The sequence below is a fragment of the Dorea acetigenes genome (assembly GCF_025567385.1).
Taxonomy (GTDB): Bacteria; Bacillota; Clostridia; order Lachnospirales; family Lachnospiraceae; genus Claveliimonas; species Claveliimonas acetigenes.
Genome location: NZ_JAOQJU010000019.1, coordinates 1 through 55,195 on the forward strand (window position 1 = coordinate 1; position 55,195 = coordinate 55,195).

The following is a 55,195-nucleotide window of genomic DNA, read 5'->3' on the forward strand; positions in this document are numbered from 1 at the left end:
ATTGCGGGAAATGGATGAAAATACGGTGAAATTGATGATTGATGATATGAAAGAAGAAGCGGAGAGAAGGAGAAAGGAGCTGGAGGAGAGCCAGAAGGAGCTGGAGGAGAGCCAGAAAGAGCTGGAAGAAAGCCAGAAGGAGCTGGAAGAGAGCCAGAAAGAGCTGGAGGAGAGCCAGAAGGAGCTGGAGGAGAGCCAGAAGGAACTGGAGCAGCAAAGAAAAGAAAATGAAGAGCTAAGGAGACTTCTGGGAGAGAGGCTGAATTGAGTGAAAAGGGCGCTTTTTATGGCGCCCTTGGGTCGATTTATGATGGTGATTACAGCTCGAAGCACTCCATATCGTCGGGAACATAGAGATTGCCATGATAATACTGACGGCCTTCTTCGGTATACCACCGTTTTCTGTTTTTTATATTTTTGTCTTCCGTGTGATAGAGAATCAGGTTCGGGATGTTTAGTTCCTGCGCAGTCTGGCAGGCTTCTTTTACCGTGCTGTGATGCTTTTCATAAGGGTTGAAAATATCTGCCTCCCGGAAAAGGCAGAAGGCTTCATGCATCAGCCAATCGCTTCCGTTTACATATGCATAATTTGCCGGATTGTAAGGTTCGTCACCTGTGCAGGTGAATTTTTTACGGTTTGGCAGCATCATAGTGAATCCATACTGCGTTGCTTTTGTGGATTCAATGTCAAAAAATGTAACATCACATCCCAGAATTTTTCGTGTTTCTCCGGAATGTACAGAATGAAGAAGTATCCTTTCATCAATATGCCGGAACACCTTTTTCTGAATTGTAAGACTGGCAATGGTCTGAATAATATCGGGCAGATCTTCGTGACAGTAAATATGAAGTTTACCTTCGTATGTTCCCCGGTTCATATTCTGCCCAATCATGCGAATCAGCCAGATCAGGCCAAGCAGATGATCTATGTGTTCGTGAGTGATAAAGATATCGTGAATTTCGCACAGTGGAATATCAGCGTCTTTAAGTTTTTTTAAAATCTGATTACCGCCGCCGGCGTCTACCAGAAAGTGCCGGTTGTTGTCAGAAAATACAAAACAAGTGTTATAACATTCTGTTACAGCTGCATTTCCGGTTCCTAGAATTGTAAGCTTCATAAGTGTTTTCACCATCCTCTAATATATTTGATGTTGGGGGCAAAAGCCCCAACTATGATGCCTGCGGATTGCGACGCGTAGCTAGTCCTTTAGGGTTCCGTGCTACGCACTTCCACAATCATTGTATCAAACACATTAGAGGATGGCAAGAGGTGGCACTTTCTGGCTATAGCAGCTTTAAAGTTGTGTTAATACAGAATCAAGTGTGACTTCTGTTTCCGTATCTCCTACGCAGACGGTATAAGTCTCTCCTTTTTTTAGAGCCGGTGTGGATATAGAAAACCACTGTATATTTTTTTCTGCCGTGATTTCGGCAATCGTATCACCCCCGCTATCTTTGACTGTAATTGTAGTTCCAGCTGAAATAGATTGATTTGTGGAGCATATTATTACCGGTTGTGTAGAGGTATCGCTTGGATTCTGTACCATACCAACACTTCCTACGGCAAGAAATGTGCCGCCTGTAATCTGGCATTCGGAAGCATAATCAAGGGTTCCGTTGCCGCCATTTGTCGGACCGTGGACGGTTATTTCGCCGCCGCTTATCAGAATATCTCCATTGGCATCAAGACCATCGCCCTCGGCATTTACGTACAGGGTACCGCCATTGATAGTTAAGGTCGCTCCCTGATCTTCACCGGCCATAGCACCCATGACGCCGCCGTGCTCCATACTTTCCCCGCCGCGTCTCATATCGCTCATATTGTCCGCATCGTTTGTGGAGGTGTCTTCTGCGCTGTAATCCGTTTCGGGGTTAGAGGCGCTATCATTATCTCCTGCGGCATTTACACCGTCATCGTTGGCAACTGCTTTTATATTGCCGTCGTTTAAAATAATATCGAATCCTTCCAGTCCTTCATAGCTTTGTTGTATGTCAATGAAACCGCCGTTGACAGTCAGGCAGTTGTCGGCATGAATGCCGTCGTCTCCGCTGGTAATCGTAAAGCTGCCTCCGTCAATGGTAACATTTTGATTGCTGTGGAGAGCGTCATCATAGGAATTTATGGTAAATTCGCCGCTCTCGACAATAAGCTCTACATAGGATTTCAACCCTTTTGTACTGTCTGGTTCTGTGGAAGCATCGGTCTGTGGCTCGCTCTGAGGCGTCTGTTCGTTCATCGTTAGTTTTTCGCCTTGCGGCATTTGCCTATCCATTCCCGGATTTTCACCTTGCGGCATTTGCCTATCCATTCCCGGATCTTCGCTCTGTGGTATTTGCCCACCGGGAGCGCCGCCTGACTGTACGGCATTTTCGCTGCCGCCACCCGTTTGAATATCAAAAGTGCCGTCATTGATTCGCAAGAGGGTTTCAGCCTGAATGGCATCCTTTTCAGTAGTTATCTGAAAGGAACCGTCTTCGATTATAATGTAACCTTTGTCGGTTTCTTCTGTATTGGTTGCTTTGATTCCATCGCCGCCGGAGGTTATGGTAAAGTCCCCGTCTTTGATGGATACGCTGTCTTTGCCGACAAGCCCGTCGCCTACGGAAGTAACGGTAAAACTTCCGTTTACAAATTTTAAGGCATCCTTGCTCTGAATCGCATGATTATAATTGCCGGATACGGTCAAACTGCCGGTACCGTTGAATGTGAGATCGTCTTTTGCAAAAATGGCAGCTTCCGGTTCAGGATTTTCTTCACTGTCAGATATGTATTCTGAACCGTCGGTTATGCTGTTTTCTGAATTTTCCGCCAGAGTAACCACGGTGTCTCCGCTTTTGATATAGACAGCAGCGGAAGTACTGCAGTTTATAGCTGCGTTATTGAGAACCAGTTTTGTGCTGCTTTCCTTTCCTGTGTCTACAATAATCTGCCCGTTGGAAAGCTCACCTGTTAATACATAGGTTCCGCTTTTTGTAATGGTTGCTGTGCTTCCGTCTATACTGACGGAATCTTCTTCACAGGTGATAGTGTCTTCTTTTAGAGTTAGAAGTGTGGAAGTGCTTTCCTTCCAGTCAGCGTCCAGTTTCTCTTCGCTGTATTTTCCCTCTGTGAGAGTTACCGTGCTCTCAATTGCGTGGTCTTCACCGGTGGAAGATGTTGTGTTTTCTGAGGCGGCAGTTTTGACGGTGTCTGCCTGGCTGCAGCCCGCAGATAGAAGTGCAAGGCTCATGAGAAGTATGAGTACAGTTTTTCTTTTCATAATGGCGCGCCTCCTTATAATTCTTCCTGGATACTGGAACGGCGTCCGCAGATAATCGTGAGATTTCCGTTCCGGCACCGGATAGCATCAATCATTTCTTTTTCCTGTTTGGAATCTTTGAGCGTAATGTGGTACTCCAGTTCATACATGCTTCCCAGATTGGTTGTTTTTACGCGCTGAAGGCTGGATTTGGAAGTATATTTCCGAAAAATATCTTCAAAAATTTCGGTATAGTCCATATTTTCAGCAATGGTGATCCGAAGGTCTTTGTCGGCGGAACCGGTTTCGCCGAAGGGGGTCTTCATCAGAAGTAAGAACACGACTCCGGTAAGTACGGTCATCATGCCTGCAAATGTAAGGAAGCCCATTCCGGTTGCGAGTCCCACTGCCATAGAAAAGAAGATACTGACGATTTCTCTGGAACTTCCGGGGACAGAGCGGAAGCGAATTAGGCTGAAGGTTCCGAGAACGGCCACGCTGGTTCCCACGTTTCCATTTACCAGCATAATGACAAGCTGGACAAGTGCGGGGAGAATTGCCAGTGTGACGACGAAGTTTTTGGTGTAAGACCCCTGGAACATATAGAGAATGGCAATAAAGATGCCCAGTGTCAGGGATACGGCGGTACAAAGCAGTGCGTTTTGAATTGATAAATTTCCTTCGATTCCATTAAGTATACTTGTAAACATTATTGTTTCCTCCTTAGGCTTCCAGCCAGGGATGAAGTTCCCCGCTTTTTACAGAATTAGTATAGACAGCTCCGTATTTTGAAAAAGATATCGGGTATATTTGCAGATTGCACAGAATGTCTGCCAGCCACAAAGGATAGGCGGCGGGAACCTTTATTTCCATCAGATAAATCTGATTATTCAGGATATGACAATCTTTATCGTAGTCCAGTTCCAGACGGTGATAGCGGCTTCGGATATTGCGGTCTATGGTAATCCTTAGTTCCGGTATATCTGTTCCAACATAGGCAATCCGGTCATAGGCAAGATATACTTTAGGTTCCGGATGATGGAACTGCATAAAGTAAGCAATTTCCTGCATAATCTGATCGCTGTTTTCCGGCAAAAGCCCGGTCTCCAGAAAAAGTCTGGCCCGGGACATGGGAAGAGACGTGCGCCGTTTGTACACGACGCCGCTGTATTTTTTCTTGATTTCCAGAAATACAGGACTGTCGTCGGTGATTCTGCCGTAACCGCGGACACGAAACTTTTCTTTGTATTTGGGTTTTTCAATAGAATCCCGGATCAGGTCATAGTACGGAGTATCATAATAAATGTTATGTATGGTGTGAAGGCCGTACTCGTCTTGCTGGATCCTGGTTTGGATAGCATGTAAAAATGCATTGTATTGCTCTGGGGTTAATTGGTATTTCTTTTCTACTCTTTGAAAAATATATTGATTTGCCATGTGTTTCCCTCCTCAATATCAGTTTAAATGTTAAATGTGGGTAAAATATGGGAAAAGTGTGAAAAAAAGATGAAAAAGCATCTATAAAATCTGGTGGACATCAGCGCTTTCATACAGTAAAATATAAACATTAACTTACAGAAGAAAGGAAGAGAAGACATGAGCAACCTTACAGAAATCAGATGGCACGGCCGCGGCGGCCAGGGAGCCAAGACGGCTGCGCTTCTGCTTGCGGATGTGGCGTTCCAGACCGGAAAATATGTACAGGGATTTCCAGAATATGGGCCGGAACGTATGGGCGCGCCCATCACGGCATATAACCGGATCAGCGACACAGTTATCCGCGCTCATTCCAATATCTACGAGCCGCAGTATGTAGTTGTGGTAGATGAATCTTTATTGGAAGCAGTAGATGTTACCAGTGGCCTTAAGAAGGATGGAGCAATTCTTATTAATACACAGCGGAGTAAGGAAGAGATTGTTCCGCATTTAAAAGGATATGAAGGAAAAGTGTATACGATAGATGCCCATAAGGTATCTATGGCAGCTATGGGAAAATATTTTCCGAACACACCGCTTCTTGCAGCAATCGTTAAGGTAGCGGGGATTATGGATGAAGAGACATTTTTAAGGGAGATGCGGGCATCTTTTTCGCACAAATTTGCCAGCAAGCCGGAGGTAATTGACGGCAATATGGCGGCTCTCGAGATGGCGTTAAAGGAGGTACAGTAATGGCAGCAGACATCACAAAATTAGGCGTGAAAGCGACTTGGAAGGACCTGACGGAGGGGATGGTAATTGCCGGAGCGGGAACTTCTAAGGCATTTAATACCGGTGAGTGGTCTACGGACAAGCCGGAATTTATTGAAGAGAAATGTAAGCAGTGCCTGCTCTGTGTTCCGGTATGTCCGGATAGCTGTATACCGGTGAAGGACAAGAAGAGAGGCGCATTTGATTATGATCACTGTAAAGGGTGCGGTATTTGTGTAAAGGCATGTCCTTTTGGTGCAATTACGATGGAAGGGGTGAAATAGGATGGCGAAAAGAGACAGATTATCAGGCAACGAGGCAGTGGCAACTGCCTTAAGACAGATTAACCCGGATGTATTTCCGGCGTTTCCCATTACCCCATCAACAGAGATTCCCTAGTATTTTGCTTCTTTTGTGGCAAATGGATTGGTAGATACGGAATTTATTCCTGTAGAGAGTGAGCACAGTTCTATGAGTGCTGCAATCGGTGCTTCAGCAGCAGGTGCAAGAAGTCTGACGGCGACGTCTTCCTGCGGTCTTGCTTATATGTGGGAGGAATTGTACATAGCGGCTTCCAACCGTCTTCCGTTAGCGCTGGCGCTGGTGAACCGCGCTTTATCCGGGCCGATTAATATTAACTGCGACCATTCCGACAGTATGGGAGCAAGAGATGCAGGCTGGATCCAGATTTATGCGGAAAATAACCAGGAAGCATACGATAATATGGTGCAGGCGTATCGTATTTCCGAGCATAAGAATGTAAGGCTTCCGATTATGATTTGCCAGGATGGCTTTATTACCAGCCATGCGGTAGAGAATATTGAACTTCTGGAAGATGAAGAGGTTAAGAATTTTGTGGGCGAGTATGAACCGGAGAATTATCTCCTGAATCCTGACTGTCCGATGGCAGTCGGCCCTTATTCCATTACGGATTACTATATGGAAGCAAAGCGTAATCAGGCGGAGGGCATGAAACATGTCAGCAAAGTAGTTCTTGATGTGGCGAAGGAATTTGCTGCGTTGTCCGGCAGAGAGTACGGACTGTTTGAAGAGTATTGCATGGAAGACGCGGAGACGGCAGTGGTGATGATCGGTTCAGCGGCAGGTACAACGAAGGATGCCATTGACAGATTGCGTGCGGAAGGCAAAAAGGTTGGATTGATTAAGATCCGTCTGTTCCGTCCGTTCCCGGCTGATGAGATTGCTGAGGCGCTTTCCCATGTGAAAGCGGTTGCGGTTATGGACCGGGCTGAAGGATACACGAACCATGGCGGACCGTTGGGCGCAGACGTGATGGCGGCCTTATTCCGTGCCCGTTCGCAGGCTTTTGCGGTAAATTATATCTATGGTCTTGGCGGACGCGACGTGCGTGTGGAAGACATGGAAGGTGTTTTCGAGACCCTGGATCAGATTGTAAAGACCGGTGACGCAGGCGAGACTTATCGTTATCTGGGAATCAGGGAATAAGGGGGTGCGAAAGATGAGTTATAATTTCAAAGAGACAATGAACAAACCGGAACGCCTGGCGCCGGGCCACAGGATGTGTGCCGGATGCGGCGGAACAATTGCAGTAAGAAATGTGCTCCGGGGTCTGCATGAAGGTGACAAGGCAGTGATCGGCAATGCCACCGGATGTCTGGAGGTATCTACATTTACTTATCCTTATACTTCATGGGAGGACAGCTACATCCACAATGCATTTGAAAATGCAGGCGCTACGCTGAGTGGCGTGGAAGGGGCATATAAAGCGTTAAAGAGAAAAGGAAAGCTGGATGAAACGTATAAATTCATTACTTTCGGCGGAGACGGCGGTACCTATGATATTGGTTTCCAGTCTCTGTCAGGGGCGATGGAGAGAAATCATGATATGGTGTACGTTTGCTATGATAACGGTGCCTACATGAACACGGGAATCCAGCGCTCTTCTGCAACACCGATGTACGCGGATACGACGACTACTCCGGTAGGAAGTAAGAGCAACGGCAAGCCGCAGAACAGAAAGGATCTGGCTGCGATCATTGCGGCACATGACGTGCCATATGTGGCACAGACTACATTTGTCCAGAATTTCAAAGACCTTCATATCAAGGCAGAAAAGGCGATTTATACGCCGGGAGCTGCATTTTTAAATGTTATGGCGCCCTGTCCCCGTGGATGGAGATATCATACACCGGATATTATGGAAATTTGTAAATTGGGTGTAGAAACCTGTTACTGGCCGCTGTTTGAGGTGGTAGAGGGCAAGTGGATTTTGAATTATGAGCCGAAGAAGAAGCTGCCGATTGAAGACTTCTTAAGACCGCAGGGAAGATTTAAACATTTATTCAAAAAAGAGAATGAATATCTGATTGAGGAATTCCAGAAAGAAGTTGACAGAAGATGGGATGAGTTACTCTTTAAATGCTCAAAATAATAAAGAATAATTAAAATTTGGTAAAATTTATCAAAAAAGTATTAAAAAAATGCGAGGATTTATGCAATAGCATTATTGACAAAAAAATGTCATTCCTGTAATATAATTGGCATATCGAAGGAGATTTTGAAGAACGAAAGTTCTCGGAATCTCCTTTTTTGTATTTATGAAAAGGAAGAGGAGGATTTATTATGGCTGAAGAAATTTTAAGCGCTGTAAGTGATCAGGTCTTTGGAGTCTGGTTCTTAATCGGAGCTGCTCTGGTATTCTGGATGCAGGCGGGATTTGCTATGGTGGAGGCAGGATTTACCAGGGCAAAAAACTCGGGAAATATTCTGATGAAGAACCTGATGGACTTCTGTATCGGAACAGTAATGTTTATCCTGATAGGTTTTAGTTTGTTACTTGGAGAAGATTTCCTTGGGTTAATCGGAAAGCCCGGATTCGATATTATTACCAATTATGCGAATTTTGATTGGTCTGCTTTCGTATTCAATCTGGTATTTTGTGCGACTACAGCAACAATCGTATCAGGGGCTATGGCAGAAAGGACAAAATTTTTATCCTACTGCATTTATTCTGCAGTGATTTCTGCATTGATTTACCCAATTGAGGCACATTGGATCTGGGGCGGCGGCTGGCTTTCACAGATAGGCTTCCATGATTATGCAGGTTCTTGTGCGATTCATATGGTAGGCGGCATTTCCGCATTGATTGGAGCAAAGATCCTTGGACCCCGTATTGGTAAGTTTACGAAGGATGAATCCGGTAAGATCGTCAAAGTAAACGCATTCCCCGGTCACAACCTTCCAATTGGCTGTCTTGGTGTATTTATCCTGTGGCTTGGCTGGTACGGGTTCAATGGAGCTGCTGCTACAACGGTAGATGAACTTGCTTCTATCTTCCTGACTACAACAGTAGCACCGGCAGTTGCAACAGTCGTGTGTATGATTTTTACATGGGTGAAATATGGAAAACCAGATGTATCTATGTGTCTGAATGCATCTTTGGCAGGTCTGGTTGCAATTACAGCTCCTTGTGATGTTACAGATGTAGTTGGTGCAACTGTAATTGGCGCGGTAGCTGGTGTGCTGGTAGTATTCGGTGTATGGCTTCTGGATGAAAAACTGCGGATTGACGACCCGGTCGGTGCGGTTGCAGTTCACTGTTTAAATGGTATCTGGGGAACAATTGCAGTTGGTTTGTTTGCAACATCTTCTTCACCGGCATTTGAGACGGCAGGAATTAAAGAAGGTCTATTCTACGGCGGCGGTTTTGAGCAGCTTGGACTTCAGTTGATTGGATTTGCGTCGGTTGCAGCATGGACGGCAGTCACGATTACGATCGCTTTCCTTGCAATTAAGGCAACTGTAGGCCTTCGTGTTTCAGAAGAAGAAGAAATTGTCGGACTGGATGCAACAGAACATGGACTTCCTTCAGCTTACGCGGGCTTCAGTATTATGGATATTTCTAACACCATGACTATGGATGTAAATGAAAATACAGACCTTGGCGTGGAGAGCTTCGATGCAGCTTCTGACGCAATGAAAAATGCGGCCGTTAAAGTTGTTAAAATGCCTGTTACAGAGACTGGAATGTACAAAGTTTCTATTATTGCAAAATTGTCCAGATATGACCGCTTAAAGAAAGCCATGAATGATATTGGTGTAACCGGTATGACGGTAACGCAGGTTATGGGCTGTGGCGTTCAGAAAGGCGCCGGCGAAAAATACCGTGGAGTTGAGATGGACGCAACCCTGCTTCCGAAAGTTAAGGTTGAGGTTATCGTAGGAAATATTCCGGTAGATAAGGTAGTGGACGCTGCGAAGAAAGCACTGTATACAGGACATATCGGAGATGGTAAGATCTTTGTATACAATGTGGATAAGGTAATTAAGGTCCGCACGGGCGAAGAAGATCTGGCGGCTCTGGCAGACGTAGAGTAATGAAAAGACGGTTGGCATTATGATCCAACAGTACAAAAAGAATATAAAAACAAAAGGATCGTATCTGTGTCGCTTACAGGTACGATCTTTTTCTATTAATAGAAACAAATTTCAGCGTATCATCAAACAAATCAGTACGTATTATATGTAAACTAACATGTAATGTCAACAGAAAAATGCTCTGGAAAGTAAATTTAATTAAAGAATGGGAAAAAGCAGCAATGTTGTGTATCTGGGACTGGCAACTGTGCCGACAGCTTGTTATAATAAATTTCATAGCGAAAAAGAAAGGAGAAACAGCAGTGAAGATTAAACATATATTATTTGACCTGGATGGAACGCTGCTTCCGATGAAGCAGGATGAGTTTGTGGAATATTATCTGCCTCTGTTGGCAGAGCGCTTTGTGGACAGGGGAATTTTGCAGAAAGAATTTATCGGGTACATATGGAAGGGATTTGCCGCAATGGTAGCAAATGATGGAAGCTGTACAAATGAAGAGGTTTTCTGGAAGTGTTTTCAGGAAAACCTTCCCTTCTCCCGGGAAGAGCTGGTGCGGGATACCATAGATTTCTATGGCGGAGATTTTAATAAGGCGATTCATGCAACCCAGCCGACGCTTGTATCGGGGGAGATTATCCGGGCGGCGAAGGAGAAGGGTATACAGGTGTATCTTGCGACCAATCCGGTGTTCCCACGAGTGGCGACGATGAACAGGATTCGCTGGGCCGGGCTTCGGGCGGAGGATTTCCGCATAATTACTACCTATGAGAATTACTGTTACTGTAAACCAAATACGAAGTATTATGAGGAGATTTTAAAGGAATTTGCTTTAAATCCGGAGGAATGTCTGATGGTAGGAAATGACGTGGAAGACGATCTGGCGGCCGGAAAACTGGGGATAAAAACCTATCTTGTGACAGATTGCGTGGAAAATAAGAAAAATCTGCCGATTACTGCAGATTATACGGGCTCTCTGAAGGATTGTCTGGCATTTGTAAAGGAGATATAGGATGAAAGTTGATTTAAAAAAAGCAGCAAGAATAATCATTCCATTTATAATAGCCCTGATTTCCATCTTTGGTGTAAGCAGAGCTGCAGCCTCACCGGAATTTCATGCGAAAACGATTGAATCTCTGGATGAAAAGAGGAACACCGTAATGGAACTGACGGCGGCATCTACAGCGGCATCTGCGGCAATTACTCTGATTCCGGGCGATACGGCGACTCCCATAGCAGAGAAGCTTGCAGATTTAAGTACATATTTCCTGGTGGTCCTGTGTGCGATTTATCTGGAAAAATATTTGGTGACAATTACGGGTTACGCTGCATTTTCCATATTGATTCCCGCCGCCTGCGTGTTATATATAGTGAGTGTTTTTTATAAAGAAAAGGCATGTAAATGGCTTGCAAATAAATTGATTGTGTTTGGAATAGCAATTGTGCTGATTGTACCGGCGAGTGTGCAGCTGTCGAATCTGATAGAGCGAACTTACGAGTCTTCCATTAATGAAACGATTGAATCTGCCAGACAGGCGACAGAAGAAATAGAAGGAAGTGCGGGGGATTCGGATGAAAGTGAGGACGACGAAAGCGGGGTATTATCGGGATTCTTCTCTAAAATAACGGATGGCGTGTCAGGAGTTGTGGAGAAAGTAGAAAATATTCTGAATGATTTTGTTGAAGCGCTGGCGGTGATGATTGTGACTTCGTGCGTGATACCGATTGTGGTTATTATATTTTTTATCTGGCTTGTGAAAAATATTCTGGGAATGAATATCAGTATTCCGGTGAAAAAGCCCCGTTAGTACAGATTCCAGACTTTTTAAGTTCCGAATCCTTTCGTGGAATGTCTCTTCCAATTGCATACAGCATGAATTCTTTATAATGGATAAATTTCAGGGGAAGGCGTGACTCATGTGGGTCACGCCTTCTTTTGTTTTAGATGAATGGAGGAAATAGCCACCGCAAAAGCAAAGGGAATATAGGCTTCTTTGTGATAAAAAGAAGAAATCTGATAGATTCTGATAGATAATCCAAAGAATAATCTGTAAAATACTTGTATCGGAGGCAATTTTACAGTATAATATGAGACATGTAGGAGTCTGTCAAGATGTACGCTATTTGATAATATCAATGCAATTTATAGAAGAAAACAGAAAAAATGTTGTTTTTGAGGAAATGTCAGTAAGGGAGAAATTTATGAAAAGATGTCCAAGATGTAACAGAGTTTATTCGGATTTGGTTAGTGTATGCCCGGAATGTAATGTTTCGTTGACAAGCAAGCAAGGTAATGATACGAATCCGTACAATAAAGCAAAGAGGCGTGAAAGAAAAACGGGGAACAAGGATAAACGCAATGGAAAAAAGAAGCTGCCTTACATCATTTTGATAGTGGTTTTGTGTATTATTCTGATTTGTATACTGAGTCAGTGTGGGTCTTCAGCAGATACATCGAATCGGAATATTGAAACGAATGAAGATGTGGCTGAAGATATCATATATGGTGATGTGGTCGAAGATATCACATATGATGATGTGGATGACGATGGTTTTGTAAAAGAAAAGACTCTTGAGAATGCGGAAACTTTTGAAGAAGTGACTGCAACAGAAGAATATCAGGATCCAACCAGTAATTATGCAACCGTAGAAATCGATGGGGAAGAAGTTGTATTTTTCATGGGAGAATGCAAAGAGGTGAACGATTCCGGTGTTGGCACTTATGTTCGGGCTTCTTTTTACAATTATCGTGACGGCGAAGAAGAATATAAGCTTATGATGCAGATCAGCTACAATTTGCCCGACGGTAACTATGCGGAAGATGACTTTGAACGGGGCAATAAGGCACATGGTTATACATTCAGTGCATATTTATATAAGACAAACTGGGAGAAGATCAACGATTCTACGGAGTATAGTTATGTGATAAGTAAAGTTAATGGCAGCTATACTTTGGAATTGAATTCCAGTGATTCGAAAGATTTGCATTACCAGCTTCATTTGTCAATACAGGATGCGAAACAGTGTGGCGGGGTAGAAAGCGGCTGGGGAGAGACTAAGTACACAGCAGATTTTGCAGTAGGGGAAGTCAACCCTATTGTTGAGAAAATGAACCAATTGGGAAATGGATCCCGTAACTCAGACAATGACAACGATAATGATGATGGTGATAATGATGATACAGTTGTCTACGATGACGATTGTCCGCGATGCGGTGGTTTGGGAGAGTGTGACGTATGTTTTGGAGAGAAAACCGTGAGATGCCCCAATGCAAATAATTGTTCCGATGGAGAATGTATTGAATGTGGCGGAGACGGTGTAGTAGAGGTGTTCAGTCCATCCAGTACAGTTGGAAGTGATGTCAAAACCAGATCGTGTACATATTGCGGAGGAGATGGAATTTGCAATACTTGCGATGGGACTGGGGAAATTGTCTGTGAAGAATGCGGTGGCAGTGGAAAGTGCCCGGTTTGTGGAAAATAATATGAGAAATTAATTATAACCAAGGGAGAAAAAATATATGTCTGAAATACTATCAGGCCTGAGCGGAAGGAAATATACGATTGTGGCTCATATCAAATTAGGTGGGGAAGGCGGAGTATATGAAACCGATATTCCGGAAGTGGCTGCGAAACTTTATGATACTTCTAAGATTAATGTGGAAGCGCGTATGTCAGAGATGGAGAATCATACTTCCAAATACAAATAGGATAAAAGTGCACAAGGGTATTTAACAGAGAAAATCCGCTAACCACAAGGGTTAGCGGACTTCTGCTTTTATAGTTATCTAAAGGAATGAGAGTAAAGTGTGCACCGTGGGGAGTGTACCCCCAGCGGTGTTTTACTTTATGAGGGGGGTGATAGTTGAATCTCTATCAACTATCTGACTCTAGTATAATAGAAAAATGTGTCCAAAATGTTTTCAAACTCTAAAAGAAATCGAAAAAATCTTAAGAAAAGATTAAAAACAAAAAAGCAGATAACGGGAGTCGAACCCGCCTTTCCAGCTTGGGAAGCTAGCGTTCTACCGATGAACCATATCTGCATATGTATATTATAGCACTTTGAAAAACTATTGTACATACCCAAAATAATTTATATAATGGTAACAATCCGGCTTATGAGCGGAGCGCCATTTTATGAGCAAAAATAGCTGCATAGCAGCGGAGAAGCATCGTAGATGCGTTTTGCGAATGGCGCGGGATGAACTGTTATATGATAATGATTCCAGGATTGTTCTGCAACAGATGAAAGGAGCAGGTGTTTGGGATGATTCAGACTTGGGCAGCGGACATTACACCGCTTTGCGAAAGCAGTATTTATAGAAAATATTATAATCTGGTACCGGATTTCCGGAAAGAAAAGGCGGATAAGATACAGGATATGCAGGGGAAAGCACAGAGTGTAGGTGTGTGGATTTTGTTGATGCGGATGCGGGAAGCCTATGGGATTTCCGGGGAGACTGTTTTTAATCTGTCCCATTCCGGGCAATATGTATTGTGTTCTGTAGATGATGGCAAGGGTGTATTCCCGGAGGTGAAATTAGGCTGTGACATTGAGGTGGCAGGAGAATACAACGAAAAAAGGCAAAGACTTGCAGAGCGGTTCTTTTCTGAAGGAGAGGTTTCCTATATTTTGAGTAAAAAAACAGAAGAAGAAAAAAGGCAGGCTTTTTATCGGTTGTGGGTGCTGAAAGAAAGTTTTATGAAGGCAACAAGGCTGGGAATGAAATTGGATATGAGAAGCTTTGAAGTGCAGTTTGATAGTGAGGATGGCGCTGTGCTGGCAAGACAGCCGGAGGCGATAAAGGATGTCTGGCATTATCAGGAATATGAGATAGAAGGCATAGAAGCGAAGATTGCTGTGTGCAGTACGGCGGATGAATTCGGGCAGCCGGAGATGCCGCAGCTGTTTCGGTAATTGCAATTAGGTACAGGGCAAAATGCGGTTGGGTACAGGGTAAACTGCAATTGCAGACGTAGTAAAATGACACTTTACTACGTCCCCAATTGCAGTGAAAAGATAAATTCTGTACCGACGCCTTCCGTACTAATGACGTTGATATTCTCTCCGTGTGCCTGGACGGCTTCTTTTACGATGGCAAGCCCAAGTCCGGTGCCTTTTTTGTCTTTGCCGCGGGAAGCGTCTGTCTTATAGAAACGCTCCCAGATTTTATTCAGGGAATCCCGGGGAATCCCGCATCCGTAATCTTTGACGGAGATGTAAGCTTTGTCTCCCCGTTCTGTTGTCTCAACGGTGATGGTAGAATCCGGTTCGCTGAATTTGATGGCGTTGTCAATGAGATTGTAAAGAACCTGTTGGATTTTTCGCTTGTCGGCGTATACTTTTAGAACCTTGGTGGCAAGGAGCAGCTCGATGGAGATTCTCTTCTGTGTGCAGGTTCCTTCAAAGGAAGCGGCGGTGTTTTTTATGACCTCATGAATGTCGAAGGAGGTTTTGTCCAGCAGGAGCTGCTCGGTGTCAAATTCGTTCAGAGCCAGTAAATCGTGGGTCAGGTCTGTCAGGCGTTCCGTCTCAAATAAAATGATTTTTAAATATTTTTCCTGCAGTTCAGGAGGAATCGTGCCGTCTGCCATTGCTTCTACATAACCTTTAATGGAGGTTAGCGGTGAGCGGAAATCGTGGGATACATTTGCTACGAATTTCTTCTGATAATCCTCCATATCACGTAAATGTGATGACATATAGTTTAATGAAGCAGACAGATAACCTATTTCATCCTGGGTGGTAACCGGAATTTCATAGTCCAGATTGCCGGAGGCGTACTGGGTTGCGGCTTCTGTGATTTTCCGCAGAGGCCGGTGTACCATGAATTGAAATGCCAGCAGGATAATAAAAGATAGTAAGTAAATAATTACTAAAGTTATATATACGTTTCTCATAAACATATCGCGGCGCGGACTAATGTCTGATAAAGGTTTATGGATAAGCAGGTATCCTTTTATGGAAAATCCCTGTGTCACCGGGGCAATTACAGTAAGTACGTCTTCCTCAAAATATCCATGGTAGTCACCCTCCTGCCAGGTGCTGCTACCGCTTTCTGCCGGATTGAAGTCTTCAATGGAGGTGGGAGGAGAGGGATAGTCATCCGGCTGTGCGGATGCAATCAAGTTCCTGTTTTTGTCCACAAACCATATGGCAGCATTCGTGTAAGCTTTCATTCCGTTTAGCTGAGTGTGAATATCTGAAGAAGAAGCGGAGTCGGAAAAATAAGCGGGCAGATAGTCTGCGGCGGTTACAGTTGCCTCCTGGTATAAGGATTCGGCTTCAGATTTTTTCAAAGCCGTCCAGGTCAGGCCGGAGGTCAACGTGGCGGCAGTAAAAAAGAGTAAAAAACCAAAGATGATATATACAATTATAAATTTTAAGTACAGAGTACTCTGCGGCTGCGAAGTACTCTGTTTTTTTGCTGTTTTCCTTTTCATAAATAGCTCCCTATTTATTTTACTTCAAATTTGTAACCGATGCCCCAGACTGTGCTGAGGCTCCAGCCTGCATGATCCTTGATTTTTTCCCGCAGACGTTTGATGTGGACGTCAACGGTACGGGTATCGCCTACATATTCATATCCCCAGATTTGATCCAGAAGTTGTTCTCTGGTAAATACCTGATTAGGGGAGGATGCGAGGAAATATAATAATTCCAGCTCTTTCGGCGGCATATCGACGTTATTTCCATCTACCAGAACAGAATAGTTGGTTAGATTAATAGTGATTCCCGGATATTCTACACATTTGCCGCGATCCTGGGAAACAGGTTCTTGTCTGGCGGGTTGGTAGCGGCGAAGGACGGCCTTCACCCTGGCAACCATTTCTTTAGAATCAAAAGGTTTCATGATATAATCGTCGGCGCCCAGTTCTAATCCCAGAACCTTGTCAAAAACCTCACCTTTTGCAGACAACATAATAATAGGTGTCTGTGATCTGGAACGGATTTCCCGGCATACCTGATAGCCATCAATGCCCGGGAGCATCAAATCCAGCAGGATAAGGTTCGGCTGGTACGTATCAAAAGCGGTGAGAGCGCTCTCGCCGTCGTGCACCATCATTGTATCAAAACATTCTTTTGTCAAATACAGAGAAATAAGCTCTGCAATATTTTCGTCATCATCTACAATTAAAATTTTCTGTTTTGTTACCATTTTCCCCTCCTACGATTCATAAAACAAATTATTTAAATTCTACAATTGTGACACCGGCATCGCCTTCACCAAAGGCGGCAAGGTGGTAGTTCTTTACGTGCTTCTGGCGCTTCAGATAGTTGTGTATGCCATTTCTCAAAGCCCCGGTTCCTTTACCGTGGACGATACGGACACTGGAAAGGTGTGCCAGATAAGCGTCGTCCAGATATTTGTCCAGTTCGGCAATTGCTTCATCGACTGTCTTGCCCAGAAGATTGATTTCTGTGCTGACAGAGTAGGATTTGCTCATTTTTAATTTGCCCTGAGATGTCCGGCGCATATTCTTAGCAGAATAGGACGGTACTTCCTCTATAATCTCCAGGTCGGAAATATTTACCTGAGAGCGCAGAATTCCCATCTGGACGGTCAGATTTCCCTTGGCATCAGGGAGAGAACTTACCGTTCCTGTCAGGTTCAGGCTTAATACTTTCACGGATTCTCCCAGCTTAAAATCTGAAGGCTTATGCTGTTTTTTGGGCCGCTGTTTTTCAATCGCTACCTTAGAACCTGTGGAAGCAATCTGTTTTCTGAGCCGCTCTCTTTCCCGTTCCATGTCTGCGGCGGAAACATTTTCTTTGCCGAATTTTCGGAAATTTTTCATGGTTTCATCGGCAACTTCCTTAGCTTCCAGAAGGATGGCATGCGCTTTTTCATTGGCTTCTTTTAAAATACGTTCCCGCTGCTCTTCCAGTTTTTCCTGCTTCTTTCTGGTCTCGGTCTTCAATTGTTCCAGTTCCCGTTTGTAAGCGCTGATTTCTGCCTGCTCTTTTTCAATAGTACGGCGGCTGGACTCCAGGTCGGTAAGAAGGTCCTCAAAAGATTCATCTTGTTCGGACAAATGTGTTCTGGCTTCATTGATAATATATTCGGGCAGCCCAAGCTTTTTTGATATGGCAAATGCATTGCTCTTTCCCGGAATACCAATTAATAAATGGTAGGTGGGGCGAAGTGTCTCCACGTCAAATTCGCAGCAGGCATTTTCAACGCCGGGTGTAGAAAGGGCAAATACCTTCAGCTCACTATAATGTGTGGTTGCCATGGTGCGGATTCCCTGCTGGTGCAGGTGATTCAGAATGGCAATTGCAAGTGCAGCTCCTTCTGTAGGGTCGGTTCCGGCTCCTAATTCATCAAAGAGTACAAGAGAGTCATTTTTAACTTTCTTTAGAAATGATACAATATTCGTCATGTGAGACGAAAAGGTACTTAGGCTCTGTTCTATACTTTGCTCGTCGCCAATGTCCGCATATACATCTTCAAAAATACCAAGTTCAGAGCGATCCAGCGCAGGAATATGAAGACCTGCCTGCCCCATCAGCGTGAATAATCCTACCGTTTTGAGGGATACGGTCTTTCCGCCGGTATTCGGTCCCGTAACAATCAGTAAATCAAAACTGTCTCCTAAAGTAACCGTGATAGGAACAACTTTCTTTTTATCTAAAAGAGGGTGGCGCCCTTCGCGGATATGGATTCGTCTTTCTTTGTTGAAAATAGGTTTGCTGGCGTTCATGGAGAGTGCAAGGTTCCCTTTTGCGAAAATGAAATCCAGTTCCGTCAGGATACGGTAATTTGTGCGGATAGGCTCAACATACTGGGCGGCATCTTCGCTTAGCCGGGCGAGAATGACCTGGATTTCTTCCTGCTCTTTCCCGTACAATTCTTTCAGATCGTTATTTAGCTTCACTACTGCCATCGGCTCGATAAAAAGGGTAGAGCCGGTGGAAGACTGGTCGTGAATCAATCCCTGCACTTGTCCGCGGTACTCTGCTTTGACAGGGATGCAGTAGCGGTCTCCCCGCATGGTAATAATCGCATCCTGCAGATAATTGCGCAGAGAACCATTTACCAGACCGGCAAGGGTAGAATGCACCTTATCGTTTAACTGCCCGATAGAGCGGCGAATATGCTTTAATGTACTGCTGGCGTCATCGCTGATCTCTTCTTCACTGATGATACAAAGGCGAATCTCGGATGCGAGTGCTGTCAGAGGTTCAATCTGTTCAAAATAAACATCCAGGCAGTCAGCATTCTCATCTGTCGTTTCATGGCGTCCATAAGATTTTGCACGACTGGCTGCTTCCAGTAATTTGCAGATTCGAAGCAGTTCGCCGGCTCCCAGAGCGGCGCCGATTTCCAGACGTTTCATGGAGTCCTCCACGGGATAACAGCCACTGAGGGAGAGACGGCCTTTTTTCACAATCCGGGTAAATGCAGCAGCGGTCTGCTCCTGGGCAGTCTCGATTTTAGCCAAATCGGTCATTGGTTTTAAATAGCGGCATTTCTTCTCTCCACCGGGAGTAGTCGCCTCTTCTGTAAGTAAATCCATTATTTTATTGTATTCTAATTTTGTTAATGTTTTTTTGTTCATAATCTTCACCTGTCCCTATTCTAACGTATTTTATTTATAAAGGAAAGGACAATATTGAATATTTATTGAACTCACAATGTCTGATATGCTATACTGAAAAAAGGATCGTAAAGGAGAAAAGGCGGCATGGAATACAAAGAACCACAGAATCGGGAAAACGATTCTGAAACACAGGAAAAAGAAGAATATTCTTTTATGCAGGAGACGATTAAAGACGAGGCAGGCGCCGGAAAGAAGTGGCGGAATCTGGTTGTAAGATATGTCGGACTCGGTCTTATTTTCGGGGCGGCATCCTGTTTGGGATTCTATGCAGTTAAGCCAGTTATAGAAGAGAAATTTCAGGGCGATCCGCAGGAAGTGGAACTTCCGGAAGAAGAGGAAGAAGAAGTTACGCAAGAAGAAGATATAGAACCGGCAGAAGAACAGGCTCCGGCTCTCACCATTGAGGATTACCGGGAAATGAACCAGGCACTTTATGAGGTGGCGGATACGGCAGGCAGGAGCGTAGTGGAAATCACGGGTATACACAGTGGCCAGGAGTGGAAAAACGAGGCATATGATGAAAAAAACAGCGCAGCGGGCGTGATTGTATTTGACAATGGACAGGAAATTCTTATTTTTGGGAAAAGTTCCGTGGCAGAAGGGGCGGAAAGCCTGACGGTGACATTTGCAGACGGGAAGGTATATCCGGCAGAGCTGAAACAGAAAGAAGAGATACTGGGATTTGCTATCTATTCCGTGGAAAAAAGCAATATGGAAGAGTCTGCGAGAGAGCAGATTCAGGTGGCTGTCCTGGGAAGTTCCGGCTCCGTGGGTAAAGGCGACGGAGTGATTGCACTTGGGAAACCCTTCGGTTATTATGGATCTGTAGGCTATGGAGTCCAGGCATCTGTAAAAAACCAGGTGGTAAAAGAAGATGGAGAATATGGAATCCTGTGTACGGATATTCCGGCGACGGAAAATGGTACGGGGATTCTGGTGAACCTGCAAGGTGAAGTTGTGGGGATGATAGACCAGAGCATTTCCGATAAGGACAGCATGAAGTTGGTGACAGCCTATGGTATTTCTGATTTGAAAGATATCATAGAGCTTCTGTCAAATGGAAAAACAGTTCCTTATATTGGGATTAAGGGGGTTACGGTTACAGAGACGCTTGCAGAGCAGCAGAAGATTCCTAAAGGAATCTATGTGCAGGAGGTGGAAGTTGACTCGCCTGCCATGAAAGCGGGAATCCAAAGCGGCGATGTGATAAACTGTATTGGCGGTGAAAGTATTACGACTTTGGATGCGTATCATGAAAAGCTGATGAAGTGCCGGGAAGGACAGAAGGTGGAGATTACCGGTATGCGGCAGGGAGCTAACGGATATGTGGATATTGAATTTTCAATTATAATAGGAAATAAAGAATAGAAAGAGGCAGACATATGAGGTACATCAATACCCTGAGAGAGGGAGAAACAATCAGGAATATTTATTTATGCAAAGGGAAGCGGTCGGCGGAGACAAGGAACGGGAAACCGTACGATAACCTGATTTTACAGGATAAGACAGGAACCTTGGACGGGAAAGTATGGGATCCAAATTCCGGCGGGATTGCAGATTACGACGAGATGGATTTTGTAGAAGTATATGGAGAGGTCATCAGTTACAACAACGCACTCCAGCTTAACATCAAACAGCTGCGAAAAGCGTATGAGGACGAATATAATCCGGCAGATTACATGCCTACCACAGAAAAAAGTACGGAAGGGATGTATCAGGAACTGCTTGCTTATGGCAGGCAGGTAAAAAACCCGTATCTCAGGGGAGTTATCGAGTACTATTTTGAAAAAAATGAGGCATTTATCAAGACGTTTAAAGGACATTCAGCAGCAAAGACGGTTCATCACGGATTCGCCGGAGGATTGCTGGAACATACGCTCAGCGTAGTAAAATTCTGTGAGTACATGGTATCTGCGTATCCAATTCTGAATAAAGACCTGTTGTATACAGCTGCAATGTGTCATGACATCGGGAAGACGAAAGAACTCTCTGCCTTCCCGGAAAATGATTATACAGACGATGGACAGCTTCTGGGGCATATCATAATCGGCGTTGAAATGGTAGGAGATGCTATTCGCACGATGCCGGAATTCCCGGAAAAACTGGCCAGCGAGCTGAAGCACTGCATCATCGCCCATCATGGCGAGCTGGAGTATGGTTCCCCAAAAAAACCGGCTTTAGCAGAGGCGATGGCGCTGAATTTTGCAGACTGTACAGACGCAAAAATGCAGACTCTGACAGAGATATTTAAAGATAAGAACGGGAAAGACTGGATAGGGTATAACCGTCTCTTTGAGACGAATTTACGGAAAACATCGTTAGAGACGTAGTGGAGTAACAGTTATGCAGAAAAATGATTTGGTTACAGTAATAATTGAAGATATAGGAATTCATGGAGAGGGTATAGGCAAGGTTGATGGCTATACCCTATTTATTAAGGATGCGATTATCGGTGATGTGGTAGAAGCAAAGGTCATGAAAGCTAAAAAAAATTATGGCTATGCCCGGTTGATGCGCATTGTGAAGCCGTCAAAGCACCGTGTTGAGCCAAAATGCAGGTTTGCCCGGAAATGCGGCGGATGCCAGATTCAGGAAATGGACTACGAAAAGCAGCTGGAATTTAAACAAAAAAAAGTATGGGGGAATCTGGAACGAATTGGCGGATTCACACCGGAATTTCTGGAACGGACAATGGAGCCGATAATAGGGATGGATGAACCCTTCCATTACCGGAATAAAGCACAATTCCCTTTTGGCACCGGAAAAGACGGACAGCCCGTGACAGGCTTTTATGCGGAGCGGACGCATGATATTATTGCCAATACGGATTGCGCGCTCGGAGTGGCGGAAAACCGGGAAATTTTAGAGACGGTGCTTTCGTTTATGAAAAAATATAAAATTCCTTCCTATGACGAAAAGACCGGAAAAGGACTAATTCGGCATGTTCTGATTCGCTATGGATTTGCAACAAAAGAAATCATGGTATGCTTCGTGGTAAATGGTTCCACCCTTCCACATCAGGAAGAGCTGCTTAAGCAGTTGTGCAAAATGAAAGGAATGACAAGTATCACGCTAAGTCCGAATACAAAACGAACCAATGTGATCATGGGAGATTCCTATAAAATACTCTGGGGACGGGGATATATTACAGATTATATCGGTGCTGTGAAATATCAGATTTCACCGCTTTCTTTCTATCAGGTCAACCCTGCACAGACAGAGAAACTATATGGACTGGCGTTGGATTATGCATGTCTCACAGGTAAAGAAATTGTTTGGGATCTGTACTGTGGCATCGGAACAATCTCCTTATTCCTTGCGCAGAAAGCGAAGGAAGTCCACGGTGTGGAAATTGTGCCTCAGGCAATTGAGGATGCACGGCAGAACGCACAGCTTAACGAAATCGAAAACGTGACTTTTTATACCGGTAAGTCAGAAGAAGTACTGCCGGAGTATTATGATAATTACGCAAAAGAGCATCCGGGTAAAAGCGCGCACGCCGACGTGATTGTGGTGGATCCGCCCCGGAAAGGCTGTGAGGAGACGTTGCTGCGGACGATGTTGGAGATGAAGCCGGAACGGATTGTGTATGTGAGCTGTGACTCCGCAACACTGGCAAGAGATCTGAGGTATCTGTGCGAGAGCGGAGAGTATGCGCTGGTGAAGTGGCGGACAGTGGACCAATTCCCGATGAGTGTGCATGTGGAAACGGTTGTTCTTTTGTCCCAACAAAAACCAGATGACACGATAGAGATCGACTTAGACCTGGACGAGCTGGATGCTACCAGTGCCGAGTTGAAGGCAACCTATCAGGAAATCAAAGATTATGTGCTGAAAGAATTTGGCTTGAAGGTTTCAAGTTTATATATTTCTCAGGTAAAACGCAAATGTGGAATTGAAGTGGGAGAAAACTATAATCTTCCAAAATCAGAAAATGCAAGAGTTCCACAATGCCCGAAAGAGAAAGAAGATGCTATCAAGGCTGCCCTGAAATATTATGCGATGATCTAAGGACATCGCTGATTTCAAGGAGGAATAACACATGAAAAGTACATTTGAAAAAATGGGTGGAACCTACACACTTGGCGCAGACGGAATTTACTATCCGAATCTTGTCAGTACAGATGAAGAACCGCATTATGGGAAATATGGAATGATGCGGAAAACATATCTGAAAGAGCATCGTCCGGCAATGTATTCACTGTATATGCTGGAAGACAGACTGACAGAACATCTGAATACTGTGGACGATGAAGCACAGGAGAGAATGGATATTCTGGTGAGTCAGATGATGGAAAAACAAGCTATTACGGAAGAATTGAAAGCCTATGACCATATGGAATGGGTCAGGGCGGTGAATAATATCCGAAATGCAGCAGAAGAGATTGTGTTGAAAGAATTAGTGTATATTTAAAGCGTGGAAAGCTCCTTCGGGAGCTTTTTGCTGCTTATAAGATAATTTCCGTTGGAGATTGTGATTTAACGGTTTGATTTATAAAACTGGCAATGATACAATTAATATAATTTGAAAGAAAGCAGAGTGAATTGATTGTTGAAGATGACAAAAATTAAATGATGGAATATGTCTGGCTTTAAAGAAAGATGCTTATTTCTTTTATCATTGCAGAAGGCTAGAGAAATCGTGAAAAGGGAAGATATCATATTGATTTTATTAAATGTGGACTTGCCGGATGAAAATGCATTAATTTTGTAAGAGAAATCAGGAAAAATAGTCAGGTAGCGATTATTCTTCTTACTGTAAATAACATGGAAGTAGGTATTGTGCAGGATTGGAAACTGGGCGAATGACTATATTATGAAGCCATTTAGACAATGGTTCTGCGTGCAAGAGTGTCTGTGTAGTTTAGAAATAAAGAACATACTATCAAATTGTCTTAAAAACATCTAATAGGAGGGTAAAGGTTAACCATGATAAATAGAGAAATATTTACAGAAAGTCCAGAAGATGATTTGTGGCGAGAACTACTGCAATACTCATATCGGGCGAACGTTTCAAGATATTTAAAGGAACATTCCTTGGATGAGGATGAAGATACAATAAACACAATTATTGGGTCTTTCCTGCAGGCAAATGAATATTTTAAAGCAAGTAAGAGTGCAAATCTTCAGATATCGCCGTTACTTTTGTATTATGGAGCAACTAATCTGCTATTGGGATTGACTTCATTGATGACAGGTAAGAGACCTGAAATAAAAAATCATGGCATGACAGCAATAGATTCTACAATAAGTACATATATCGCAGAGGCTAATGTTGTTTTTGGAGATCCTAATACTGGAGGTATACATCAATTTGCTAGAATACTAGGGTTCGAAAAGGATTTGACAAAGTGTGGTGAATGGAAGATGATGGATTTCTTATCATCTATTGTTGAAATCGATCAGGATTATAGAAAATGTTATGCACAAGAAAATGGTAATACGCTTCTTCTTGACCTTTTTAATACACCAACGGGAACAATCGAACGATTATATTTAAACAAAAATAAGGTTGAAGCTATTAGTGCAGTTTTAAATAATGTTGAGGGTTTTGAGAAAAATTATCTTCTACCGCAAGTAGGACATGAACGTGAATCAGACAGGGATTATCTTATCTTAAGGAAAAAGATGTCCGGAAAAGACATAAAAAGGATTTCCTTTTCCGGACAGCCTTATTTACAAGCTGGTTTTATAAAGAATGGACAGTTGATTACATTGCCGCCTTTGTTCAATATGTATGCAGCGCTTTTTATTATGGGATCGCTTTGCCGTTATCATCCAGAAAAATGGGGACCATTTGTACTAAATGATGAAACTGGCGAACGACTTCTGTTTGAGAAATTCTTGTATCTATCAAGGAGAATTATACCGAATATCGTTCTTAACCTATTAAATAACGATAATGTGGTTTATGTTACTCAAAAATACTCAATTAATGAAACCATTAAGCATGTGGGTGAACATGAGATAAAAGAACTTATACAGAAAGAACTATATGCTGCAGAAGAAAAACGCAGATTAAAGAGATAATTAAGGTGGTGATAACAGTGGATTTTAGATCTGAAGTATTCAAATTATGCAAAGCAATACAGAAAAGAACAGAAACAAATATTGTCAATGATACATATCTAAGGCTTTTCACTTGCAAATCTGAAGAATATGTGATACCCCAATATTCAATGTTTCATGAGGCGGCAAAACACGGAAATAACCAGTTTTATGGGTATCTTTATGCTAATGAACATACGGATGATTATAAGACGGTATTACAAGGGATTACACCATTACCTGATAAGGACATACAGATATTTGCAAGAGCACATGCCACTATTTACGCTCTTATAAAAGAATGTGTTAAGGAGTTAGAGATTTCAAATCCTAAGATTGCGAAGGCATTGGACCCATATAGTAAATATAGACCTATAACTGCACCAGCAGGAGTACCATTCTTAGCTGAAAAGGAATATGAAAAAGCTGCGGAAGCATTTCGAGAATCTAAACTATACAAAAAACTGATTAATTCATCGATTAATGCTCTCGTGGAAGAACTTAAACCTGAGGACATACATACTATGTTTATGGTTTTCGAGAAGGAGATAGTGGCGTGTCCTTTAGATGTAGTGCCAGAAAGTATTAAACCACTAGAAAAATGTTTGGTAACAAAATTTGAAAAAATAGAAGAAATATTACTGGCTGAAACATTGATGATTTTTGCTCTTCAAAAATCATTGGAAAATGCTTGTAGTCTGTTGTATACAGCTTTAATTGGAGATGATTTACGCGTATTTAATAATGACAACATATTTAGCATTGATAAAAATTATAGTAATTCTCTGAGAAAGATTATACAACTATCTGCCATTGGAATTTTTTTGACTGGAAAATCAAATACGGTAGGAGATATTATGTTGGTTGACTGTGATCCTTCTCCTGAATATCATATGCATGAATTTGGGGTGATACAGTCGTATTCAGCAAGTTTTAATGGTGAAATGGGAGATACAAGTAAAGTTACAATGATGGTTGTTGATGATTTACTTAATCCATATCATCTTCTAACAAATAGAATTATTGATATGGATTTCCCACCGCTGGTTAGAGAAGAACTAGAAGATAGTAAAGATAAAAATATATCTGTAAAAAAGAAAATATCTCGAAACGAGAAGTGCCCATGTGGAAGTGGATTAAAGTATAAATTTTGTTGTGGAAAGAATAAGTAATAGAAATTGGGCTATAGGTATGAGACTGTAACAGCTGTTGTAGACAAGTTTCACATTGGAATATAGAAAGGCGTATGGAGTTGCTGATCCATGCGCCTCTTTTTAAAGAAATTATAATTCTATATCATATGATCTTTTCTTAGTTCGAGCAGGCTGATTTCGTCGCATCTCCTGTTTCCTCTGATATTCAAGTTCCCATGCACGATGGGAGAAAACATCAGGATCCTCCACATTGAGATAATCCACCTCATTGGCGGCAATATCACGACGGTGATAGTCGTAATATTTACCGGAAGTACCTTTGAGTTGTTCAATCAGCTTATCCCGAAAATCAGGACGTATCTGGATTCTGGTATCCAGCAATTCTGTGTACTGTTCTGGTTCAGGACGAAATTTTTCTTCCCGGAAAGCGGCGGCATCTTTTTCAAGCTGTTTTTTGAGCGAGATGTCCTGAGAATCCAGGATATCCAGATTGTTATTCATCTGGTCATATTTTTTGGATAGATTCGTCATATCTTTATCGGTAGAGCATTCTGCCTGGAAGATTAGCTGCTCTTTCCTTGATTTCAGTTCTTCGATTTCTTCGGTAATAGTGGTAAGCTGCTGATTCAATTTTATATGCTGGATGCGATTCAAAATACTGGTTTTCTCTTTTTTCACATTCAGTTCTTTCCGCTCTGTAACTTTAGCTTTGAGTTTCTTTTTAACGGTGTTGTATTTATTCAGTATTGGATTAAAATGATTCATCCAGTCATGGATCACTTCTTTTTGCATCTCATTGTGGAGCAAATGATATTGTGTAAAAATCATGTGATTTCGGATTGCTTCCAATGTTTCTGCAATTATTGGAATAGACTTTTCTACAGCTTCAGCCAGTTTTGCTACTTTTGCTTTTAATTCTCGGAGCATTTTGTTATCCGCACGAATCTGACGGTTGATTTCACAGCGGTCTGCTATCATGCCTTTCTTTTCCATATTCTGGGCAATGTAGCCTTCATGGATGGTTGGCTGTTCGGTGATTCCCTGATCTGCAAAGCTGCGGTGATCAATGGTAGCATTTATCTGATTACGTGCAAGCATTTCATTTACGGCATCTGCCCAGTTTGCCCGCCAGATACAAAGTTGTTCATCACTGTTCCATTGTTCGGAAATAGGATTCTGTCTGCCATATCGGCTGCTCTTGGGGTGTTTATCAATCCGTTCATATCCTTTTTCCTGTGCAACAGAGGAAGTCAGATATTCTTTCTTTTTCCCAACTTTATAGCGATATTGCTTTTCCCATCCCTGTTTCTGAGCAGTTTTAAATTCAGAAGCAGTAAATCCTCTTTCTTCCCCATTTTTTATACAGAGATATTCTTTTTCTGTTTTATACTGCCATGTTCCGTTTTCATTCAGTGGACGGACGGTAAGCAGAATGTGTGCATGAGGATTGTGTCCATCTGTATTGTGAATAGCAAAGTCAGCACACATGCCCATATCCACAAAATTTTTTTGAATAAAATTTTGAAGAAGAGAAATATTGCTGTCTTTATCCAACTCAACGGGGAGTGCGACAACAAATTCTCTTGCAAGTCGGCTGTCTTTGGTCTTTTCGTTTTCTTCCACAGCATTCCAGAGTTGTTCCCGGTCATTCCATTCCAATGGAGCCATTGGAGGAAGCATCACCTCCTGATAGATCAGCCCCTGCTTTCTGGTATAGTCATGCTGGATGCCGTCATAATCATTGTACATGCGGCTACAGCTCATATAAGCAGAAGCAGCAACAGCAGACCGACCGGAACCACGGCTGACGACTTTGGCTTGCATATGATAAATTGCCATATCTGGCACCTCCTTTCGATGTTGCCTGCAACAGCGGATAAAGCCCTCGGCAGAGCGCACGAGCCCCGAAGGGGATACCACTGCCTGATTTATCAGGTGGTGAGTAAGTGCGCCCTTCGGGAGTAGAACTTGTGCGTTTACATTCCCCGTAACCGGATCATCAGCTCCCGTTTTAGGGAATCTAAATCCATTTCTTTAATATGGGGAACAATACTTTCCAGAATTGCTCCTTCCTGGACTAATCGGTGTGTTCTGGCATCACGCTCTTTTTTCCGATTTCTTGCTTCAGCTTCTTCTTGACGGTGCTTTGCCTGTAAAAGTGCTTTTTCTTCTGGTGTTATTGTCCTTTTATCTGCCATATCTGGCACCTCCTTTTTATGCCCGTATCCGGGCAATTTTGGTTTCAAAATCTTCTGGTCTAGTACTATAGTTTCGGATAACTGACAGTGGCATATTTCTGGTGATGAATATGAAAAGAAAGTAGCACCACTGCCAGTGAGAAATAACTATTGAGTTATACTCCGTTGTTTCAATTCTGGTTCAAATCAGGATTGCTTAGCAGGATTTTCTTCGCCTCTTTCAAATTGGCGGAAGCGTTGTCCTGACGGATATTCCGGTTATTGATACGGACAGGAATACATCTCTCTAGAATGCGGTCATAAATTCGTTTGTGTGCGATATCAGCGGCGTTATTCAGCTCTGATAAAGTGAGATTGGTCGTTATGATCAGGGGTTTTTTACTGCGGTAACGACAGTCAATCACATTGAATACCTGTTCCAGTGCAAAGTCAGAGTTCCGCTCGATTCCGAGATCATCAATAATCAGAAGACTGTAGCGGTTTAAGCTGTTGATGAACTGGTTTCTGTCTTCAAAATGCATTACGGTAAGGGTATTCAGAATCCGGGAAAAGTTGGTCATCAGTACAGGAACGCCTTTTTCCAGAAGGGCATTGGCAATGCAGCCTGCAAAAAAAGATTTTCCAGTACCGACATCACCCCAGATGAGAAGTCCGGAAGCGTTTGCTTTCATCTCTTCCCAGTTGCTTACATAATTGTGTGCCAGTTTTATTTCCGGATTGATGCCGTTATCCCTGGCAAAAGTGTAGTCATAGAGTGCTTTGTCCTGTAAGCCGCTGGTTTTAAGATGCTCTATTTCCATTTGTTTTTCATGAAGTTTTCTCTGGGTCTCTTCCTGCTCAAAGATTTCCTGCTGGCATTTACAGCGGATAGAAGGAATAAGAACCTTTCCCTGTAATTCATGCCGGCATTGTCTTGGCGTATTGCATTTGGAACAGTAGATCAGGTGGTCTGTTTCGTTAAAATATTCATCAGGCTGAAGTTCTCTGTTTGGTGTTATAGCATTTGCTTTTTCTGTAAATCTTGTCATAGTGTTTCGTATTCCTCACTTTCGTAATTCCTTTGCCGGGAAGCAGGATGATCCTGTCTTGCCCAACTGATGATGGTAGCTGCATGGTTCTGATATTGCTTTCCGGTAGAAGCCATATAACCGGATAAGCGTTCAATATAATCCTGCCAGTCAGGGATTGTCTGCCGGATATCTTCCAGCTCTTTTTCTGACAGAAAAACATTTTGAAATTTTCCATAGGGTGAGAGTGGATCCTTACTCCCTCTTTTTTCTAAATTGTTCTTTTTTATCTCTTTCTTATTACCAGACAGTTTTCTGTCTGTATCAGGGAAAGAATCCCGTCTGTCAATAGGACAGTTTTCTGTCTGTCTTAGGGAAAGAAATCTGTCTGTATAGTGGATGGTTTCTTTTGGGAGTTTTACATAAATCCGATTAGGCTGTCCGGGTCCCTGCCGTTTTCGGAAGATAAGCTCCTGTTTTTCCAGTACTGCCAGAGCAGTTTTAACAGTCATCTGGCTTTTGTGGAGAACTTCTGCCAGTGCTTCAATCGTAAAGTAAATGAACACATGACCATCTGTATCTGACCAGCCCTCATTTTTCTGGGAAAGCCTTGCCCGGTCGAGCAGGATAATATAAAGCATTTTGGCAGTTTCGTTTATTTCCATGTCCAGAAGGAAACGGGGAAACATCATATAAGATGGCAGGTTGGTGTCTGCTGTCAGAAAGTCAGTCATGTGTTCACCTCCAATCAAAAGGGTTTATTCTCCAAGAAAATCCCAGTCTACATCACTATCTGGCTGTGAATTTTCAGGTGCTGGAAAGGACGCCCTGATTTGGGGCTCCCTTTGCGCCATGCCTGCAGTCAGTCCGGAAAGAAAAAGTGGCAATGCCTGTTTCAGACTGTTTTCCACTGCATCTACAATCTGTTTCACAAAAAGTTCTTCCCGTTCTCTTGTTTCCAGATAAGGATCAGCCTGTGTGCGGTAGTAGCGGTCAAAATAATCTACCAGTGCAAGAGAGATTACCTGACTGTAAGATTTAAAATCCTGCCTGTCCATCGTCTGTAAATATTCCCAGGCTCTCCGCTGCTGTTCTTTGTCCAGATTAAAGCGCAGGTTTGTGTTGCGGATATTGTTCTGCATGGTTTATCCCCTCCTTTTCAGGCTCATATAAGCCAGAGATTCGTAACCTTTGGCAGTGGCGCAGATGTCATCAATGATTGTGACTCGTGATTTGTCATACGTTCCGAAGTTACGGATCAGGCATCCACCGCCGCCAACCACATACAGGCGCATCAGGTCAGGATTGTATTCATATTTGCGGAGCGTGGAAAAAAGTTCTGCCACATACTGTCTGGAAATAGAACTGATACAATCCAGATATGGTGTTGAAATGTCAGCTGTTCCAAACCGCAGAATCTGTTCTACTGTGGATTCTTCAATTTTCACTCCGAATTTGTCCAGAACAGCGTTCTTTGCGGCAATCATGCACTGGTTTACACCAAGTTTTTCTGTCCAACATCGGCTCTCCTGCGCTTTCTTATTGTTGACATACAGAATGTTCATGGTTCCGTTTCCGATATCTGCAAGGAGATTGGTTCCCTTGAAATTTCCTAGTTGGTTTACGATAGCCGGATACCCCTGTGGGTAAAGGCTGCATCCCACAAAGCGGAGATAATACTCTTTGCCGTTAAAAAGGTAATGGACTTCTGGATTCTGGAGCAGATAGGAACGAAAAGCTTCTCTTTGATTTCTGATCCATGTGAGAGGAAGTCCGGCAGCCAGATGAACATCTGCTTCACGGATGGAAAAGACATTCAGTTCCCTTGCAATAGCCATTAGTGTCAGAAGATAATATTCTTCGTCCATAGCTTTATCCGGAATAAATTCTTTGTGTCCTTCGCCGATCCGGTAGTAAATGCCGTTGTATTCCAGAATATTCCCGGTGAAGATTGGTTCAGTTTCATAGGCTTTGATGCCGGTTGGGGTGACGGTGTTTGCTGTTTTCATATTGCCGTAGCCATGATCTACAGCAATGATTTTTGTGTTTCTGAGTTCTCGCATAAAAAATACCTCCGTTTTCGTATTGATTGATTCAGCAGGTCGTACCGGTGTGGTACTGCTTTGCTGTGGGAAAAGCATACGAAAATCGGAGGAAAAAGGCATTGAGGGGAAATTGAGCAGGAATTGAGAAAAAAGATATATTGTGCTTACGTTCTTCATGTACTCTTGTTGTGATTTCATTGTTTTTTATCGTATAATATGGATACTGGAGGTGGTTTGGATGAAATACAAGATTTTAGTTGTCGATGATGATAAAGAATTGGTGAAAATGCTTTGTAGTTATTTTAATATGAAACAATATGAAACCATTACGGCTACAGATGGAATGGAAGCATTAAATAAAATAGAAATGAAACCGGATATTATTTTGTTGGATATCAATATGCCACGCATGGATGGGATTGAAGTATGTCGTCTGATACGCAGTAAAGTGTTATGTCCAATTTTATTTCTAACAGCAAGAGTTGACGAAGATGATAAAATTAATGGGTTGCTTTCGGGTGGGGATGATTATATTACGAAACCATTTAGTCTTCGGGAGTTGGAAGCAAGGATTGTCACAAACATAAAGAGAGAAGAAAGGCATCAACAAAAAACAGAATACCGCTTCATGGATGAAATGCTGATTGATTATTCTGAAAAAATAGTAGCTATAGCTGGACACAGGATGGAGTTCACAAAAATTGAATATCAGATTATTGAATTCTTATCCATGCATCCAGGGCAGGTGTTTGATAAAGAACGTATATATGCACAAGTCTGTGGATATGATGCGGAAGGGGACAGTAGAACGATAACGGAATTAGTACGGCGTATAAGGAAAAAAATAGCGGATTATTCAGAAAAAGAATACATAGAAACTGTATGGGGGATTGGATACCGATGGAAAAAATAAGAAACTTGTCACTGAAAAAAACAATTCTGCTTTATTTTGTGATCAGCTTAACGGCAGCATTTCTGTTATCTGGATTTACAGTTCATTTTGCAAGAAATATGCAGAATAAAATATGGGAAAAATATATTGATTATGCAGATTATACGGACGTGTTTCAGCAATATGGAAAGAAATACGAGATTGAGATATCAAGACCTAATCAATCGCAGATGAATCGTTTGGACCATCATCTTTCGGAAATGTGTGACTTTATGGAAACATATTCGGTACTGATTTTTTCGATTGTTGGGAGTGTTGCTGCGGTATTCTTTTTTTATAAAAATAAGTTAAAGACGCCTCTACAGGAATTAAAAGATGCCTCACAAATGATTGCAGATAATGAACTGGATTTTCATGTGTCCTATGAAAATAAAGATGAGATGGGAACGTTGTGTAAAGAATTTGAAATGATGCGAAGTGCTTTAGCAGATAACAACAGAAAGATGTGGCGAATGATTGATGACGAGAAGGTCTTGCGGAATGCAATTGCACATGACATACGTTCTCCACTTTCCATATTGCGAGGGTATCAGGAAATGCTCTTAGAGTTTGTTTCTGCTGAGAGTATAAAAACAGAGGATGTTATTGATATCTTACAAACAGGCATGTATCAGATTGACCGTATAGAGCATTTCACGGAAAACATGAGAAAAATGTCCCATTTAGAACAGAGGGAACTGCAATGCTCAGAGATAGAATTATCAGAACTGGCAAAAAAGATTGAGGCAGAAGCTGCCATGCTGTCCAAGAAGGAAAGTAAATTATGTAAGGTAGAAAGAGTGCAGGAACAAAACATTGTGAAAGTGGATGAGGAACTTGTCATGGAAGTGGCAGACAACTTACTGGAAAATGCGGTTCGATATGCACAAAAAAGTATTGTTTTGCAGATAAAGAAAAAGGATGGTTTTCTTATAATTTCTGTTGAAGATGATGGAATAGGATTTGTGGATACTGAGGAAAAAGTAACAGAACCATTTTATCATAAGAATCCACAAGATGATTTAAAGCATTTTGGCCTTGGTATGTATATTTCTCGTATTTTCTGTGAAAAGCATGGAGGAAATTTGAAAATATATAATGCCAGACAAGGCGGTGCTCATGTAGAAGCTCTTTTCAAAGCTGAATAAAAATACTTTATAAGGCTGAAATCACAAATAAAGTGGTTTTAGTCTTTTTTATTGTGAATTTATTGAGAATTGATTTGTATGATGTTGTTAAAGAAATAAAGAAAGGAAGAGATACAATGAAAACAATCATAAAAAGAAGTATACTTGATTATTTAAAGAACCCTGTTTTGTGGATTGGCTTGATTATTATAGTTGCCAGTATGTATCAATGTCTGTCATCGTATTTGCAAATTCATTATATCAAACAGAATGAACAGATCACACAAAATGACGTAGCATTGGAAGATGCTGATGTCATGGATGGGTACATTCCCACATCTGATGATAAAGAAAGAAGAAGGGAGTGGGAAGATACGATCAAAGAGACGTTAATGGACACCTCCAAAAATGGTTTTGGATTTAGCAGGCAGGAAGCAGATCATGTAATGAAAGAAATTCAGAATATGGATGTAAAGACTGCTTCTGAGTTTTTGGAATCCCAATATGGCTATTATAATGCAATATATGCTTATGAGGACCTTGAAATTCATAAGGGGACAGCAGAAGAAATCAATCATTATATCGAGCGGAAATTATCCGAACATTCTTTTTCCTGGTACTTTGCCAAAAAATTTACGGATTTTGCAGGATTGCATATGGCCTTTTTTGCAACAGTCTTGCTATCATTTTTATTTATTCAGGATACACGAAAAAGTACCTATGAATTATTACATACAAAGCCTGTTACGGCAATCCAATATATATGTGGGAAAGTAATAAGCGGATTCATTAGTATGCTGGGAGTATTAGTGATTTTGAATGTTATATTCTTTATGCTGTGTTTGAAAACGTCTTTAGAATCGGGCTTTCCAGTAACACCAATTGATTTTTGCGTGAATTCTCTGATCTATATTGTTCCGAATCTTTTGATGATATGTTGTGTCTATACAATTACAGCATTAATATTTAAAAATCCGCTTCCGGCAGCACCAATCTTGTTTTTACACATTATATATTCAAATATGCTGACCATGAAGAATGATATTTATTATATGAGACCGTTCTCTATTATGGTGCGATTCCCTGGCAGATTTTTTGAAACACATGTAGCCAAAATGTCAAACATAAATCAGATTATTCTTGTAATTTCATCAGTTATATTAGTATGTATTTCTGTTACAATCTGGAAAAGGAGGAGGGTTCATTGAAAACGGAACTAAAAAACTGCCTGTCGTTATATAAGATTTTTTATTCATGTGCATTTATACTGATATTGTGTGCTATTCATCCGATTATATACTATGAAGAAATCGGTTCAGCGATTCAGTCTCCAATAGCATTTTTAACAATTATTTTTTGTAGTGACACATATTTGATGGAAGTAAAAAGTAAGCGTGCCGATGTATTTCATTTGTATGATCAAAAAAAGCAGTTAAAAGTAATATCACAGAGAGTGTGCGTTCAAATATTATATTTATTAATACTTTCCTGTGTTGGATATGTTTTGTTTTTCTGGCAAAAACCGGGCAGTGTAAACGAAGGCGTTTCGGGCACTCAGATATTCCTTTTATTTTCCATTGCAATGTTCGGAACCATCTGGCTTTGGAGTATATGCTCTGTGATTTTGTGTACATTGCTTGGAAATATGTGGGCAGGTATAGGATGTTTATTTGGAATTGTCATTGGACTTATATCAAAAGCGGGAAGTTCATTTTTCGGAAATCTGGGATTGTTTTCTTTCAGCTTTTGTGAACCTACTCAATTAATGTCCGAGAGTTGGATTTATGGAACGCTTGTGTCTTTTATAGTGGGTCTGCTTTTATTTGCAGTATTACCAATGGCTTTAAAGAAAAGGGGATAGATTATGAGTATTAGAATAAATGATTTAACAGTTAGATTTAAAAATGGTGTAGTTGCAGTAAATAAGGCATCTCTTGAAATACCTAAGGGAATTTACGGACTTTTGGGAGAGAATGGTGCTGGAAAAACCACTTTGATGAGGGTTCTTACAACTGTTTTAAAACAAACGGAAGGAATGGTTTCCCTTGATGGAATTCTGTATAACGAGGGAAATTATGAAAAAATACAGAAAAAGATTGGTTATCTTCCACAGGAAATCGACTTATATCCGAATCTTACGGTGAAAGAATGCCTTGTATATATGGGTGGACTATCAGGAGTATCCACAAATGACCTCAAACAAAGAATTACCTATTATTTGGAAAAGACTTCTCTTACAGAGCATCAGAATAAAAAAATGCGGCAATTATCTGGTGGTATGAAGAGACGTGTCGGACTCATACAGGCACTTCTTAATAATCCGGATTTTTTGATTATTGATGAACCTACCACCGGGTTAGATCCGGAAGAAAGAATCAGGATCCGCAATCTTTTGGTTGATTTTTCAAAGGATAGAACTGTGCTGTTTTCCACTCATGTAGTAGAAGATTTAGCAGCAACCTGTACACAGCTTGCCATTATGAAAAAGGGAAGTTTTTTATATTCTGGAAGCGTGAGTGGGTTGCTGGAAAATGCAAAGGGCTGTGTTTGGAATTGTACGGTACAAAATGCAGAAGAAGCCCGTTTGTTAGAAGCCAATTATTCTATATCATCTAAGCAGTATGTAGAAAATGGAATTCATATGAAAGTATTAAGCAAAGGAAAGCCAAATGAGAATTGTGTCCTGGATAATGATATCACTTTGGAAGATGCATATATTTATTTGACGAATAGTTGAATATAACGGCGGGCAAGTTGCCCGCCGTAAATTATGCTTATTTTGTTAAAAGACCGGATAGATTTTTTCCAATGAAAAATCCAATCTGTGGATATAACTCCTGAATTTCCTGATATTTTGCTTCAATCATTTCTGGTTCATCAGCCCAGATCTTTTCATATATTTTGAAAGCTCTTTTAAAATGTGTTTTGGCTTGCGGAAGATTGGCAGTCATCAGATAAATGGTTCCAAGGGTTTCCTGAACTTTGGCATAATCCAGACAGTCATCGGAATGGTATTCCTTGATGATGCCGGATAATTTTTGCAATTCAGAGATTCCTCTTTCGGGTTCCTGCTGTTCTGTCAGGAACATTGCATAATTGGCAATCTGAGGTATGCTGTCATTTATATGAAGCAGGTTAAATTGGTCAAGCAGTGAGATACTTTTTTCCATGTGTTCTCTTGCAAGATCGGGATGACCGTTCATGCGGTAAAGTCCACCGAGATTGGCATGAAGGTTGGAAACAAGGCGAGCATTGTCAGCAGTGATATTTTCTATCTGGGCAAGTGCATCCTTTTCCAGTTTTATTGCTTTTTCTGGCTTGATTTCAAGAGTAGCCTGAAAATCCAGTAACAATGCCCGGTCAGAATCGGTGCCAATGTTTTTTGTCTTTAACAGCCCCGTTAGTTCCTGAATGATTCCATTCATACCTTTGTGGTAGTTATAGTTATCCATGTATGGAAATGCATTTTCCAGAAAAAGCAGATACTTTGGTATATCATCCTTTTCAATCAATTCTATGATATTTCCGATTGTTTGAAATAGCTTTTTGTAATAAGCTACTTCCATTCCATGCATTAAACATATGTGCTGTAAAGAATCCAGTAATATGTGGCAACGAGTTACAGATGGTTTTGTCTCTGAAAGGGTGATTTCCTGAATCATCGGATGCAGAGAGATAGTGCGACGTTTTGTTGTTTGGACAAAACCAGTCTCAATTAAATCGTTGATCTCATTTAGTGTGGGCAATTCCAGCCATTTGGCAAATATACGGGCAGAAATACCGGTGGAAGGAAGAAAGCACATATTACACATGATATCCTGCTGTTTAAGAGATAAAGTGTATAACGAAAACAGCGTATGGATATGACTGTAATAGGTGGCTTTGCTGCTTTGTCCATCTTTGATTATTTTAATTTTATCTTCGTTATGGAAAGATGCTTTTTCCACCTGAAGTCTTGTTAATAACTGGTCTGGAGTTGAGATTCCATTTTCCAGAAGTTTTGCTGCCAGTTCCACGGCAAAAGTATGAGAGTGAACAGTTTCGATGATCTTTTCAACTGTTGGCCGGTACGTGTCTGCCTCTGAATAAAATACTGATGCCAGCTGGAAGAGAGCGTTCATATCCTCTATTTCTTTTAATGGCAGAGTACAGTATTCATCCAGTTTGCTTCTGGTTGTAAACAAAATCTGACAGCGATATTTTAATACTACTGACAGAAAGCTGTCCTGTGTGGCAGTGACATTAAAATTATCTATGATAAGCAGAGTATCAGATTTCAGGGAACGCAGAAAACGGTTATGTCTTTGAAACCGTTCCTGGTCAGTGCTTTCCGGCGGATCGTCAATAAAATCCATGTCAGTAATATCCTGATGAAGATTGCCGGTATATTCTACATAAAGGATATTGGTGTATTGCTTTATGTACCGCTTTGCGTAGGCTTTGGCAAGTTCACTTTTTCCGATTCCAGCAATTCCGCAAAGAAAAATATGACGGTTTTCCTCAAGCATGGTATATAATTCTTCCAGTTCTTTATCTCTTCCGATAAAATGACGGCATGGTTTCGGAACCTCACTGTCCATAATATAATCCAGCACAATGGGGGATAAAGCTCCTCCGGCGAGTAGCTTCTGATTTTTGGTATTACGTTTGATGAATTGGCGTTCCATGCCAAAAGAAATCAGTTTTGCAAGAAACAGCAGTCTTGAACTGGCTGGTTTATATAAGGGAGTCAGATTTTTCTTTTTCGCATCTGAGATGCTGTCATCCTGAATGAATAAAGTGTAAATATCTTGTATAGCCATATTACAGTCAGACATCAGTGGAAGAAGATTCTGGTGGATGGTATGGGCTAACTTTTCCTGATTGGATGGCTTGGAATAGTAAGCGGATATTTTAGGACTGATTTTAGCCTGACCAGTCATCCAGCGGCAAACCAGACCGTTATCCATTGAAAAATCCTGATTTGCCGGATCATCCATAAAATCTTCAAATAATTCGTATAAAAAATCAGGCTGACTCATTTGATTACTTTCGCTGATATGATTTTTTAAGCAAGTGCTAATAGAAGAAAAATCGCATCGATTCAATAGAAATTCCCCTTTCGTAGTTAAGATTGAGTATATCTATCATAGCACGAACATACATTCGACTCAAGAAAATGCGGATATTTTTAAAGTGATTGTGTCAATTTACAATCAATTTCTATTCAATGTGGTTTTCAGGCAGGTTCTGTAAAATAAGCTCAGAACAAACAATAACGGGAGGAGCTTATGCAACAGAATATTGAATTTGAGCGGTGCATTGATTTTCTGGTACGGATGATTGATAAGTACGGCGAAGAAGTCCTCCGGGAGTTGGAGGAAGAAAAACAGAATAAGGAAGAAAAAGAAGCGGCAGTTTCCTGAAATACAAAATGTAAATCAGACTGTCGCTTTTTCATGTACTTTTAAATCAAATAAATTTTAAAAGCTGATGCAGAGTGTGTGGCTCATTATTCTGAGAAACGGTAATACGAGTATCAAATGGCTTGAAATGATTCTGCGTATAAAAGCTCAGAAGAAATTCATTATCTTCGCATTCAAGAAACTCCATAACGCCACCTACGGAATATTTGAGACTGGATATGGTTTCCAGTGCAAATCCCAGTAGAATATTTCCAGGAATTCGTTTTTCCTTTGGAAGAGAATAGTTCTTTCCCAACTGGGCGATCAGGTAAGCTGCGGTAGTATAGGATTGTGTTTCTTCATCCAAAATACTGACACGGGACAGCTTTTTTGCCATTGTCTTGCTGATATTTGAAGCACGGACAGAGATGGGTTTTACTGTAAGTGAAAAATAACCAACCAGTGAAGCATCTTCAGCATCAAATACCAGATAAGTGATAGATTGATCTTTTTTGGTAAACTCAATCGCATTATGTAATAAAAAGTATTCCACATCGGGATTTTTGGGACAAGAAAAATCGGAGAGTAAGTCGTAAAGACTTTCCTCTCCGATATATGTCGGTTCGTCTTTATCCAAATATGCCCGAATATTAACGGTAAAATATTTATCAGACATGTTTTTTCTTCCTTTTTGACATTAAAGCTAAGATTTCCTGTGGGTTCGTTAACTGACGTCCGGGAAGTGTCTGCTTTGGTGTGCGGTCACGGTCAGCTTCGTCAATTGCTGCGACAAAACGCTTTACGCTATTTGGATTGGATACGACAAAATTATGAGTAATACTTGAAGTAGCCATACTAACACCTCCTCTTTTTTGGCTTTTTTGTGTATTTATAGTATATGCAATGTGTGATAAAAACACAATATCAAAAACAGAAATTATTTCTAAATAATTTTCAAGCCGGACATTTATTAGACGCTTCCGGTAGGCGAACAATATTTTCGAGCCAATCATTTATAAGTCGCCAATGGTGGGCGGGCAATATTTTGATAACAGAAATGCTCTGTATCTAACTTAATTATACGATTGGCGAAGAAATGCGTCAATACGGAAAATAAGTATTGAAAATAGTTGGAACAAGTACTAAAATTAAGTTGGGACAATAAAACAGAGTTATACTGCGAGGAAGATTATGAAGAATAAAAAGATTAAATGCGATATATATACCAGAGTATCCACAACCATGCAGGTAGATGGATACAGTCTGGATGCTCAGAAAGAAAAACTCAAGAGATATGCGGAGTTTCAGAACATGGAAATTGTAAATGAGTATTCAGACGAAGGTAAGTCTGGAAAGAGCGTAGAGGGCAGACCGGAATTCCAACGTATGTTAGACAATATTGAGAATGGAACAGATGAGGTGCAGTTTGTATTGGTGTTCAAGCTTTCCAGATTTGGTCGTAATGCGGCAGATGTATTAAATTCTTTGCAAAGAATGCAGGACTTCGGAGTGAATTTGATCTGTGTTGAAGATGGAATTGACAGCTCTAAAGATAGCGGAAAGCTGATGATTTCCGTTCTGTCTGCGGTGGCAGAGATTGAACGGGAGAATATCCTTGTTCAGACAATGGAAGGACATAAGCAGAAAGCCAGGGAAGGAAAATGGAACGGTGGATTTGCTCCATATGGCTATGAATTGGTAAATGGAGAATTGCAGATCGCAGAGGACGAAGCAGAGATTATTCGCCTGATCTATGACAAATTTATTCATACCAATATGGGAATCTCTGCGATTGCTGCATGGTTGAACCAGCACGGATATAAAAAGAAAAAACGACAGAATAATACACTGGACGCATTTGCTTCTTCGTTTATAAAAGGTGTTCTGGATAATCCGGTATACTGTGGAAAGCTGGCTTATGGACGAAGGAAGAACGAGAAAGTTTCAGGAACAAGAAATGAATATCGCATTGTAAAACAGGAAAATTATATGCTGCACGATGGTATCCATGAAGGGATTGTTTCAGAAACAGACTGGGAGTTGGCCCATCAAAAACGAGAAAAAACAGGTGTGAAATATGAAAAGACACATAGTCTCGATCATGAGCATATTTTATCTGGAATATTGAGATGCCCGTTATGTGGAAGCGGTATGTATGGAAACGTGAATCGAAAGAAAAAGAAAGACGGAACTTTATATAAGGATTATTTCTATTATGCCTGCAAACATCGTCGCCTGGTAGATGGTCATAAATGTGGATATCGTAAACAATGGAGTGAGGAGAAGATTAACAATGCAGTGGAAGAAGTTATTCGGAAGTTGGTGAAGAATCCAAAGTTTGAGGAAGCAATACTGAATAAAATCGGTTCAAGAATAGATACAGAAGAAATAGAAAAAGAGATTGAAGGATTGGAAAAGCAGCACAGGCAGTTGACCGGAGCAAAAGGAAGACTTGGACAGCAGATGGACAGTCTGGATATTATGGATAAATTTTATGAGAAGAAATATCAGGATATGGAGACAAGGTTATACCGTTTGTATGATGAGATTGAAGGCGTGGAGAACAGTATAGAGGAAGTAAAGAATCGCCTGCTGAATATTCAGCAACAGAAAATATCAGAAGAAAACGTCTATCAATTTCTTTTATATTTTGATAAACTATATGATAAGTTCACCGACCTGGAGAAGAAAGAATTTCTTAACAGCTTTGTGGAACAGGTGGACATTTACGAGCAGGAGCAGCCAGATGGCAGATTCCTGAAGCACATAAAGTTCCGTTTTCCGGTGTATTTTGGAGACAGGGAGACACAGGAACTTTGTTGGGACAACGAAAGTACCGTTGAAAGTATCGTAAAATTAGTGCGGAAGAGCAACCGGAAATCAAAACCGGATTCTTATGTAAAATTGAGTTTGGATATGGAAGATTATTACAGGATTAAGGATCAGGAAAAGTGATGAGAATTGTTATATCGAATTTATAGAAATTGATGCTGATACATAAATAATAAAGAATAAGAAACAATAAATTTATCACCCACTTTATCACCCACCTATGTTATAATAGGTGGGTGATAAACTCATAAAGGCAGGTAAATCAATATGGGAAGATCAGACGAAATAGTAGAAGAACTTCGGGAGTATGATTCTGAAAGAGAATGGTTCGAATTTAAAGAAAGCTGGTTTAAAGCAGACGAGTTGGGCGAATATATATCAGCATTATCTAACAGCGCGGCTATTGCAGGGAAAAAGTTTGCATACTTTGTCTGGGGAATTAATGATAAAAGCCATGAGATAGTAGGAACCAGCTTTAATTGTAATCAGGATGTAAATCATGAGCCACTAAAACACTATCTTGCAAGGCAGTTCAGTCCGGATATTAATTTTACATTTGAAGAACTGTTAATAGAAGGGAAAAGGATTGTTCTTTTAACGATTCCTGCAGCGAAATCTGTCCCCACATCCTATGCAAGAGAAAGGTACATTCGTATAGGATCAAGCAAAGAGAATTTAAGAAAATATCCTGAAAAAGAAGCCTTTCTATTTGAAGTACTCAGGCATGGTTTTCCAACAATAGAAAATACTCCGTCAGACTATCAGGAACTTACATTTGAAAAACTGCTTATTTATTATGGAGCTAAAGGCTTAAAACTGAATCAGGATACCTTTAAAAAGAACCTGTCTTTCTATACAGAAGACGGGAAATATAATATTTTGGCACAGTTATTATCTGATAATTCACATATACCAATTCGGGTAGCAATTTTCTCTGGCACGACAAAAGCAGATAATATGTATTCCGTGCGTGAATTTGGCAATCAGTGCTTATTGTATTCATTGGATGAGGTGTTGCGCTATGGTGACGTGTTGAATATTATTCAGGCAGATGAAAGGGAACGTGTTGTTGAGAGAAAAGAGGTGCCATTATTTGAGAATGATGCTTTTCGTGAAGCGGTGATTAATGCCTTCGTCCATAATAAATGGGTCAGTGGGAATGAACCGATGATTACAGTATTTTCTGATAGGATTGAGATATTATCCCGGGGCTCCCTTGCACCGGAGCAGACGATGGAGGGATTTTTTGCGGGAGAATCTGTACCGGTAAATAAGAAATTGTCAGAAATATTATTACAGCTTCATATCAGTGAGAAAACAGGAAGAGGCGTGCCTAAAATTACGCAGAGATATGGAAAAGAAGCTTACGAGTTCAGAGAAAATTCTATTGTAGTTACAATTCCATTTAATTGGATTAATGTTATGGGTGATAAGGTGGGTGATAAAGGGAGTGATAAAGTGGGCGATAAAAGTACAGAATCGCTTTTGAATCATACGCAGGCACGTATTTTGGCAGAAATACGGAACAATCCAAATATTACGAAGCAGCATCTTGCTGAGACACTTAAACTCGGGAAAACTACAATAGATAAAGGCATAGCAGTTTTAAAGAAATATGGATATATTGAAAGAATAGGTTCTAATAAATCTGGTTATTGGAAGGTTTTAAAATAAATTCAGTGGATTTTCGTAGAAGGTTATGGAATTTAGTTTCCCTCAGCTATACTTGGGAGAATAGTGTAAGTTGGGGTGATAAGGGTATAATTGAAAAGTCTCCTATGTTGAAATAAGATTGATGCCACAAGCAAAACTCAAGAATAGTAGGAGGCGGCAAACTATCAGTTGAACTGGTGATTGCTAACTTTTTAAAATGATTTGGAGTTGATGTGGTGGATAACCTTACCAAAGAACAAAGACATAAAAATATGCAGAATATTAAGTCCAGTGGAACTCGTATTGAAGTAACATTAAGAAAAGCATTATGGGCGAGAGGGTTCCGATATAGAAAGAATTATGCTATGTTGCCAGGAACACCGGATATTGTACTTACTAAATATAAAATAGCGATCTTTTGTGACAGTGAGTTTTTTCATGGCAAAGACTGGGAAGTTTTAAAACCGCGTTTAGAAGCAGGGAATAATTCTGCATATTGGAAGAAAAAGATATTAAGAAATATGGAGCGGGATAAGGAGGTAAATAAGACGTTATTTTTTTTAGGATGGACAGTAATCCGTTTTTGGGGAAAAGATATTTTGAAAAATTGCGATGAATGCATTAGAGTAATTGAAGAATGCATTTTTGATATAATAATGACGGAAAGCGTTTCGGAATAGAATATTTGATGAATGATGATGTATTTGATTCCTGTTCAATCCGAATTATGTGATGCTTAAGATGGAAATATAGAATGTATACTAATGTGAAAAATAAACAGATAATATGAGTAGTTGGCAGTGGATACTGATATTTTCTATTTGAAATACTACCGAAAGGAACCGTAATTATGGCGCAAAATATTGAATCTATACCAGAAGCCAGACTTCTTTTGATGTCTTTACGTTCGGTTGGATATACTGAGGAAACAGCGATTGCTGATATCATAGATAACAGTATTTCAGCAGATGCAACAGCAATACATATAAATTTTTATTGGGATAAGCAGAAAATTATTATTTCAGATAATGGTAAAGGTATGGCCAAAGAGTCGCTTATCCGAAATATGCGCATTGGCTCCGCAGATCCGGCAGAGATTCGTAAAGTCAAGGATCTGGGGCGGTTTGGCATGGGAATGAAGACGGCAGCATTTTCTCTCGGAAAGCGATTGACAGTAGTCACGAAATCAGACGGTAACTATTCAAATGCCGCATGGGATCTTGACGCAGTTACAGAAATCGGTTGGAAATTATTGATTCAAGAGGATAATGAATTAGCTGAGTATTACCCGTTGATTAAAGACGAGGGTACCGTCGTTATCATTGAAAAACTTGATCGCCTGATCGATAGTACTAATCTCTCAAAGTCAAAGAACAGATTTTATAGAATGATAGACAGGACAGAGAAGCACATCAGCCTTACATTTCATCGTTTTATAGAAGAAGAGGGGATTTCTCTTTATTTGCAGGGAAAACCCATTGTGGCATGGAATCCGTTTATTCTTGAGAACAGAGCTACGGAAGAGAAGCCGGAAGAATACTGTTATTCTGAAGATGGAAACCACCTAGTTGTTATTCAGCCATACATCCTTCCTCACAAAACAAAATTTGCATTAAAAGAGGATTATGACAAAGCTGGAGGTTTTAAAGGCTGGAATTTTCACCAAGGTTTTTATGTTTACAGAAATAAGCGACTTATTGTATATGGGACATGGTTTGATTATGTCAAAAAGGAACCTGCATATAATCTTGCAAGGATTAAGCTAGACATCACTTCAGACAGTGATGAACTCTGGAGCATAGATATTAAGAAATCAACCGCATCACTTCCGTTGTTTGTGAAGGATACTATTGAACATATCATTGATGTAACGGTTGAGAATTCTGCAAGAGTTTATAATTCACGTGGAACATATTCAAGGAACAGCACTGTGCCCAATTTGAGTTATGTATGGGAACAGCGCAAAGTAAATGGAAGATATACATTTCATATTAACAAGAAGCATACATTGCTGACCAAGGTAAAAGAACAACTGGATGATCACGGGAAAGAGGCTCTAGCAGCATACCTTGCCCTTATAGAAAATTTTGCACCATTTATGGTGTCCGGAGTGACAGCAACTCTCCAGGGAGCAGCTAGTACTCATAAAACGGATATATCTTCCATAGAGTATCGTACTGAAGTTAGTGAATTGAAACGGTATATGGCCTTATTTAAGAAACAAGGATTTACAAACGAGGAAATCAGGACTACTTTTTTGGAAATGTCTAACTACAGGCATTTGAAACAGATAATCCTGCAGATGACGGAGGAAGAATCATGATTCGAATACCAAATGGATTGAGTAAATCAGAAACAGATTTATATAAATATCTATTTACAAAATGTGATGAATTGATTAGAGAGGGATTGACCATTCAGGAAGCGATACAAAGCGTGGTAACTAAGTTTGCCCCGTTTGTTACAGACGAGGTGACTCTTAGGCTGTTCCTTCAGTCAGAAATTACTGTGTTTTCAGATCCAACGATTGCAATTACAACAGAAGAGGTCAGGCAAGACAGATGGTGGGATGAACAGAAAGCGAATCCTTCTTTATCAGCAGAATATTGGAACAGATATTATGACTATATGCGCCTTAAGCCATCATGGAGCATACGCGCAATAAATGATATAGATTATTCTACGGATAAAGTGATGAACGCTTTGTCTAATCCACATTCTTTGAATGAAAAAGAACGCATGGGATTGGTGTTTGGATATGTACAATCCGGAAAAACAGCACATTATATTGGACTGATTAACAAGGCATATGATGCCGGATACAAGATCATTATTGTTTTGTCCGGTATCCATAATAGCTTGAGGAGCCAGACGCAGGCACGAATAGATGAGGAAGTGCTTGGATATGAAACAAGCATAGAGTACTTGCAACATAGCGAGATGGAGAAAAATCGTATAGGTGTTGGTGTTGGCAGGCAAAACGAAATATTGGGGACCATGCTTCAGTCGATCACTACTCGTGACGAGAAGGGAGATGTAACCAAGAATACAATTGGTGTAAATGTAAATCCGCCATTTGTGATTGTTACAAAGAAAATAGCTACCGTTCTTAGGAATGTTATCAAATATTTTGAAAAAAGCCCGATAGCAGATTCGGAAAATGGGAAAAAATTCATTCCATCTGATTATCCTGCATTGATTATTGATGATGAGGCGGATCAGGCCTCCATAAACACAAAAGAAACTAGGGATAAAGATGGGAACTATTTAGATGAATACAATCCCTCTACAATTAATGGACTTATAAGAAAGCTGTTTATGCTTTTTAAGTGCAGATCATATGTAGGATATACAGCAACGCCATATGCAAATATTTTTATTGATTCCAAAACTCCGGATAATCCGTTTGGTAGCGATATATTTCCAAGAGATTTCATTTTCAAGGCTCCAAGATCAAGCATGTATGTTGGAGCACGGGAGTTTTTCGGCTTGAATGGAGATGAAACAACTCCAGTTATGCCTTTATACAGGAAAATAGAGAATGGTTCGAGCTATCTTGGAAAAGGAACCAAATCAGATGATTCGGTTGGTCCGATACCGGAAGATATGAAAAAAGCTGTCAGATATTTTGTGGTTTCAACAGCTTTAAGAAATTGTCGGGGGGCAGGTTAGTAAACCTAATACTATGCTGATTCATGTTATCCGTTTTGTAAGTCAGCAGAATCAACTGAAGAAGAAAGTCAAAGAATATTATGAAGATCTTGAGAACCAAATACGTTATGGGGATTTTGAGACAAAGGAAGAATTGAGAGGTATCTGGGAAAATGATTATATTCTAACAACAAAAAAGATGAAACAGTATTTCCCGAGATATATGGATGGGTGCAATGGCATTTCATGGAACGAGATATGGGCTGAAATTGTTAGGATTGCAACTAAAAAAGAGATTACCATATACAGTGTAAACGGAAAGAGCAAGGATTCGCTTATATATAAGGATCATGAAGGAAGGACCTTTAATGTCATTGTTATTGGTGGAGATAAATTGTCCAGAGGATTGACACTTGAAGGGCTTACCATTAGTTATTTTACAAGAGGATCTAACACTTATGATACCTTGATGCAAATGGGACGTTGGTTTGGTTTTCGGCCGGGATATTTGGATGCATGTAGGCTCTTTACAACAAGTGATCTTTATGGTGCATTCTCGCATATTTCCATGGCAACAGAGGATTTGGCAGAACAGTTTGAATATATGGATGAAGTGGACCAAACTCCTAAAGATTTCGGACTAAGGGTTGCGACACACCCGACTTTACTTATCACAAGCCGTAATAAACTAAGAAGTGGGTTAGAGACAAACCGCGATTTCAGTTGTAAATTAAGCCAGACTAGAGTGTTTGATATTGATGGAGAAACCTTCGATCATAACTTTAAGGCTGTTGAAGTGCTACTCAAGTCTATCGGGAAGCATGTTACAGAAGAGCAATATAGGGATGAATTTCAAAAAGATAAACCAGGAAACCACTACTTCTGGAGAAAGGTCTCTGGACAATTAGTTGCATCATTCTTTGAAAATTATGAGACTTCTGCAACCGCTTCTAGGGCCAATAGTAAATATATGGCGGATTATGTCCGGGAGATGAACAGGATAGGGGGGTTAACAGATTGGACAGTATGTCTGATTAATATCCGGCGGAAGGACAGAAATGATTTTCAGATTGCAGGGTTGTCTGTTGGAGCCGGTATATACAGAGAAGAAGGTAGAGGGGTGGACTCTGGTGCGGGTAACACGGTATCTATTCATACAATGACATCTGCTGGACATGAATACTATGACTACACAGAATCATCGGATAGGAAACGTGAAGAACTTAAAAGGAAATTTGAACTTGAGGGAAAAAGAGGAATAAGTGAGAGGGTTAGGAGTGCTACCAGAGAGTTCAGCAAAGGGCTACTGTTGCTCTACCCAATTGCTGATGCAGGGAAACTTCGTGAATCTATGGACGGGCACAAAACACCGTTTGGTTTTGCTGTAGTATTCCCAGATAGGCATGGAAAAGGAGATTTGAAATCATACCGCTTAAATGATATTGCAGTGGAGAAAGATAACGATGAACTATACAACTGAAATGTACACATTTATTAAAAATGATATCCAGAACAGAGATAATTATCCCGGCCGTAATGCCAGCCGCATGTTGGAATATGTCAATGGGATTATTATGGTCTTTTCTATTGAAATTGTTTCGCTGAGAAGAGAGGCTTATATTTCACTTGCTGATTTTCCAGAAGGAATTCAATTCCCTAAGTGGCGAGGCATTTCAATAGATATAGCTCAGCTTCCGGTATATGGGAGTGACAGATATTATGTAAGATTCGTTCAACTCCCGGAAAGTGAAGATTATATTTTTGAAATTGTTGTAGAGGATTTAAGGCAGGCTGTCGCAAGACTCCAGAGTTCGGAAAACGGTATAAATACAATAATTGACATATTAACAAAATGGAAGCGGTTCTTTCAGTCGGAGAAAGGTCTTGTGATGACAGACGAATTGCAGGAAGGCTTATATGGAGAACTGATATTTCTTGAAAAATTGTTAACATCGATAGGAACATCATCTGTAGCTAACTGGGTAGGAGGAGTAAAAGAAACGCATGACTTTTACTTTGGCAGTAATGCAGTGGAAGTCAAGACCACTTCCAGAAAAGAGCCTTATAGTGTACAGATTAGCAGTGAATATCAGCTGGATGTCAAAGATGTAGCTGACAGATTATTTCTTTATGCAGTTGCATTGAGAAAAAGCAAACAGTCTGGTGAACGATTGCCGGAGATTGTCTCAAGAATACGCGATAGACTGATTGGAGATTCTTCCATGAAGATGAGATTTGATGATATGCTCTTACAGTATGGATACATAGATGGCATAGAAGAACTATATGTTACAGGATTTCATATCAGAGACACATATGTATATGAGGTAAAAGGCGAATTTCCCCAAATTATTAGAACTATGCTTCGGCCGGGTGTGTCTAAAGTGACCTATGAATTGTCCCTGTCTCAGTGCACTCCTTATATTTGTTCTGATGAGCAGTTAATTCGAGTGTTAAGGGGAGGTGGAGTGTATGATCAGCAATAGGATTTTAGAATTTTACACAGAAATGAGAGAAGAGATTATGACCGGGGTAAAAAACCGGGAATATGAATCAACCAACGCTGCTTTCAAGAATGTGTTTACTTCATATCTAACGGAAACGGGTGATACATCTATTGCTGACTGTGTTTTTCTTGACTTTAAGAAAGATGCAGACAAAATGCGGCTGGATGGCTATGCCTACAGTGAGTATTTTCATTCCCTGACTCTGCTTATCAGTGTATATGAAGCTAAAGATAATCCTGGGAAGCTGTGGAAAACGGAAATTGATAAACAGCTGAAGAAAGCTTTAAAATTCTATAGATATTGTAGCACAGATTATTTCAAGGATATGGAAGAGTCTGGCGAAGGGTTTCAAGCATTTGAATTTATAGATGTACATAAAAAAGATATTGAATCTGTAACAATCGTTCTTATCACAAATAATGAGGCAGTACCATTTGTTCCTGCTGATACAAAGATTGGAAAGGTAACAATCAAATATGATGTGTGGGACATTGAAAGACTCTACAATGCAGTGTTTACCGGTGAGAATGTATCAAAACAATTAGTTGTGCGGTTGAAGAAGAAATACAAAGCGCCGTTGACTCTTATTCGTGTTCCCGCAGTCAATGATACATATGATTGTTATGTTGGGGTTATTTCAGGAGAAGTGCTTGCCAGAATTTATAAAGACGAAGGTCAGGAGCTGATTCAGAAGAATGTAAGGTCATTTCTGCAGGCAACAGGAAAGGTAAATAAGGGTATCAAAAACTCACTTGCTACTGAGCCGGAAATGTTCGTGGCATATAACAATGGAATCTCCACAATTGCGGACAGTATTGTTGTAGATGAGTCTTCACACGGAGATGTAGTAATTATTAATGAAATAACAGGCTGGCAGATTGTTAATGGAGGCCAGACAACAGCGTCAATATATAATGCTCTTCAAAGCAAATTGAATCTTGGAAATGTTTTTGTGCAGATAAAGCTTACTGTCATAAAAGAGCATGACCAGGATGATGAGATTATCCACAATATATCTCAATATGCAAACAGCCAGAATAAAATTAATATGTCTGACTTTAATGCAAATGATCCTTATCATGTCAGAATGGAACAGATATCACGTGCCACATTCATTCCAGTTGAGAGAGGTAAAGGAACTGACCAATGGTTTTATGAGCGTGCGCGAGGACAATATTTGGTTGAGTTGGGCAGGCAACCAACTCCAGCGACAAAGAAACAGTTTAAGGCTAGGTGTCCCAAAAACCGTTGCTTGTCAAAAACAGTTGCAGCAAAATGTATGATGGTGTGGATGGGGCATCCGGACATTGTAAGTAAGGGTCTTGAAACAAACTTTGTGTACTTTTCAGAGAAAATTCAAAATGGAGAAGTGCCAAAACCTTCTGTACAGGCATATACAGAAATGATTGCGCAGGTAATTTTGTTTAATACAGTAGATAAAATTATTGCCAATGCCAAATATGGCGGATTTAAAGCACAACAGGATTATTACACGGTAGCACTGATTGGCAGATACTACCGTGAGCATGTTAATCTGCAGGAAATATGGAAATCACAAGCACTTTCAGACGAATTAATAGCAATAATTCCGGAAGTAGCTGATTTTGTGTGGCGGCATTTTCAGAATCCAACTGTCCCAGGAGTAAATACAGGGCAATGGTGCAAGAAGGAAGAATGCTGGGAACTTCTGCAAAGCCGCTTTGAAAGCAGTAAGTTATATGAGAGGAATAAAAATGTACAAGATAATTGACTTGTTTGCCGGAGCTGGTGGGTTAAGCCTTGGTTTTCAGCAAACCGGAAAATTTAATATTGTTATGGCGGCGGAGAATAACCCAAATGCAAGAGATACTTATTCTCGTAATCATCCAAACACAGAAATTCTCAGTGATGTTAAGGAAATTGATTATAAAGATATCCGGCGTAGATATGGAGCAATTGATGTGGTCATTGGGGGACCGCCATGCCAAGGGTTTTCGAACGCGAACAGACAACGCGCAACAATCAGCACAAACAATGGTTTGGTAAAGGAATACGTGAGGGCTATCATTGAACTAAAGCCATCTATGTTTGTGATGGAAAACGTCAGTATGCTGAAGTCTGATGTTCATCGTTTTTATTGTACTGCAGAAGATGAGGAAATGATTCATCGTTTACAGATTTCGTGTAGAGATGATATTCTGGAACTATCGAAATCATTTCAGGGACTCGAAATTTTGTTAGAGAGCGTGAAGAAATCATTTCAGGAATACAGGGAGTATTTATGGGATGCGAAATTTTTCCGTGCAGTCAATATCTTATTTAAAAGAATCAATAGTAAGGATAAGTTTAATAATTCTTTTGAAAAATACAAAAAACAGCTCAGGAAGTATGCAGAGAGCGAGGAGCGATGTATTCCAGCAGATGAAATCGGGCAAGTATATGAAGAATTGTATGCTGTTCTACTGAAAGATTATAAAAATCCCAATGGATCGGTGGAATTGACCGAAACTATAAAAGTATCTGCAAGCTTACAGCGGATGTATGTTAAATACGCAGAACTGAAAAACAATAATATTGAGCTGGGTGATTTTATATGGGATAAAGGAGTCTGTGTAAAGATTCGATCATATTCCGTACTGGATTATATTAAAAGCACTCTTGAGCATGAATTATTTCCATACAAGATTGCATGTACGACATTAAACGCTGCAGATTTTGGAGCACCACAGAGAAGAGAGAGGTTCGTTATAATTGGGAGTAGGATTGGGGAGAAACCTCAATGGCCAACAGGCTCTTTTACAGAAGAAAATTATCGCACTGTTCGCCAGGCAATAGAAGATCTTGAGCAAATTGAAACTTCGGCGGACCAGTTTGCCCCTGAAATACCTCTCGATGAGGTTGATTATGGTAATAATGACTTGTTGAGAACTCTCCGTGATAGTGATACTTTGAGGAATCATTTCAACACTGCCACAGGTAAGATTGCACAAAAGCGGTTTGATGCACTTGAGGAGGGCGGTAATTTTCACACGCTTCCTGATGAGCTGAAGAGTACATATTCAGACGGAAAAAGAACACAAAGTACGATTTACTTAAAGTTAAAATATGATGAACCGTCCGGGACGGTTGTCAATGTTAGAAAGTCTATGTGGGTACATCCTGCCATAAGCAGGGCGTTAAGTGTAAGAGAGGCAGCAAGATTGCAGACATTCCCAGATAGTTTCGTTTTTATGGGAACAAAGGATTCCCAATATCAGCAGGTTGGAAATGCCGTGCCGCCTATATTGGCAAGAGCTATCGCAGAAACTGTCTTGAAGTATTTAGATTCACATGAAGATGCCCCAGAAAAAGATAAGATACTTATTGAAATGGTTACAGATCCAGAGGCAACGCAGATGGAAATTGCCGAAAGAGCTGGAATATCTCAGTCAGCAGTAAGTATGAATACAAAAAGAATGATTAGTGAGGGGCTGATCGAAAAAATTCAAACGGATCAAAACAAGAAAGTATGGAGCGTAAAACGATAGACTGAATTCAAATATTCATAAAATATAATTCAGATGAAGTGCAAATGCCTATCCGAATACGAGTGGGGTTAGTGAGGAAATTCGGTTGCACAAAGAAAACACAGTCGAGAGTATCGTGCTCTTGTCCCACAAATCACCAGATAGTGTCATTAATGTGAAAGTGGAATTTGGAGAAGGCGAAGGAAAAGTGCCGTTGGCTGCAATAGCGGAGCGTGCAAAGAAATATCAGCCGAAACCGAAAATCACATATAAGATGATACAGGAATATGTGGAAAAGAGATATGGATTTAAGGTGCATACTGCATATATCGCAGAGGTAAAGCGGTCATTAGGTCTGACAATGTATGATGCACCAAATGCGGTAGAGGAATTGAAACAGCCGCGAAAGCGTCCGCCGAAAGAAAAGGTAGAAGCGATAACGGAGGCACTTAAGTATTTTGAGGTAATCTAATGGATGAAAAGATTTATCAGATTGCAGAACAGATAGTCCAATTACATCAGAAAGCCTATGAGGTTTATTTGCCATTGGTTGAAGATGTGTGTAATAGAACTGTGTCATAAGATGAATTAGCACATTTGCTTGATTATTTACTGGATTTTGCTTGTGACGAGAAAATACTGGGATTGTATAAAAGAGTATGTAGAAGGTATTTGTATATATATCCTAGTTGTATTAAGAGTTATATTGAAGCATATCGGGAAATGTGGGAAGATGAGGGGGAATGCTTAGAAAATGATTTGTAAATTAAATGGCAGATAAGCATTTTAAGAAACTATGATGTGAGAATAGGAGAATGTCTATGGTAAAAATTGTGAAAGAAACTATCCATGCAAAAGGTATTGATATTGGCATTTATACTACGAATTTTGAAAATGAATTTATTTCATTAACGGATATTGCAAAATATCGAAATGAGGACGACCCGCGATTTGTGATTCAAAACTGGATGCGCAATCGTAACACAATCGAATTTTTAGGCGTTTAGGAAGAATTGCATAATCCAGATTTTAACCGTGTGCAATTCGAGGCGGTTAAAAATGGGGCGGGATTAAATCGTTTTGTCATGACACCCACAAAGTGGATTACACAGATGAATGCCATTGGCATTGTTTCAAAAGCAGGACGCTACGGAGGAACATATGCCCATAGCGATATCGCCATGTCTTTCGCGACTTGGATTTCTCCAGAGTTTCAGTTATATATTATGAAAGACTATAGGCGTTTAAAGACAGATGAAAACAGTCGGTTGTCTTTGAATTGGAATTTGAACAGAGAAATTTCTAAGTTGAATTACAGGATACATACAGATGCAATTAAAGAAAACCTGATTCCACCAGAATTAACGCCCGCACAAGTGGCGTATACCTATGCTAATGAAGCAGATATGTTGAATGTTGTTTTATTTGGGAAAACCGCAAAACAGTGGAAGGATGAAAATCCAACTGTTAAAGGGAATATGCGGGACGTAGCAACATTGAATCAGTTACTGGTCCTTGCAAATTTAGAAAGCTATAATGCTGTTTTAATTAATCAGGGCAAAAGTCAAAAAGAACGAATGGAATTATTAAGACAGTTAGCGGTACAGCAGTTGCAGACATTGGAGACAGTAAGTTTAAATAATTTGCCAAGAATAGAAATGGAAATGCGTAAGTGATAAAAGGCAAATATACGGTAGTGTAAAGTAGTCTATGAAAAAATGGAGCTGAAAAAATGGCTCCATCGGAACCTTGAAAATTGCAGATATATTAGCTTTTGGCGGT

At 40.7% G+C, this 55,195-nt stretch carries 49 protein-coding genes, 1 tRNA gene and 1 pseudogene; 34 read left to right on the forward strand and 17 right to left on the reverse strand.

Going from position 1 to position 55,195, the window contains the following annotated elements; all coding sequences use genetic code 11:
• Positions 1-268: coiled-coil domain-containing protein (locus OCV99_RS12835; RefSeq protein WP_331490734.1), on the forward strand; the 268-nt coding region annotated here is incomplete at its 5' end.
• A gap of 49 nt (positions 269-317) precedes the next feature.
• On the opposite strand, the gene OCV99_RS12840 is transcribed toward OCV99_RS12835, so the two are convergent.
• The 4 genes from OCV99_RS12840 to OCV99_RS12855 all read right to left on the reverse strand — a co-directional run bounded on the left by OCV99_RS12840 (position 318) and on the right by OCV99_RS12855 (position 4,676).
• Positions 318-1,118: an MBL fold metallo-hydrolase gene (locus OCV99_RS12840; RefSeq protein ID WP_158371099.1), complete on the reverse strand. Its 801-nt coding sequence runs from the start codon at positions 1,116-1,118 to the stop codon at positions 318-320.
• Positions 1,119-1,295: 177 nt separating this feature from the next.
• Positions 1,296-3,260 (reverse strand): carbohydrate-binding domain-containing protein, encoded by a 1,965-nt coding sequence (locus OCV99_RS12845; protein ID WP_158371100.1) that lies wholly within the window; start codon positions 3,258-3,260, stop codon positions 1,296-1,298.
• 14 nt (positions 3,261-3,274) lie between these two features.
• The gene (locus tag OCV99_RS12850; RefSeq protein ID WP_158371102.1) at positions 3,275-3,949 is read right to left on the reverse strand and encodes a DUF4956 domain-containing protein; all 675 of its coding nucleotides are present in this window, start codon (positions 3,947-3,949) and stop codon (positions 3,275-3,277) included.
• Positions 3,950-3,962: 13 nt separating this feature from the next.
• Positions 3,963-4,676, reverse strand: coding sequence for a polyphosphate polymerase domain-containing protein (locus OCV99_RS12855; protein WP_158371103.1), 714 nt, complete (start codon positions 4,674-4,676; stop codon positions 3,963-3,965).
• Between the two features lie 159 nt (positions 4,677-4,835).
• On the opposite strand from OCV99_RS12855, the gene OCV99_RS12860 reads away from it, so the two are divergent.
• From OCV99_RS12860 to OCV99_RS12900, 9 genes are all read left to right on the forward strand, one after another.
• Entirely contained in the window at positions 4,836-5,408 is a 573-nt protein-coding gene (locus OCV99_RS12860; protein WP_158371105.1) for a 2-oxoacid:acceptor oxidoreductase family protein, read from the forward strand.
• Positions 5,408-5,710, forward strand: a complete 303-nt coding sequence (locus OCV99_RS12865; protein WP_158371106.1) for a 4Fe-4S binding protein — start codon at positions 5,408-5,410, stop codon at positions 5,708-5,710. Before OCV99_RS12860 ends, OCV99_RS12865 begins: the two co-directional genes overlap by 1 nt.
• Before the next feature lie 130 nt (positions 5,711-5,840).
• The gene (gene porA, locus OCV99_RS12870; RefSeq protein WP_331490735.1) at positions 5,841-6,893 is read left to right on the forward strand and encodes a hypothetical protein; all 1,053 of its coding nucleotides are present in this window, start codon (positions 5,841-5,843) and stop codon (positions 6,891-6,893) included.
• A 13-nt stretch (positions 6,894-6,906) separates the two neighbouring features.
• Positions 6,907-7,839, forward strand: a complete 933-nt coding sequence (locus tag OCV99_RS12875) for a thiamine pyrophosphate-dependent enzyme (RefSeq protein ID WP_158371108.1) — start codon at positions 6,907-6,909, stop codon at positions 7,837-7,839.
• 191 nt (positions 7,840-8,030) lie between these two features.
• Positions 8,031-9,785, forward strand: coding sequence for an ammonium transporter (locus OCV99_RS12880; RefSeq protein ID WP_158371109.1), 1,755 nt, complete (start codon positions 8,031-8,033; stop codon positions 9,783-9,785).
• A gap of 302 nt (positions 9,786-10,087) precedes the next feature.
• Positions 10,088-10,795, forward strand: a complete 708-nt coding sequence (locus tag OCV99_RS12885; protein WP_158371111.1) for an HAD family hydrolase — start codon at positions 10,088-10,090, stop codon at positions 10,793-10,795.
• A 1-nt stretch (position 10,796) separates the two neighbouring features.
• Positions 10,797-11,591, forward strand: coding sequence for a hypothetical protein (locus tag OCV99_RS12890; protein WP_158371113.1), 795 nt, complete (start codon positions 10,797-10,799; stop codon positions 11,589-11,591).
• A gap of 394 nt (positions 11,592-11,985) precedes the next feature.
• Positions 11,986-13,266 carry a hypothetical protein gene (locus OCV99_RS12895; RefSeq protein WP_158371114.1) on the forward strand — a complete coding sequence of 427 codons (1,281 nt, stop codon included), beginning with the start codon at positions 11,986-11,988 and terminating at the stop codon, positions 13,264-13,266.
• 37 nt (positions 13,267-13,303) lie between these two features.
• The gene (locus OCV99_RS12900; RefSeq protein ID WP_158371116.1) at positions 13,304-13,492 is read left to right on the forward strand and encodes a hypothetical protein; all 189 of its coding nucleotides are present in this window, start codon (positions 13,304-13,306) and stop codon (positions 13,490-13,492) included.
• A 265-nt stretch (positions 13,493-13,757) separates the two neighbouring features.
• Here the strand turns inward: OCV99_RS12900 and OCV99_RS12905 are convergent.
• A tRNA-Gly gene (locus tag OCV99_RS12905) sits at positions 13,758-13,828 on the reverse strand.
• A gap of 224 nt (positions 13,829-14,052) precedes the next feature.
• Here OCV99_RS12905 and OCV99_RS12910 point away from each other — a divergent pair.
• Positions 14,053-14,703, forward strand: a complete 651-nt coding sequence (locus tag OCV99_RS12910) for a 4'-phosphopantetheinyl transferase family protein (protein WP_158371118.1) — start codon at positions 14,053-14,055, stop codon at positions 14,701-14,703.
• A 77-nt stretch (positions 14,704-14,780) separates the two neighbouring features.
• Here OCV99_RS12910 and OCV99_RS12915 read toward each other — a convergent pair whose 3' ends face one another.
• The 3 genes from OCV99_RS12915 to OCV99_RS12925 are packed head-to-tail and all read right to left on the reverse strand — an operon-like array spanning position 14,781 to position 19,349.
• The gene (locus OCV99_RS12915) at positions 14,781-16,229 is read right to left on the reverse strand and encodes a sensor histidine kinase (RefSeq protein WP_158371120.1); all 1,449 of its coding nucleotides are present in this window, start codon (positions 16,227-16,229) and stop codon (positions 14,781-14,783) included.
• Positions 16,230-16,243: 14 nt separating this feature from the next.
• The gene (locus OCV99_RS12920) at positions 16,244-16,945 is read right to left on the reverse strand and encodes a response regulator transcription factor (protein WP_158371121.1); all 702 of its coding nucleotides are present in this window, start codon (positions 16,943-16,945) and stop codon (positions 16,244-16,246) included.
• A 28-nt stretch (positions 16,946-16,973) separates the two neighbouring features.
• The gene (locus OCV99_RS12925) at positions 16,974-19,349 is read right to left on the reverse strand and encodes an endonuclease MutS2 (RefSeq protein ID WP_158371123.1); all 2,376 of its coding nucleotides are present in this window, start codon (positions 19,347-19,349) and stop codon (positions 16,974-16,976) included.
• Positions 19,350-19,475: 126 nt separating this feature from the next.
• On the opposite strand from OCV99_RS12925, the gene OCV99_RS12930 reads away from it, so the two are divergent.
• From OCV99_RS12930 to OCV99_RS12955, 6 genes are all read left to right on the forward strand, one after another.
• Complete coding sequence (locus OCV99_RS12930; protein WP_158371125.1) at positions 19,476-20,759, forward strand: S1C family serine protease; 1,284 nt, start codon at positions 19,476-19,478, stop codon at positions 20,757-20,759.
• 14 nt (positions 20,760-20,773) lie between these two features.
• Positions 20,774-21,721, forward strand: coding sequence for a 3'-5' exoribonuclease YhaM family protein (locus tag OCV99_RS12935; RefSeq protein ID WP_158371126.1), 948 nt, complete (start codon positions 20,774-20,776; stop codon positions 21,719-21,721).
• 13 nt (positions 21,722-21,734) lie between these two features.
• Entirely contained in the window at positions 21,735-23,402 is a 1,668-nt protein-coding gene (gene rlmD, locus OCV99_RS12940; protein ID WP_158371128.1) for a 23S rRNA (uracil(1939)-C(5))-methyltransferase RlmD, read from the forward strand.
• Between the two features lie 31 nt (positions 23,403-23,433).
• Positions 23,434-23,805 (forward strand): TnpV protein, encoded by a 372-nt coding sequence (locus OCV99_RS12945; protein ID WP_009265801.1) that lies wholly within the window; start codon positions 23,434-23,436, stop codon positions 23,803-23,805.
• 515 nt (positions 23,806-24,320) lie between these two features.
• Positions 24,321-25,421 carry a YaaC family protein gene (locus OCV99_RS12950; protein WP_009265800.1) on the forward strand — a complete coding sequence of 367 codons (1,101 nt, stop codon included), beginning with the start codon at positions 24,321-24,323 and terminating at the stop codon, positions 25,419-25,421.
• 17 nt (positions 25,422-25,438) lie between these two features.
• Positions 25,439-26,611 (forward strand): SEC-C metal-binding domain-containing protein, encoded by a 1,173-nt coding sequence (locus tag OCV99_RS12955; RefSeq protein WP_050783755.1) that lies wholly within the window; start codon positions 25,439-25,441, stop codon positions 26,609-26,611.
• Positions 26,612-26,722: 111 nt separating this feature from the next.
• Here OCV99_RS12955 and mobQ read toward each other — a convergent pair whose 3' ends face one another.
• The 6 genes from mobQ to OCV99_RS12985 all read right to left on the reverse strand — a co-directional run bounded on the left by mobQ (position 26,723) and on the right by OCV99_RS12985 (position 31,861).
• Entirely contained in the window at positions 26,723-28,432 is a 1,710-nt protein-coding gene (mobQ, locus tag OCV99_RS12960) for a MobQ family relaxase (protein WP_158371130.1), read from the reverse strand.
• Between the two features lie 137 nt (positions 28,433-28,569).
• Positions 28,570-28,791 carry a DUF3847 domain-containing protein gene (locus tag OCV99_RS12965; RefSeq protein WP_009265797.1) on the reverse strand — a complete coding sequence of 74 codons (222 nt, stop codon included), beginning with the start codon at positions 28,789-28,791 and terminating at the stop codon, positions 28,570-28,572.
• 170 nt (positions 28,792-28,961) lie between these two features.
• Positions 28,962-29,819 (reverse strand): ATP-binding protein, encoded by an 858-nt coding sequence (locus OCV99_RS12970; protein ID WP_055941439.1) that lies wholly within the window; start codon positions 29,817-29,819, stop codon positions 28,962-28,964.
• Positions 29,816-30,532 (reverse strand): replication initiator protein A, encoded by a 717-nt coding sequence (locus OCV99_RS12975; protein ID WP_009265795.1) that lies wholly within the window; start codon positions 30,530-30,532, stop codon positions 29,816-29,818. Before OCV99_RS12975 ends, OCV99_RS12970 begins: the two co-directional genes overlap by 4 nt.
• A 24-nt stretch (positions 30,533-30,556) precedes the next feature.
• A complete protein-coding gene (locus OCV99_RS12980) occupies positions 30,557-30,940 on the reverse strand; it encodes a hypothetical protein (RefSeq protein ID WP_005348488.1) in 384 nt (127 codons plus the stop codon).
• A 3-nt stretch (positions 30,941-30,943) separates the two neighbouring features.
• Positions 30,944-31,861: a ParM/StbA family protein gene (locus OCV99_RS12985; RefSeq protein WP_158371131.1), complete on the reverse strand. Its 918-nt coding sequence runs from the start codon at positions 31,859-31,861 to the stop codon at positions 30,944-30,946.
• Positions 31,862-32,081: 220 nt separating this feature from the next.
• Here OCV99_RS12985 and OCV99_RS12990 point away from each other — a divergent pair, with 220 nt between their 5' ends.
• The 5 genes from OCV99_RS12990 to OCV99_RS13010 all read left to right on the forward strand — a co-directional run bounded on the left by OCV99_RS12990 (position 32,082) and on the right by OCV99_RS13010 (position 36,638).
• Complete coding sequence (locus OCV99_RS12990) at positions 32,082-32,756, forward strand: response regulator transcription factor (protein ID WP_009265792.1); 675 nt, start codon at positions 32,082-32,084, stop codon at positions 32,754-32,756.
• On the forward strand, positions 32,744-33,922 hold the full coding sequence (locus tag OCV99_RS12995; RefSeq protein WP_009265791.1) for a sensor histidine kinase: 1,179 nt from the start codon (positions 32,744-32,746) through the stop codon (positions 33,920-33,922). Before OCV99_RS12990 ends, OCV99_RS12995 begins: the two co-directional genes overlap by 13 nt.
• 116 nt (positions 33,923-34,038) lie before the next feature.
• Entirely contained in the window at positions 34,039-35,109 is a 1,071-nt protein-coding gene (locus OCV99_RS13000) for an ABC transporter permease subunit (protein WP_009265790.1), read from the forward strand.
• Positions 35,106-35,762, forward strand: a complete 657-nt coding sequence (locus OCV99_RS13005) for a hypothetical protein (RefSeq protein ID WP_009265789.1) — start codon at positions 35,106-35,108, stop codon at positions 35,760-35,762. Before OCV99_RS13000 ends, OCV99_RS13005 begins: the two co-directional genes overlap by 4 nt.
• Positions 35,763-35,765: 3 nt before the next feature.
• The gene (locus OCV99_RS13010; protein WP_009265788.1) at positions 35,766-36,638 is read left to right on the forward strand and encodes an ATP-binding cassette domain-containing protein; all 873 of its coding nucleotides are present in this window, start codon (positions 35,766-35,768) and stop codon (positions 36,636-36,638) included.
• Positions 36,639-36,675: 37 nt separating this feature from the next.
• On the opposite strand, the gene OCV99_RS13015 is transcribed toward OCV99_RS13010, so the two are convergent.
• Complete coding sequence (locus OCV99_RS13015) at positions 36,676-38,922, reverse strand: tetratricopeptide repeat protein (RefSeq protein ID WP_158371133.1); 2,247 nt, start codon at positions 38,920-38,922, stop codon at positions 36,676-36,678.
• Positions 38,923-39,171: 249 nt separating this feature from the next.
• Here OCV99_RS13015 and OCV99_RS13020 point away from each other — a divergent pair, with 249 nt between their 5' ends.
• The gene (locus tag OCV99_RS13020; RefSeq protein ID WP_004844681.1) at positions 39,172-39,306 is read left to right on the forward strand and encodes a hypothetical protein; all 135 of its coding nucleotides are present in this window, start codon (positions 39,172-39,174) and stop codon (positions 39,304-39,306) included.
• Between the two features lie 46 nt (positions 39,307-39,352).
• Here the strand turns inward: OCV99_RS13020 and OCV99_RS13025 are convergent, their stop codons facing one another.
• Both OCV99_RS13025 and OCV99_RS13030 read right to left on the reverse strand, forming a co-directional pair.
• Positions 39,353-39,961, reverse strand: coding sequence for a GNAT family acetyltransferase (locus OCV99_RS13025; RefSeq protein ID WP_117767773.1), 609 nt, complete (start codon positions 39,959-39,961; stop codon positions 39,353-39,355).
• Positions 39,954-40,139, reverse strand: coding sequence for a hypothetical protein (locus OCV99_RS13030; RefSeq protein ID WP_014080774.1), 186 nt, complete (start codon positions 40,137-40,139; stop codon positions 39,954-39,956). The genes OCV99_RS13025 and OCV99_RS13030 overlap by 8 nt, the downstream gene beginning before the upstream one ends.
• Positions 40,140-40,476: 337 nt before the next feature.
• Here OCV99_RS13030 and OCV99_RS13035 point away from each other — a divergent pair, with 337 nt between their 5' ends.
• The 11 genes and pseudogenes from OCV99_RS13035 (at position 40,477) to OCV99_RS13085 (ending at position 55,089) form a co-directional block, all read left to right on the forward strand.
• Entirely contained in the window at positions 40,477-42,240 is a 1,764-nt protein-coding gene (locus OCV99_RS13035) for a recombinase family protein (RefSeq protein WP_262575633.1), read from the forward strand.
• Positions 42,241-42,384: 144 nt separating this feature from the next.
• Positions 42,385-43,791, forward strand: coding sequence for an RNA-binding domain-containing protein (locus OCV99_RS13040; protein WP_158371134.1), 1,407 nt, complete (start codon positions 42,385-42,387; stop codon positions 43,789-43,791).
• Positions 43,792-44,006: 215 nt separating this feature from the next.
• Complete coding sequence (locus OCV99_RS13045; RefSeq protein WP_158371136.1) at positions 44,007-44,450, forward strand: very short patch repair endonuclease; 444 nt, start codon at positions 44,007-44,009, stop codon at positions 44,448-44,450.
• Positions 44,451-44,620: 170 nt separating this feature from the next.
• Entirely contained in the window at positions 44,621-46,093 is a 1,473-nt protein-coding gene (locus tag OCV99_RS13050) for an ATP-binding protein (protein ID WP_158371137.1), read from the forward strand.
• Entirely contained in the window at positions 46,090-47,442 is a 1,353-nt protein-coding gene (locus OCV99_RS13055; protein WP_158371139.1) for a hypothetical protein, read from the forward strand. Before OCV99_RS13050 ends, OCV99_RS13055 begins: the two co-directional genes overlap by 4 nt.
• A 13-nt stretch (positions 47,443-47,455) precedes the next feature.
• Positions 47,456-48,901, forward strand: a complete 1,446-nt coding sequence (locus OCV99_RS13060; RefSeq protein WP_158371141.1) for a Z1 domain-containing protein — start codon at positions 47,456-47,458, stop codon at positions 48,899-48,901.
• On the forward strand, positions 48,885-49,907 hold the full coding sequence (locus OCV99_RS13065) for a PD-(D/E)XK motif protein (RefSeq protein WP_262575636.1): 1,023 nt from the start codon (positions 48,885-48,887) through the stop codon (positions 49,905-49,907). Before OCV99_RS13060 ends, OCV99_RS13065 begins: the two co-directional genes overlap by 17 nt.
• A complete protein-coding gene (locus OCV99_RS13070; RefSeq protein ID WP_158371144.1) occupies positions 49,894-51,678 on the forward strand; it encodes an AIPR family protein in 1,785 nt (594 codons plus the stop codon). The genes OCV99_RS13065 and OCV99_RS13070 overlap by 14 nt, the downstream gene beginning before the upstream one ends.
• On the forward strand, positions 51,662-53,434 hold the full coding sequence (gene dcm, locus OCV99_RS13075; protein ID WP_262575638.1) for a DNA (cytosine-5-)-methyltransferase: 1,773 nt from the start codon (positions 51,662-51,664) through the stop codon (positions 53,432-53,434). The genes OCV99_RS13070 and dcm overlap by 17 nt, the downstream gene beginning before the upstream one ends.
• An 85-nt stretch (positions 53,435-53,519) precedes the next feature.
• A complete protein-coding gene (locus tag OCV99_RS13080; protein WP_158371146.1) occupies positions 53,520-53,885 on the forward strand; it encodes a COG3415 family protein in 366 nt (121 codons plus the stop codon).
• A 349-nt stretch (positions 53,886-54,234) separates the two neighbouring features.
• Positions 54,235-55,089, forward strand: a pseudogene (locus tag OCV99_RS13085) (KilA-N domain-containing protein).
• The last annotated feature ends 106 nt before the right edge of the window (positions 55,090-55,195 follow it).

Excerpts from the sequence above, each read along its gene's own strand:
- OCV99_RS12840 (WP_158371099.1), bottom strand. The coding sequence starts at position 1,118 with ATGAAGCTTACAATTCTAGGAACCGGAAATGCAGCTGTAACAGAATGT.
- OCV99_RS12845 (WP_158371100.1), bottom strand. The coding sequence starts at position 3,260 with ATGAAAAGAAAAACTGTACTCATACTTCTCATGAGCCTTGCACTTCTA.
- OCV99_RS12850 (WP_158371102.1), bottom strand. The coding sequence starts at position 3,949 with ATGTTTACAAGTATACTTAATGGAATCGAAGGAAATTTATCAATTCAA.
- OCV99_RS12855 (WP_158371103.1), bottom strand. The coding sequence starts at position 4,676 with ATGGCAAATCAATATATTTTTCAAAGAGTAGAAAAGAAATACCAATTA.
- OCV99_RS12860 (WP_158371105.1), top strand. The coding sequence starts at position 4,836 with ATGAGCAACCTTACAGAAATCAGATGGCACGGCCGCGGCGGCCAGGGA.
- OCV99_RS12865 (WP_158371106.1), top strand. The coding sequence starts at position 5,408 with ATGGCAGCAGACATCACAAAATTAGGCGTGAAAGCGACTTGGAAGGAC.
- OCV99_RS12875 (WP_158371108.1), top strand. The coding sequence starts at position 6,907 with ATGAGTTATAATTTCAAAGAGACAATGAACAAACCGGAACGCCTGGCG.
- OCV99_RS12880 (WP_158371109.1), top strand. The coding sequence starts at position 8,031 with ATGGCTGAAGAAATTTTAAGCGCTGTAAGTGATCAGGTCTTTGGAGTC.
- OCV99_RS12890 (WP_158371113.1), top strand. The coding sequence starts at position 10,797 with ATGAAAGTTGATTTAAAAAAAGCAGCAAGAATAATCATTCCATTTATA.
- OCV99_RS12895 (WP_158371114.1), top strand. The coding sequence starts at position 11,986 with ATGAAAAGATGTCCAAGATGTAACAGAGTTTATTCGGATTTGGTTAGT.
- OCV99_RS12900 (WP_158371116.1), top strand. The coding sequence starts at position 13,304 with ATGTCTGAAATACTATCAGGCCTGAGCGGAAGGAAATATACGATTGTG.
- OCV99_RS12910 (WP_158371118.1), top strand. The coding sequence starts at position 14,053 with ATGATTCAGACTTGGGCAGCGGACATTACACCGCTTTGCGAAAGCAGT.
- OCV99_RS12915 (WP_158371120.1), bottom strand. The coding sequence starts at position 16,229 with ATGAAAAGGAAAACAGCAAAAAAACAGAGTACTTCGCAGCCGCAGAGT.
- OCV99_RS12920 (WP_158371121.1), bottom strand. The coding sequence starts at position 16,945 with ATGGTAACAAAACAGAAAATTTTAATTGTAGATGATGACGAAAATATT.
- OCV99_RS12925 (WP_158371123.1), bottom strand. The coding sequence starts at position 19,349 with ATGAACAAAAAAACATTAACAAAATTAGAATACAATAAAATAATGGAT.
- OCV99_RS12930 (WP_158371125.1), top strand. The coding sequence starts at position 19,476 with ATGGAATACAAAGAACCACAGAATCGGGAAAACGATTCTGAAACACAG.
- OCV99_RS12935 (WP_158371126.1), top strand. The coding sequence starts at position 20,774 with ATGAGGTACATCAATACCCTGAGAGAGGGAGAAACAATCAGGAATATT.
- rlmD (WP_158371128.1), top strand. The coding sequence starts at position 21,735 with ATGCAGAAAAATGATTTGGTTACAGTAATAATTGAAGATATAGGAATT.
- OCV99_RS12945 (WP_009265801.1), top strand. The coding sequence starts at position 23,434 with ATGAAAAGTACATTTGAAAAAATGGGTGGAACCTACACACTTGGCGCA.
- OCV99_RS12950 (WP_009265800.1), top strand. The coding sequence starts at position 24,321 with ATGATAAATAGAGAAATATTTACAGAAAGTCCAGAAGATGATTTGTGG.
- mobQ (WP_158371130.1), bottom strand. The coding sequence starts at position 28,432 with ATGGCAATTTATCATATGCAAGCCAAAGTCGTCAGCCGTGGTTCCGGT.
- OCV99_RS12965 (WP_009265797.1), bottom strand. The coding sequence starts at position 28,791 with ATGGCAGATAAAAGGACAATAACACCAGAAGAAAAAGCACTTTTACAG.
- OCV99_RS12970 (WP_055941439.1), bottom strand. The coding sequence starts at position 29,819 with ATGACAAGATTTACAGAAAAAGCAAATGCTATAACACCAAACAGAGAA.
- OCV99_RS12975 (WP_009265795.1), bottom strand. The coding sequence starts at position 30,532 with ATGACTGACTTTCTGACAGCAGACACCAACCTGCCATCTTATATGATG.
- OCV99_RS12980 (WP_005348488.1), bottom strand. The coding sequence starts at position 30,940 with ATGCAGAACAATATCCGCAACACAAACCTGCGCTTTAATCTGGACAAA.
- OCV99_RS12985 (WP_158371131.1), bottom strand. The coding sequence starts at position 31,861 with ATGCGAGAACTCAGAAACACAAAAATCATTGCTGTAGATCATGGCTAC.
- OCV99_RS12990 (WP_009265792.1), top strand. The coding sequence starts at position 32,082 with ATGAAATACAAGATTTTAGTTGTCGATGATGATAAAGAATTGGTGAAA.
- OCV99_RS12995 (WP_009265791.1), top strand. The coding sequence starts at position 32,744 with ATGGAAAAAATAAGAAACTTGTCACTGAAAAAAACAATTCTGCTTTAT.
- OCV99_RS13000 (WP_009265790.1), top strand. The coding sequence starts at position 34,039 with ATGAAAACAATCATAAAAAGAAGTATACTTGATTATTTAAAGAACCCT.
- OCV99_RS13010 (WP_009265788.1), top strand. The coding sequence starts at position 35,766 with ATGAGTATTAGAATAAATGATTTAACAGTTAGATTTAAAAATGGTGTA.
- OCV99_RS13015 (WP_158371133.1), bottom strand. The coding sequence starts at position 38,922 with ATGAGTCAGCCTGATTTTTTATACGAATTATTTGAAGATTTTATGGAT.
- OCV99_RS13020 (WP_004844681.1), top strand. The coding sequence starts at position 39,172 with ATGCAACAGAATATTGAATTTGAGCGGTGCATTGATTTTCTGGTACGG.
- OCV99_RS13025 (WP_117767773.1), bottom strand. The coding sequence starts at position 39,961 with ATGTCTGATAAATATTTTACCGTTAATATTCGGGCATATTTGGATAAA.
- OCV99_RS13030 (WP_014080774.1), bottom strand. The coding sequence starts at position 40,139 with ATGGCTACTTCAAGTATTACTCATAATTTTGTCGTATCCAATCCAAAT.
- OCV99_RS13035 (WP_262575633.1), top strand. The coding sequence starts at position 40,477 with ATGAAGAATAAAAAGATTAAATGCGATATATATACCAGAGTATCCACA.
- OCV99_RS13040 (WP_158371134.1), top strand. The coding sequence starts at position 42,385 with ATGGGAAGATCAGACGAAATAGTAGAAGAACTTCGGGAGTATGATTCT.
- OCV99_RS13050 (WP_158371137.1), top strand. The coding sequence starts at position 44,621 with ATGGCGCAAAATATTGAATCTATACCAGAAGCCAGACTTCTTTTGATG.
- OCV99_RS13055 (WP_158371139.1), top strand. The coding sequence starts at position 46,090 with ATGATTCGAATACCAAATGGATTGAGTAAATCAGAAACAGATTTATAT.
- OCV99_RS13060 (WP_158371141.1), top strand. The coding sequence starts at position 47,456 with ATGCTGATTCATGTTATCCGTTTTGTAAGTCAGCAGAATCAACTGAAG.
- OCV99_RS13065 (WP_262575636.1), top strand. The coding sequence starts at position 48,885 with ATGAACTATACAACTGAAATGTACACATTTATTAAAAATGATATCCAG.
- OCV99_RS13070 (WP_158371144.1), top strand. The coding sequence starts at position 49,894 with ATGATCAGCAATAGGATTTTAGAATTTTACACAGAAATGAGAGAAGAG.
- dcm (WP_262575638.1), top strand. The coding sequence starts at position 51,662 with ATGTACAAGATAATTGACTTGTTTGCCGGAGCTGGTGGGTTAAGCCTT.